General features: G+C 69.2%; 55 protein-coding genes. 9 read left to right on the forward strand and 46 right to left on the reverse strand.

Annotation, left to right across the window (positions count from 1 at the left end; translation table 11 throughout):
* The 4 genes from ABZ070_RS09245 to ABZ070_RS09260 form a co-directional block, all read right to left on the reverse strand.
* A partial coding sequence (locus ABZ070_RS09245; protein ID WP_356631624.1) for an NAD(P)H-hydrate dehydratase occupies nt 1-1,519 on the reverse strand: 1,519 nt, incomplete at its 3' end.
* Between the two features lie 789 nt (nt 1,520-2,308).
* Complete coding sequence (locus ABZ070_RS09250) at nt 2,309-2,677, reverse strand: holo-ACP synthase (protein WP_356631626.1); 369 nt, start codon at nt 2,675-2,677, stop codon at nt 2,309-2,311.
* 4 nt (nt 2,678-2,681) lie between these two features.
* The gene (glmS, locus tag ABZ070_RS09255) at nt 2,682-4,529 is read right to left on the reverse strand and encodes a glutamine--fructose-6-phosphate transaminase (isomerizing) (protein ID WP_356631628.1); all 1,848 of its coding nucleotides are present in this window, start codon (nt 4,527-4,529) and stop codon (nt 2,682-2,684) included.
* Nucleotides 4,530-4,565: 36 nt separating this feature from the next.
* Nucleotides 4,566-5,357, reverse strand: a complete 792-nt coding sequence (locus ABZ070_RS09260) for a hypothetical protein (protein ID WP_356631630.1) — start codon at nt 5,355-5,357, stop codon at nt 4,566-4,568.
* Between the two features lie 189 nt (nt 5,358-5,546).
* Here ABZ070_RS09260 and coaA point away from each other — a divergent pair, with 189 nt between their 5' ends.
* On the forward strand, nt 5,547-6,542 hold the full coding sequence (gene coaA, locus ABZ070_RS09265; protein ID WP_356631632.1) for a type I pantothenate kinase: 996 nt from the start codon (nt 5,547-5,549) through the stop codon (nt 6,540-6,542).
* Between the two features lie 10 nt (nt 6,543-6,552).
* Nucleotides 6,553-7,488 (forward strand): DUF389 domain-containing protein, encoded by a 936-nt coding sequence (locus tag ABZ070_RS09270; RefSeq protein ID WP_356631634.1) that lies wholly within the window; start codon nt 6,553-6,555, stop codon nt 7,486-7,488.
* An 89-nt stretch (nt 7,489-7,577) separates the two neighbouring features.
* Here ABZ070_RS09270 and glmM read toward each other — a convergent pair whose 3' ends face one another.
* The 4 genes from glmM to ABZ070_RS09290 all read right to left on the reverse strand — a co-directional run bounded on the left by glmM (nt 7,578) and on the right by ABZ070_RS09290 (nt 11,945).
* Complete coding sequence (glmM, locus tag ABZ070_RS09275; protein WP_356631636.1) at nt 7,578-8,936, reverse strand: phosphoglucosamine mutase; 1,359 nt, start codon at nt 8,934-8,936, stop codon at nt 7,578-7,580.
* 131 nt (nt 8,937-9,067) lie between these two features.
* A complete protein-coding gene (gene rpsI / locus ABZ070_RS09280) occupies nt 9,068-9,586 on the reverse strand; it encodes a 30S ribosomal protein S9 (protein WP_356631638.1) in 519 nt (172 codons plus the stop codon).
* Between the two features lie 41 nt (nt 9,587-9,627).
* Nucleotides 9,628-10,071, reverse strand: a complete 444-nt coding sequence (gene rplM, locus ABZ070_RS09285) for a 50S ribosomal protein L13 (RefSeq protein ID WP_356631640.1) — start codon at nt 10,069-10,071, stop codon at nt 9,628-9,630.
* Nucleotides 10,072-10,325: 254 nt separating this feature from the next.
* Nucleotides 10,326-11,945 (reverse strand): ATP-binding cassette domain-containing protein, encoded by a 1,620-nt coding sequence (locus ABZ070_RS09290; RefSeq protein WP_356631642.1) that lies wholly within the window; start codon nt 11,943-11,945, stop codon nt 10,326-10,328.
* A gap of 55 nt (nt 11,946-12,000) precedes the next feature.
* Here ABZ070_RS09290 and ABZ070_RS09295 point away from each other — a divergent pair, with 55 nt between their 5' ends.
* Complete coding sequence (locus ABZ070_RS09295; RefSeq protein WP_356631644.1) at nt 12,001-12,975, forward strand: hypothetical protein; 975 nt, start codon at nt 12,001-12,003, stop codon at nt 12,973-12,975.
* Here the strand turns inward: ABZ070_RS09295 and truA are convergent.
* The 32 genes from truA to ABZ070_RS09455 all read right to left on the reverse strand — a co-directional run bounded on the left by truA (nt 12,946) and on the right by ABZ070_RS09455 (nt 31,448).
* Entirely contained in the window at nt 12,946-13,830 is an 885-nt protein-coding gene (gene truA / locus ABZ070_RS09300) for a tRNA pseudouridine(38-40) synthase TruA (RefSeq protein WP_356631646.1), read from the reverse strand. The two genes, ABZ070_RS09295 and truA, sit on opposite strands and share 30 nt — an antisense overlap.
* Nucleotides 13,831-13,909: 79 nt before the next feature.
* Entirely contained in the window at nt 13,910-14,410 is a 501-nt protein-coding gene (rplQ, locus tag ABZ070_RS09305; RefSeq protein WP_356631648.1) for a 50S ribosomal protein L17, read from the reverse strand.
* 106 nt (nt 14,411-14,516) lie between these two features.
* Nucleotides 14,517-15,539, reverse strand: coding sequence for a DNA-directed RNA polymerase subunit alpha (locus ABZ070_RS09310; protein WP_003956430.1), 1,023 nt, complete (start codon nt 15,537-15,539; stop codon nt 14,517-14,519).
* A gap of 230 nt (nt 15,540-15,769) precedes the next feature.
* A complete protein-coding gene (gene rpsK / locus ABZ070_RS09315; RefSeq protein WP_003948617.1) occupies nt 15,770-16,174 on the reverse strand; it encodes a 30S ribosomal protein S11 in 405 nt (134 codons plus the stop codon).
* A 68-nt stretch (nt 16,175-16,242) separates the two neighbouring features.
* A complete protein-coding gene (gene rpsM, locus ABZ070_RS09320) occupies nt 16,243-16,623 on the reverse strand; it encodes a 30S ribosomal protein S13 (protein WP_159688557.1) in 381 nt (126 codons plus the stop codon).
* A gap of 196 nt (nt 16,624-16,819) precedes the next feature.
* Nucleotides 16,820-16,933, reverse strand: a complete 114-nt coding sequence (gene rpmJ / locus ABZ070_RS09325; RefSeq protein ID WP_003956441.1) for a 50S ribosomal protein L36 — start codon at nt 16,931-16,933, stop codon at nt 16,820-16,822.
* Between the two features lie 57 nt (nt 16,934-16,990).
* Entirely contained in the window at nt 16,991-17,212 is a 222-nt protein-coding gene (gene infA / locus ABZ070_RS09330; RefSeq protein WP_003956442.1) for a translation initiation factor IF-1, read from the reverse strand.
* A 154-nt stretch (nt 17,213-17,366) separates the two neighbouring features.
* Entirely contained in the window at nt 17,367-18,203 is an 837-nt protein-coding gene (map, locus tag ABZ070_RS09335; RefSeq protein WP_356631650.1) for a type I methionyl aminopeptidase, read from the reverse strand.
* A gap of 103 nt (nt 18,204-18,306) precedes the next feature.
* A complete protein-coding gene (locus tag ABZ070_RS09340; protein ID WP_356631652.1) occupies nt 18,307-18,972 on the reverse strand; it encodes an adenylate kinase in 666 nt (221 codons plus the stop codon).
* Nucleotides 18,972-20,291 (reverse strand): preprotein translocase subunit SecY, encoded by a 1,320-nt coding sequence (secY, locus tag ABZ070_RS09345; protein WP_356631654.1) that lies wholly within the window; start codon nt 20,289-20,291, stop codon nt 18,972-18,974. The genes ABZ070_RS09340 and secY overlap by 1 nt, the downstream gene beginning before the upstream one ends.
* A gap of 221 nt (nt 20,292-20,512) precedes the next feature.
* Nucleotides 20,513-20,968: a 50S ribosomal protein L15 gene (gene rplO, locus ABZ070_RS09350; protein ID WP_100108609.1), complete on the reverse strand. Its 456-nt coding sequence runs from the start codon at nt 20,966-20,968 to the stop codon at nt 20,513-20,515.
* Nucleotide 20,969: 1 nt separating this feature from the next.
* Nucleotides 20,970-21,152 (reverse strand): 50S ribosomal protein L30, encoded by a 183-nt coding sequence (rpmD, locus tag ABZ070_RS09355; protein ID WP_005313525.1) that lies wholly within the window; start codon nt 21,150-21,152, stop codon nt 20,970-20,972.
* On the reverse strand, nt 21,152-21,757 hold the full coding sequence (gene rpsE, locus ABZ070_RS09360; protein ID WP_030201551.1) for a 30S ribosomal protein S5: 606 nt from the start codon (nt 21,755-21,757) through the stop codon (nt 21,152-21,154). Before rpsE ends, rpmD begins: the two co-directional genes overlap by 1 nt.
* 46 nt (nt 21,758-21,803) lie before the next feature.
* Nucleotides 21,804-22,187 carry a 50S ribosomal protein L18 gene (rplR, locus tag ABZ070_RS09365; protein ID WP_100108608.1) on the reverse strand — a complete coding sequence of 128 codons (384 nt, stop codon included), beginning with the start codon at nt 22,185-22,187 and terminating at the stop codon, nt 21,804-21,806.
* 3 nt (nt 22,188-22,190) lie between these two features.
* Entirely contained in the window at nt 22,191-22,730 is a 540-nt protein-coding gene (gene rplF, locus ABZ070_RS09370) for a 50S ribosomal protein L6 (protein WP_100108607.1), read from the reverse strand.
* Between the two features lie 21 nt (nt 22,731-22,751).
* The gene (gene rpsH / locus ABZ070_RS09375; protein ID WP_005313538.1) at nt 22,752-23,150 is read right to left on the reverse strand and encodes a 30S ribosomal protein S8; all 399 of its coding nucleotides are present in this window, start codon (nt 23,148-23,150) and stop codon (nt 22,752-22,754) included.
* A gap of 209 nt (nt 23,151-23,359) precedes the next feature.
* Nucleotides 23,360-23,545 (reverse strand): type Z 30S ribosomal protein S14, encoded by a 186-nt coding sequence (locus tag ABZ070_RS09380; protein WP_003956452.1) that lies wholly within the window; start codon nt 23,543-23,545, stop codon nt 23,360-23,362.
* Between the two features lie 5 nt (nt 23,546-23,550).
* Nucleotides 23,551-24,108, reverse strand: a complete 558-nt coding sequence (rplE, locus tag ABZ070_RS09385) for a 50S ribosomal protein L5 (RefSeq protein ID WP_356631657.1) — start codon at nt 24,106-24,108, stop codon at nt 23,551-23,553.
* Nucleotides 24,108-24,431 (reverse strand): 50S ribosomal protein L24, encoded by a 324-nt coding sequence (gene rplX / locus ABZ070_RS09390; RefSeq protein ID WP_005313570.1) that lies wholly within the window; start codon nt 24,429-24,431, stop codon nt 24,108-24,110. The genes rplE and rplX overlap by 1 nt, the downstream gene beginning before the upstream one ends.
* 2 nt (nt 24,432-24,433) lie before the next feature.
* Complete coding sequence (gene rplN, locus ABZ070_RS09395) at nt 24,434-24,802, reverse strand: 50S ribosomal protein L14 (protein WP_003956455.1); 369 nt, start codon at nt 24,800-24,802, stop codon at nt 24,434-24,436.
* Nucleotides 24,803-24,910: 108 nt separating this feature from the next.
* Complete coding sequence (gene rpsQ / locus ABZ070_RS09400) at nt 24,911-25,195, reverse strand: 30S ribosomal protein S17 (protein ID WP_039656223.1); 285 nt, start codon at nt 25,193-25,195, stop codon at nt 24,911-24,913.
* Complete coding sequence (gene rpmC, locus ABZ070_RS09405; RefSeq protein ID WP_017949657.1) at nt 25,195-25,419, reverse strand: 50S ribosomal protein L29; 225 nt, start codon at nt 25,417-25,419, stop codon at nt 25,195-25,197. The genes rpsQ and rpmC overlap by 1 nt, the downstream gene beginning before the upstream one ends.
* Complete coding sequence (gene rplP, locus ABZ070_RS09410; RefSeq protein WP_005313579.1) at nt 25,419-25,838, reverse strand: 50S ribosomal protein L16; 420 nt, start codon at nt 25,836-25,838, stop codon at nt 25,419-25,421. The genes rpmC and rplP overlap by 1 nt, the downstream gene beginning before the upstream one ends.
* 5 nt (nt 25,839-25,843) lie before the next feature.
* Nucleotides 25,844-26,683, reverse strand: coding sequence for a 30S ribosomal protein S3 (gene rpsC, locus ABZ070_RS09415; RefSeq protein WP_356631660.1), 840 nt, complete (start codon nt 26,681-26,683; stop codon nt 25,844-25,846).
* The gene (gene rplV, locus ABZ070_RS09420) at nt 26,683-27,030 is read right to left on the reverse strand and encodes a 50S ribosomal protein L22 (RefSeq protein ID WP_058848120.1); all 348 of its coding nucleotides are present in this window, start codon (nt 27,028-27,030) and stop codon (nt 26,683-26,685) included. The genes rpsC and rplV overlap by 1 nt, the downstream gene beginning before the upstream one ends.
* A gap of 41 nt (nt 27,031-27,071) precedes the next feature.
* Nucleotides 27,072-27,353: a 30S ribosomal protein S19 gene (gene rpsS / locus ABZ070_RS09425; protein ID WP_166628878.1), complete on the reverse strand. Its 282-nt coding sequence runs from the start codon at nt 27,351-27,353 to the stop codon at nt 27,072-27,074.
* A 12-nt stretch (nt 27,354-27,365) separates the two neighbouring features.
* Complete coding sequence (rplB, locus tag ABZ070_RS09430; RefSeq protein WP_142214206.1) at nt 27,366-28,202, reverse strand: 50S ribosomal protein L2; 837 nt, start codon at nt 28,200-28,202, stop codon at nt 27,366-27,368.
* A 40-nt stretch (nt 28,203-28,242) separates the two neighbouring features.
* Nucleotides 28,243-28,566 carry a 50S ribosomal protein L23 gene (gene rplW, locus ABZ070_RS09435; protein WP_005313587.1) on the reverse strand — a complete coding sequence of 108 codons (324 nt, stop codon included), beginning with the start codon at nt 28,564-28,566 and terminating at the stop codon, nt 28,243-28,245.
* On the reverse strand, nt 28,566-29,216 hold the full coding sequence (gene rplD, locus ABZ070_RS09440) for a 50S ribosomal protein L4 (protein ID WP_356631663.1): 651 nt from the start codon (nt 29,214-29,216) through the stop codon (nt 28,566-28,568). The genes rplW and rplD overlap by 1 nt, the downstream gene beginning before the upstream one ends.
* 5 nt (nt 29,217-29,221) lie before the next feature.
* Nucleotides 29,222-29,866, reverse strand: a complete 645-nt coding sequence (rplC, locus tag ABZ070_RS09445; protein ID WP_005313592.1) for a 50S ribosomal protein L3 — start codon at nt 29,864-29,866, stop codon at nt 29,222-29,224.
* A gap of 14 nt (nt 29,867-29,880) precedes the next feature.
* Nucleotides 29,881-30,189, reverse strand: coding sequence for a 30S ribosomal protein S10 (gene rpsJ / locus ABZ070_RS09450; protein ID WP_003948644.1), 309 nt, complete (start codon nt 30,187-30,189; stop codon nt 29,881-29,883).
* A gap of 503 nt (nt 30,190-30,692) precedes the next feature.
* Nucleotides 30,693-31,448 (reverse strand): helix-turn-helix domain-containing protein, encoded by a 756-nt coding sequence (locus tag ABZ070_RS09455; RefSeq protein WP_356631686.1) that lies wholly within the window; start codon nt 31,446-31,448, stop codon nt 30,693-30,695.
* 242 nt (nt 31,449-31,690) lie between these two features.
* On the opposite strand from ABZ070_RS09455, the gene ABZ070_RS09460 reads away from it, so the two are divergent.
* Genes ABZ070_RS09460 through ABZ070_RS09470 form a run of 3 tightly spaced genes read left to right on the forward strand, consistent with a single transcriptional unit; the run spans nt 31,691 to nt 34,122 of the window.
* The gene (locus ABZ070_RS09460) at nt 31,691-32,362 is read left to right on the forward strand and encodes a DUF4097 family beta strand repeat-containing protein (protein WP_356631665.1); all 672 of its coding nucleotides are present in this window, start codon (nt 31,691-31,693) and stop codon (nt 32,360-32,362) included.
* 12 nt (nt 32,363-32,374) lie between these two features.
* A complete protein-coding gene (locus ABZ070_RS09465) occupies nt 32,375-33,337 on the forward strand; it encodes an ATP-binding cassette domain-containing protein (protein ID WP_356631667.1) in 963 nt (320 codons plus the stop codon).
* Nucleotides 33,334-34,122 (forward strand): ABC transporter permease, encoded by a 789-nt coding sequence (locus ABZ070_RS09470; protein ID WP_356631669.1) that lies wholly within the window; start codon nt 33,334-33,336, stop codon nt 34,120-34,122. Before ABZ070_RS09465 ends, ABZ070_RS09470 begins: the two co-directional genes overlap by 4 nt.
* Nucleotides 34,123-34,279: 157 nt before the next feature.
* On the opposite strand, the gene ABZ070_RS09475 is transcribed toward ABZ070_RS09470, so the two are convergent.
* Nucleotides 34,280-34,999 carry a YoaK family protein gene (locus ABZ070_RS09475; protein ID WP_356631671.1) on the reverse strand — a complete coding sequence of 240 codons (720 nt, stop codon included), beginning with the start codon at nt 34,997-34,999 and terminating at the stop codon, nt 34,280-34,282.
* Between the two features lie 208 nt (nt 35,000-35,207).
* Here ABZ070_RS09475 and ABZ070_RS09480 point away from each other — a divergent pair, with 208 nt between their 5' ends.
* Nucleotides 35,208-36,866 (forward strand): RNA ligase family protein, encoded by a 1,659-nt coding sequence (locus ABZ070_RS09480; protein ID WP_356631673.1) that lies wholly within the window; start codon nt 35,208-35,210, stop codon nt 36,864-36,866.
* 3 nt (nt 36,867-36,869) lie between these two features.
* Entirely contained in the window at nt 36,870-39,620 is a 2,751-nt protein-coding gene (locus ABZ070_RS09485) for a poly(A) polymerase (RefSeq protein WP_356631675.1), read from the forward strand.
* A 57-nt stretch (nt 39,621-39,677) separates the two neighbouring features.
* Here the strand turns inward: ABZ070_RS09485 and ABZ070_RS09490 are convergent, their stop codons facing one another.
* Nucleotides 39,678-40,277, reverse strand: coding sequence for a hypothetical protein (locus ABZ070_RS09490; RefSeq protein ID WP_356631677.1), 600 nt, complete (start codon nt 40,275-40,277; stop codon nt 39,678-39,680).
* 326 nt (nt 40,278-40,603) lie between these two features.
* Here ABZ070_RS09490 and ABZ070_RS09495 point away from each other — a divergent pair, with 326 nt between their 5' ends.
* Nucleotides 40,604-42,712, forward strand: coding sequence for a PIG-L family deacetylase (locus ABZ070_RS09495; RefSeq protein ID WP_356631679.1), 2,109 nt, complete (start codon nt 40,604-40,606; stop codon nt 42,710-42,712).
* Nucleotides 42,713-42,861: 149 nt separating this feature from the next.
* Here ABZ070_RS09495 and tuf read toward each other — a convergent pair whose 3' ends face one another.
* From tuf to rpsL, 4 genes are all read right to left on the reverse strand, one after another.
* Nucleotides 42,862-44,055 carry an elongation factor Tu gene (tuf, locus tag ABZ070_RS09500; protein WP_356631681.1) on the reverse strand — a complete coding sequence of 398 codons (1,194 nt, stop codon included), beginning with the start codon at nt 44,053-44,055 and terminating at the stop codon, nt 42,862-42,864.
* A 147-nt stretch (nt 44,056-44,202) separates the two neighbouring features.
* Entirely contained in the window at nt 44,203-46,329 is a 2,127-nt protein-coding gene (gene fusA, locus ABZ070_RS09505; protein ID WP_356631683.1) for an elongation factor G, read from the reverse strand.
* A gap of 38 nt (nt 46,330-46,367) precedes the next feature.
* Complete coding sequence (rpsG, locus tag ABZ070_RS09510) at nt 46,368-46,838, reverse strand: 30S ribosomal protein S7 (protein WP_147987673.1); 471 nt, start codon at nt 46,836-46,838, stop codon at nt 46,368-46,370.
* A 2-nt stretch (nt 46,839-46,840) separates the two neighbouring features.
* Nucleotides 46,841-47,212: a 30S ribosomal protein S12 gene (gene rpsL / locus ABZ070_RS09515; protein WP_003948652.1), complete on the reverse strand. Its 372-nt coding sequence runs from the start codon at nt 47,210-47,212 to the stop codon at nt 46,841-46,843.
* Between the last annotated feature and the right edge of the window lie 379 nt (nt 47,213-47,591).

The following is a 47,591-nucleotide window of genomic DNA, read 5'->3' on the forward strand; positions in this document are numbered from 1 at the left end:
GGGCGAAGTTCAGGCGCTCCCCCGCGGTATCGGTGAACACCGTGTCCCCGCCCTCGGTCGTCCGCTGCCACCGGGCGTCGTGTGCCCGGACGTCGCGCCACGCGGCCGGGAGCGCCTCTGCCACCTCGAGCGCCGTGGTCGGCGCGCCCTGCGCGGACGCGTGACGGGCCGCCAGACCGTGCAGGTACGCGGCCGCCGAGCCGGCGTCACGTGCGCCGAGGCCGGCGGCCAGCAGCGAACCGGCAAGGCCGGACAGCACGTCCCCGCTGCCGGCCGTCGCCAGCCACGAGCTGCCCATCGGATTGACCCGGACCGGTGACCGCTCACGGTCGGGCGCGGCAACCAGGGTCGTCGACCCCTTGAGCAGGACCGTGGCGCCGAACCGCGCCGCCAGCTCCCGCACCGAGTCGAGCCGCGCGGCCTCCACCTCCTCGCGCGGAACGCCCAGCAGCGCCGCCGCCTCCCCCGCGTGCGGCGTCAGGAGCGTCGGCGCGGCCCGGCCCCGTACCGCCGCGGCGTCCAGCAGGCGCAGCCCGTCGGCGTCGACGAGTACGGGCACGTCGGAGGCGAGGACCTCCCGTACCGCGTCCGCGTTCTCGCCCAGTCCCGGGCCGACGACCCAGGACTGGACCCGGCCGGCTTTCCTCGGCGGGCCCGCGTGCACAAGGCACTCCGGGAAGCGGGCGATCACCGCGTCGGCCGCCGGGCCCACGTACCGCACCGCCCCCGACCCGCCGCGCAGCGCGCCCGCGACCGAGAGGACGGCCGCGCCGGGGTAGCGGGCGGAGCCGGCGACGACGCCGACGACACCCCGCCGGTACTTGTCGCTCTCCGCGGCGGGCACCGGCAACAGCCGGGCGAGGTCCGCGTGTTGGAGGGCCTCCAACTCGGGCACGGAAGGAAGGTGGTCCTCCAGACCGATGGCGACCATCCGCACCGTGCCCGCGTACTCCTTGGCCGGGTCGACGAGCAGCCCCGGCTTGTACGCCCCGAACGTGACGGTGGCGTCGGCGCGGAGGGCCTCGCCCCGCAGCTCGCCCGTGTCCGCCTCGACGCCGCTGGGCAGGTCGACGGCGACGATCACGGCATCGGATCCGCGGGCCGCCCGCGCGACGGGAACGGCCTCCGGCCGCAGGCCGCCGTGGCCGCCGATGCCGGTGATCCCGTCCAGCACCAGGTCGGCGGAGGCGAGCACCTCGAACGGGTCGTCGGCCACATGCCCGCCCGCGCGGAGCAGCGCCGCCAGACCGCCGCGGTGGACGCGATCGGGCGCCAGCAGCACGGCGACGACCCCGGACCCGCAGCGCGCCAGCCGGGCGCCGGCGTACAGGGCGTCGCCGCCGTTGTCGCCGCTGCCGACGAGCAGCACGACCCGCGCGCCGTACACCCTCCCCAACAGTCCGGCGCAGGCTGCCGCCAGCCCTGCGGCGGCGCGCTGCATCAGCGCGCCCTCCGGCAGTCCGGCCATGAGCTGTGCTTCGGCGTGCTTCACCGTCTCCACGCTGTACGCAGTACGCATGCCCCCGAGTCTGCCGCACCCTCGCCCGCGGGGGTGGGTGGCGCCTGCGGCGGGCTTGCCCCCTCCCCGCCCCCTCCCGAATGGGGCGCCCGCGGGGGTGGGTGGCGCTTGCGGCGGGCTTGCCCCCTCTCCCCGCCCCTTCCCGAACCGGGCTTCGCCCGGACCCGATACCGCGCTCCGCGCGGTGTCCTCAAACTCCCCCTACGGCCTGGGGGCCGTGGGCCGCCTCCCACGCCGACAGGCGTAGGGGGAGCGCCCCCGGACGGGCTGACGAAGCCAGCCCCGCTGGGAGTACCCCCCACGGCCCCCATGCCGTAGGAGGAGCCACAGGCGCGACAGTCCGATGGGTCCCCACGCCGCCAGCCGCAGGCACAGCGCCCCCAAACGGGCTGACAAACCCAGCCCCCTGGGGGTACCCCCCCCCCGGCCGCCAGGCCGTAGGAGGAGTCAGAGGCGCGACAGTCCGATGGGTCCCCACGCCGCCAGCCGCAGGCACAGCGCCCCCAAACGGGCTGACAAACCCAGCCCCCTGGGGGCACCTCCCACCGCCGCCAGGCCGTAGGAAGAGTCAGGGCGCGGCAGTCCGATGGGTCCCCACGCCGCCAGGCGCAGGGAGAGCGCCCCCTGCCGGGCTGACAAAGCCAACCCCGCTGGGGGCATCTCCCACGGCCGCCAGGCCGTAGGAGGAGCGCCTCCGAAACACCGCGCGGAGCGCAGTACGGGGCCCGGGCGAAGCCCGGTTCGGGAAGGGGCGGGGTGGGGAAGGGCTCCGCGCAGCGGGCCACCGCGTCAGCCCTCCGCGATGACCACCGCCGATGCCACGCCCGCGTCATGACTGAGCGACACATGCCAGGAACGCACGCCCAGTTCGGCCGCGCGGGCCGCGACCGTGCCGTGGACGCGCAGCGCAGGGCGGCCGGAATCCTCCACGCACACCTCCGCGTCCGTCCACAGCAGCCCGGCCGGTGCGCCGAGCGCCTTCGCGAGCGCCTCCTTCGCGGCGAACCGCGCGGCGAGGGAGGCGTACCCCCGCTGCTCACCGCTCGGGAGCAGCAACTCCCCTTCCAGGAAGAGCCGCTCGGCCATCCCCGGTGTCCGCTTCATCGACGCGGCGAACCGGTCGATCTCGGCCACATCGATCCCCACCCCGATGATCACGCGTTCACTCCACCGTCACGGACTTCGCCAGGTTGCGCGGCTGGTCGACCTCGTTGCCGCGGGCCGTCGCCAGCTCGCACGCGAACACCTGCAGCGGGACGGTGGCGACCATCGGCTGGAGCAGCGTCGGTGTCGCCGGAATCCATACGAGATGGTCCGCGTACGGCACGACCGCCTCGTCCCCCTCCTCCGCGATCACGATCGTCCGAGCGCCACGCGCGCGGATCTCCTGGATGTTGGAGACGATCTTGTCGTGGAGCACCGAACGCCCCCGAGGGGACGGCACGACGACCACCACCGGCAGGTCCTCCTCGATCAGCGCGATGGGGCCGTGCTTGAGCTCGCCCGCGGCGAATCCCTCCGCGTGCATGTACGCCAGTTCCTTGAGCTTCAGCGCACCCTCCAGGGCGACCGGATAGCCAACATGGCGGCCCAGGAAGAGCACCGTGTTCTTGCCGGCCAGCGAGCGGGCCAGCTCCCGCACCGGCTCCATCGTCTCCAGGACCCGGTCGACCTCGCCGGAGATGTGCGCCAGGTCGCGGACCACGGCCCGGATCTCGTCGGCCCACTTCGTGCCGCGGACCTGCGCCAGATACAGCGCGACCAGATAGCAGGCGACGAGCTGGGTCAGGAACGCCTTTGTCGAGGCGACCGCGACCTCCGGACCCGCGTGCGTGTAGAGCACGGCGTCCGACTCGCGCGGGATCGTCGACCCGTTCGTGTTGCAGATGGCCAGCACCTTGGCCCCCTGTTCGCGCGCGTGCCTCAGCGCCATCAGGGTGTCCATGGTCTCCCCGGACTGCGAGATCGCGATCACCAGCGTTCGCTGGTCGAGGATCGGGTCCCGGTAGCGGAATTCGCTCGCCAGCTCCACCTCGCACGGGATACGGGTCCAGTGCTCGATGGCGTACTTGGCGATCATGCCCGAGTGGAAAGCCGTGCCGCAGGCGACGATGACGACCTTGTCCGCCTCGCGCAGCACGGACTGCGGGATGCGCACCTCGTCGAGGCTCAGTGCCCCCGACGCGTCGATGCGGCCGAGGAGGGTATCGGCGACGGCCTTGGGCTGTTCGGCGATCTCCTTGAGCATGAAGTAGTCGTAGCCCCCCTTTTCCGCCGCGGAGGCGTCCCAGTCCACGTGATACGACCGCACCTCTGCCGGCTCCCCGTCGAAACCGGTGATCGTCACTCCGTCCCGGCGGAGCTCCACCACCTGATCCTGTCCGAGCTCGATGGCGGACCGCGTGTGGGCGATGAAGGCGGCCACGTCCGAAGCCAGGAAGGACTCACCCGCTCCGACGCCCACCACCAGCGGCGAGTTCCGCCGCGCGCCGACCACCACGTCCGGCTCGTCCGCGTGCACGGCGACCAGCGTGAACGCGCCGTCCAGCTGCCGGCACACCATCCGCATCGACTCCGCGAGGTCGCCGCACGAGGAGAACGACTCCGCGAGCAGATGGGCGACGACCTCGGTGTCGGTCTCCGACTGCAGATCGTGGCCCCGCTCGGCCAGCTCGGCGCGCAGGACGGCGAAGTTCTCGATGATGCCGTTGTGCACGACCGCGACGCGGCCCGCGTTGTCCAGGTGAGGGTGCGCGTTGGCGTCGGTGGGCCCGCCGTGGGTGGCCCAGCGCGTATGCCCGATGCCGGTGGACCCGCTCGGCAGCGGCCGTTCCACCAGCTCCTTCTCCAGATTGACGAGCTTGCCCGCCTTCTTCGCCGCGGCGAGTCCCCCGTCGGCGAGTACCGCGACTCCGGCCGAGTCGTAGCCGCGGTACTCGAGCCGCTTCAGCCCGGCGATGACCACATCGAGCGCCGACTGTCCGCCGACGTAACCCACGATTCCGCACATGGCGGAAGCCTACGTTTTTGAGCGCGAGCGGGCAGGTCAGCCGAGCTTGGCCGCCTGTGCGTCGATGACGGCGGTGGGCAGCGGGAGATCGCCCTTCTCGGTGGGCGCGGTGAGGTTGAACGAAGAGAACGTCACGAGCGAGCCGCCCTTGCGGACCACGGCCAGGTTGAACGGCAGGCTCTCGCCGCCCTGGTCGGCCGTCATGGCCCAGGCCACGGCCTCGTCGCCGCCGGAGACCTTGGCCTCGGCGAACTTCTGGACCTTCTGCTCCGTGCCCGCCACGGTCATGGTGAAGCCGCCGGAACAGGCGGTCCCCGCGGTCTTCAGGGCCGCGAAGCCGTCGGCCGCGCCCTTGCCCTCGTACGAGGAGAGGGCGAGCAGCGTCGTCGTGATGTCGAAGGCATCGGTGAACGCGTCGCCGAGCTCCTCCTCCGTCATGTCACCGGCGTCCTTCCCGGCGTCCTTGGGCTCGGCGGTGGCCCTGCGCTTCACCGTCGCCCCAGGCTCGCCCACCGGCACACCCGCCAGCGCTCGGGCGAGCGGCAGGCATTCGGCCTGGTCGGTGGTGACGTCCTTGGCGGCGATGTCGTCCTGCGGCCCGGCCTTCGCGACCTTGTGACCCTTCACGTCCCCCTGGGCGATCGCGAGCTTCTCCAGCTCGGCGACGGTCAGCGCCTTGGCCGCCGGCTCGGCTGCGCCGGTCTCGCCGCCCTTGTCCTTCGTGTCCCCGTCCCCGCCCGAACCGTCGCCACCGCAGGCGGTGACCAGGAGAACCAGGGATGCCGCGGCGGCGGCCAGGGCGGTACGGCGTACAGCAGTGCTTCGCATCTCGCACGACTTTCTTGTGATCGCAGCGACCCCTCCCGGGAGGCCGGCTCACGCCTGTCCGCCCCGTATCGCTGCTGCTGAGCCGAACGATAACGCCCACCGGTGTCCCACCTTCGCCCGGTACGGCGCTCGATCCCGCGTGACCGAGCACACCACCCATAACCGAGCGGTACGCACGACAATGGCCCTGTGATCACTTCGCCGCCACGAAGCGCCCACCGCCGGGCCGAGCACGCGTCGACGCCGTACGTCGACCTCACCCGCGCGGAGTGGAGCGCCCTGCGCGAGAAAACGCCGCTGCCCCTCACCGCCGAGGAGGTCGAGCGGCTCCGCGGGCTCGGCGACGTCATCGACCTCGACGAGGTGCGGGACGTCTACCTCCCGCTGTCACGGCTCCTCAATCTCTACGTCCAGGCCAGCGCCGGGCTGCGCGGCGCGCTCAACACGTTCCTCGGTGACGCCGGCAACGGGCACGGCGAGCAGCGCGGCACGCCCTTCGTCATAGGGGTCGCCGGGTCCGTCGCCGTCGGCAAGTCGACCGTGGCCCGGCTTCTCCAGGCCCTGCTGGCACGCTGGCCCGAGCATCCGCGGGTCGAGCTCGTCACCACCGACGGGTTCCTGCTGCCGATGAAGGAGCTTCAGGCCCGCGGCCTGATGTCCCGCAAGGGTTTCCCCGAGTCGTACGACCGCCGGGCGCTGACCCGGTTCGTCGCCGACATCAAGGCCGGCAAGGACGAGGTCACCGCCCCCGTCTACTCGCACCTGATCTACGACATCGTTCCGGACGAGCGCCTGACCGTGCGCCGCCCCGACATACTGATCGTCGAGGGGCTCAACGTCCTCCAACCCGCGCTGCCGGGCAAGGACGGCCGCACCCGGGTCGGTCTCGCCGACTACTTCGACTTCAGCGTGTACGTGGACGCGCGGGCGGAGGACATCGAGACCTGGTATCTCAACCGCTTCCGCAAGCTGCGGGAGACGGCGTTCCAGAACCCGTTCTCGTACTTCAGGAAGTACACCCAGGTCTCCGAGGAGGAGGCACTCGACTACGCCCGCACCATGTGGCGCACCATCAACAAGCCCAACCTGCTGGAGAATGTGGCGCCCACGCGCGGCCGCGCCACACTGGTGCTGCGCAAGGGCCCTGACCACAAGGTGCAGCGGCTGTCACTGCGCAAACTCTAGGAGTTCCTGCGTGCTGCATCTACGGCTGATCACCCCGGCCGACCGCACCACGGAAGTGGTCGATCTGCTCGAGAAGACCGTCGGCACGGCGCATCTCGCGGTGGTCCCGGGTGCCGCCCGTGATCCCAAGGGCGACCTGGTGCTGTGCGACGTGGCGCGCGAGGCGGGCGACGAACTGCTCACGGGGCTGCGGGCGCTGGGCATCGACGAGTGCGGTTCGATCGCCGTCGAGAACATCGACCTCTCGCTGTCGGAGCGCGCGGACAAGGCCGAGGAGGACGCCCCGGGCGAGGGCGCGGACGCGGTGCTGTGGGAGCACCTGTCGGACGCGACGCACGAGGAGTCGACGCTCACCGTCACGTACATCGCGTTCCTGTCGCTGGCGACGATGATCGCCGCCTGCGGTGTGGTGCTGGACAACGCGATCCTGATCGTGGGCGCCATGGCGGTCGGACCCGAGTTCGGGCCGTTGGCCGGCTTCTGCACGGCCGTCGTCCAGCGCGCCCCGCGCCTCGCGCTGCGGTCGTTCATCGCGCTGATCGCCGGGTTCGCCGTGGCGATACTGGTGACGGTGGGCTTCAGCTACTTCATGGACTCGGTGCACCTCTTCGCGCAGTCGATGCTGCAGGCCGAGCGCCCCAACACGAACTTCATCTACCGGCCGGACTGGTTCTCGTTCGTGGTCGCGCTCCTGGCCGGCTCGGCCGGAATGCTGTCGCTGACCTCCGCGAAGTCCGGCGCCCTGGTCGGCGTCGCGATCTCCGTCACCACGGTCCCGGCGGCAGCCAACGCGGCCGTCGCCTTCAGCTACGGCTCGTACCAGCAGGCGTGGGGCTCTGCCGAGCAGCTGCTGCTGAACATGCTGGGCATCGTCCTCGCCGGGACGCTGACGCTGCTCGCGCAGAAGCACTCCTGGCACCTGAGCCGGAAGAGGGCCCGTACGTGACCGTACGAGCCCTCCACCCTGTGGTCCGCATGGCCCAGGGCCTCTCGTTTGGATCATGCCGGGCTCCGGCCTGATCCAAACGAAGGACGCTAGCCGAGCGCGGACTTCACCACGTCGGCCAGTCGGCCCGCCACGCTTCGCGCCTGCTCGATGTCCGCGGCCTCGACCATGACCCGCACCAGCGGCTCGGTGCCCGAGGGGCGCAGCAGCACGCGGCCCGTCGAGCCGAGCTCGCGCTCCGCCTCCGTGACGGCCTGCGTCAGTTCGGCGGAGGTCTGCACCCGAGACTTGTCCACGTCGGGAACATTGATGAGGACCTGCGGCAGGCGCTCCATCACGCCCGCCAGCTCGGCCAGCGAACGGCCCGTCGCGGTGACACGGGCCGCGAGCATCAGACCGGTCAGCGTGCCGTCGCCGGTCGTCGCGTGGTCGAGCACGATGACGTGGCCGGACTGTTCGCCGCCGAGGCCGAAGCCGCGGGCCTTCATGGCCTCCAGGACGTACCGGTCGCCGACCGCGGTCTGCACCAGCTCGACGCCCTCGCGCTCCATCGCCAGCTTGAAGCCGAGGTTGGACATGACCGTGGCGACGACCGTGTTGCCGCGCAGCGTCCCGGCCTCGCGCATGGCGAGCGCCAGGACGGCGAGGATCTGGTCGCCGTCGATCTCGTTGCCCTGCGCGTCGACCGCGAGGCAGCGGTCCGCGTCGCCGTCGTGCGCGATGCCGAGGTCGGCGCCGTGGTCGACGACGGCGGCCTTCAGCAGGTCCAGGTGTGTCGACCCGCAGCCGTCGTTGATGTTGAGGCCGTCGGGCTCGGCGCCGATCGTGACGACCTGCGCCCCGGCCCGCGCGAACGCCTCCGGCGACACGCGGGAGGCGGCGCCGTGCGCCTCGTCGAGGACGACCTTCAGGCCGTCGAGCCGGTTCGGGAGTACGGCGATGAGATGCGCGACGTACTTGTCGAAGCCCTCGTCGTAGTCCGTCACACGGCCGACGCCGGCACCCGTCGGCCGCTCCCACGGCTCGCCGGTCCGGTGCTGGTCGTAGACCTGCTCGATGCGGTCCTCGAGCTCGTCGGCCAGCTTGTGGCCGCCGCGGGCGAAGAACTTGATGCCGTTGTCCGGCATGGCGTTGTGGCTGGCGGAGAGCATCACGCCGAGGTCTGCGCCGAGCGCGCCGGTCAGGTACGCGACGGCCGGGGTCGGCAGCACGCCGACGCGCAGCACGTCGACGCCCGCGCTCGCCAGGCCCGCCACGACGGCGGCCTCCAGGAACTCTCCGGAAGCGCGGGGGTCGCGGCCGACGACCGCGGTCGGGCGGTGGCCCGCGAACGTACCCGCTTCGGCGAGCACATGCGCCGCCGCGACCGACAGACCGAGCGCGAGCTCCGCCGTCAGGTCGGCGTTGGCGACACCACGTACACCGTCCGTACCGAAGAGTCGTCCCACAGTTGTCCTCCGAGAATGCTGAATGCTCGGACCGTTCTCGTCCGAGGCAGTCGATAAACGAACGCCCCGGCAGCACGAGTGCCGCCGGGGCGAACGAAAAGCCGTACAGGGATCTGCAGGCAGCCTGCGATTTAGCGCTTGCTGTACTGCGGGGCCTTACGGGCCTTCTTGAGACCGGCCTTCTTGCGCTCGACCGCACGGTCGTCGCGGGAGAGGAAGCCGGCCTTCTTGAGCGCGCCGCGGTTGTTGTCCACGTCCGCCTCGTTCAGCGCACGGGCCACACCGAGGCGCAGGGCGCCGGCCTGGCCGGAGACGCCGCCACCCGAGATGCGGGCGATGACGTCGTAGCGGTTGTCGAGCTCGAGCACCTTGAAGGGCTCGTTGACTTCCTGCTGGTGCACCTTGTTCGGGAAGTAGTCCTCGAGGGTGCGACCGTTGATCTTCCACTTGCCGGTGCCCGGAACGATCCGGACGCGGGCAATGGCGTTCTTGCGGCGGCCCAGGCCGGCAGCCGGCTGGGGCTCGCCGAAGCGGGAAGCCATGGACTCGGAGGTGTACTCACCCTCGACCGGGGCGTCCGACTCGAAGGTGGTGACCTCCGCGTAGGTCTCTTCGCCCTCGACGGGGGTCTCAACAGTGGTCTCGGCCACGATTCTCCTCAGATTCTTTTCGTCTTAGGGGGTGGCCGGACTTACTGCGCGACCTGGGTGATCTCGAACGGGACCGGCTGCTGAGCAGCGTGCGGGTGGTTCTCGCCCGCGTAGACCTTCAGCTTCGAGAGCATCTGACGGCCCAGGGTGTTCTTGGGGAGCATGCCCTTGACGGCCTTCTCGATGGCCTTCTCGGGGCTCTTCTCGAGCAGCTCGTCGTAACGGATGGAACGCAGACCACCCGGGTAGCCGGAGTGGCGGTACGCCATCTTCTGGGTCCGCTTGTTGCCGGAGAGGTGCACCTTCTCCGCGTTGATGATGATGACGAAGTCACCAGCGTCAACGTGCGGCGCGTAGATCGGCTTGTGCTTGCCCCGGAGAAGGGTAGCGGCGGTGGTCGCCAGACGGCCCAGGACGATGTCCTGCGCGTCGATGATGTGCCACTGGCGCGTCACATCGCCGGGCTTGGGGCTGTACGTACGCACGGTCGTAGCCTTCGCTTCTTCAGTGAGTGTGGTCCTGACAAGGCCACCCGGACGATCACGACAGCCCTGGCGGCACGCGGGGACGCAACCCGAATGCCTGCCGCTGGTCATCGGCCCGGTGGACCGGCGTAAGGGCCCCTCACGTGAGATAGAGCAAGCCAATACGCATAACGAACCAGCAGAATACCCGCGCAGCACCCGGCGGGTCAAAACCGGGTCCGGCTCGCCCTCCGCAGGCCGCTCCCGCGGCGGAGCTACCGCGCCCGCTCGACCCTCCGCTCGTCCCACACAGGCTGCGGCGTCTCCCGGACCACACCGTCCGAGCCGAACACCAGATACCGGTCGAAGGAGCGCGCGAACCAGCGGTCGTGCGTCACCGCCAGGACGGTGCCCTCGTACGACTCCAGACCCTCCTGGAGCGCCTCCGCGGACTCCAGGTCCAGGTTGTCCGTCGGCTCGTCGAGGAGCAGTGCCGTGGTGCCTTCCAGCTCCAGCAGCAGGATCTGGAAACGCGCCTGCTGGCCGCCCGACAGCTTCTCGAAGGGCTGGTCGCCCTGGCGTTCCAGTTCGTACCGGCGCAGGACCGACATCGCCCCGCCCCGGTCCTTGGCGTGTTCCGTCCACAGGATGTCCACCAGGGTGCGGCCCAGCAGCTCCGGGTGGGCGTGGGTCTGGGCGAAATGGCCGGGCACCACGCGCGCGCCGAGCTTCCACTGCCCCGTGTGCGCGACCGTGTCCCCCGCGAGCAGCCGCAGGAAGTGCGACTTCCCGGAACCGTTCGAGCCGAGGACCGCGACCCGCTCGCCGTAGAAGATCTCCAGGGAGAACGGCTTCATCAGACCGGTGAGCTCGAGATCGGTGCAGGTCAGCGCCCGCACGCCGGTCCGTCCGCCCTTGAGCCGCATCGTGATGTCCTGCTCGCGCGGCGGCTCCGGCGGCGGGCCCGCCTCCTCGAACTTCTTGAAGCGCGTCTGCATGGCCCGGTACCGCGAGGCCATGTCGGGGCTGTTCGCCGCCTGCTGCCGCAGCCGCAGCACCAGGGCCTTCAGCCGGGCGTGCTCCTCGTCCCAGCGCCGCTTCAGCTCCTCGAAGCGGGCGAAACGCTCCCTCCGCGCCTCGTGGAACGTGGCGAAGCCGGCTCCGTGCACCCACACGTCCGCCCCGGCAGGGCCGGGCTCCACGGCCACGATCCGCTCGGCCGCCCGCGCCAGCAGCTCCCGGTCGTGGGAGACGAAGAGGACCGTCTTGCGGGTCTCCTTCAGCCGGTCCTCGAGCCACCGCTTTCCCGGCACGTCCAAGTAGTTGTCGGGCTCGTCGAGCAGCAGCACCTCGTCGGGCCCGCGCAGCAGCGCCTCCAGCACGAGCCGCTTCTGCTCGCCCCCGGACAGCGTCCGCACCTGGCGCCACTGCGCCTTCTCGTACGGCACACCGAGCGCCGCCATGGTGCACATGTCCCAGACGGTCTCCGCCTCGTACCCGCGCGCCTCCGCCCAGTCGCTCAGCGCCTGCGCGTACCGCATCTGCGCGGCCTCGTCGTCGACGGTCATGATCGCGTGCTCGGCGGCGTCGACCGCGGCCGCCGCCTCCCTGATCCGCGGCTGGGCCACCGACACGAGCAGGTCCCGGACCGTGCGCTCGTCGCGGACGGAGCCGACGAACTGGCGCATCACCCCGAGCCCACCGCTCACGGTGACGGAGCCGCCGTGCGGCTGGATCTCCCCCGCGATGAGCCGCAGCAGCGTCGTCTTGCCGGCGCCGTTGGCGCCCACCAGGGCCGCGACCGCGCCGTCACCGACCCGGAACGACGCATCCGAGAGGAGCACCCGCCCATCCGGTAGGTAGTACTCGAGATGCGCCGCTTCCACATGTCCCATGGCCCGATTCTGACCGCCGACCCCGGTTTCGCCCAACAGGTTTAGGATGCGCGGCATGAGCTTTGGGCACGGGGGACCTCAGTGGGGTTCCGGCGGACAGAACCAGGACCCGTACGGCCAGGGCCCGAACAGCCAGGGCCAATTCGGGCAGAACCAGTACGGCCAGGGGCAGTACGGTCAGCAGTCCTTCGACGCGTTCGGCAGCCGCTCCGACAGTGACGCGGGCACACCGGACTGGGCCGCGCTCGCCGACGCCTCCGCCGCCCGTGCCCGCCGTCGGCGTTGGCTCATGATCGGTGGCGGCGCGCTCGCGACCGCGCTCGTCGCCGGCGCCGTCGCGACCGCCATCGTCTCGTCCAACAAGGACAGCGACAACAGCGCCTCCGACAAGAGCTCCAGTCTTCCCGCGCCGCCCGAACTGCCCACGGACACCAGCCAGCCGGAGCCGTCCTTCTCGTCCGTGGCCCCGCTGCCCCCGCCGAATCCCAAGGACTTCATCTCCGAGCGGAAGAAGGACACGCTGCCGCTGAGCGCCGAATCCCTCTTCCCCGGCAAGAAATTGACGATGGGCGACCGTGTCTACGACAAGGGCGCCACGTCACGCACCGGCAACTGCGGCTCCGTCACCAAGGGCGCCCTCGGCTCCGTTCTCGAGAAGAACGGCTGCGACCAGGTCTTCCGCGCCACCTACAGCAAGGACGGCATCGCGGTCACCATCGGCGTGGCGACCTTCGAGAACGAGGCGAAGGCAAAGAAGGCCGTGGAGCAGGCGTCGGGCAGCGTGGTGCCTCTGACGGGCTCCGGCGTTCCCTCGTTCTGCAAGGGCGGCCCGGTCTGCCGGTCCACCTTCAATTCGTACGGGCGGTACTTCTACGCCACCGTCACCGGCTACACCAAGGCCAAGTCAGTCACCAAGGGCGACACCGCGGCGTACCAGACGGGCGACGACCTCGGCGAGTTCACGTTCCGCCAGATCAGGCGCCGCGGCGAGGCGCAGGCCTCAGCCGCAGCCGGCGCACCCGCCCAGTAGCGGGACGGCACGAGCGGCCGGCAGCGAACGACGGTTGCGGGCCTCAAGGTTGCGGGCGGCCAGCAACTCGTCCGCCGGGTAGCCCACCTCCTCGAGCGTGAGCCCGTGCGGTCGCACGACATGGACGGCCGAGTCCCGCACCCCCGCGGCCAAAACCTTCGCGGGCCACTCCACGGGCCGGTGCCCGTCGCCGACGAACAGCAGCGCGCCGACCAGCGAGCGCACCATGTTGTGGCAGAAGGCGTCGGCCTTCACGGTGGCGGTGACGACCCCGGAGGCGTCCCTCTCCCAGGACAGTTGCTGCAGGGTACGGATGGTCGTGGCGCCGTCACGCTTCTTGCAGTAGGCCGCGAAGTCGTGCTCGCCGACCAGCCCTTGCGCGGCAGCGTTCATCGCCGCCACGTCCAACGGCCAGTCGTGCCACAGGACATGGCCGCGCAGCAGCGGGTCGACGCCACCGGGGTTGTCCGTCACACGGTACGCGTACCGCCGCCAGATCGCCGAGAACCGCGCGTTGAAGCCCTCCGGCGCCTCGGCCACGGTCCAGATGCGCACATCGCGTGAGAGCCGCCCTGCGAGCCGCTTGAGCAGCTTGTCGCGGTGCTCGGCCCAGACGTCCTCCGGCAGGTCCACGTGCGCCACCTGCCCGCGCGCATGCACGCCGGCGTCCGTACGCCCGGCGACCGTCAGCTCGTACGTACGGGACGAGCGCGTCACCGTGCGCAGCGCGTCCTCGATCTCGCCCTGCACGGTACGCCGCCCGCCGGCCTGCTTCGCCCAGCCGGAGAAGTCCTTGCCGTCGTACGAAAGATCCAGCCGCACCCGGACGTGACCGGGCTCCACCTCGTCGCTCACGCGATCCATCCTCTCAAGCAGAACGGGCCCGTACCCCCGAGGGGAATACGGGCCCGTCCGTCAGCCTTCAGAACGCGGCTCAGGCGTCCTTCGCGCTTTCACCGGCCGCGTCGGCGGCGGGCTCGGCCTCGTCGGCCTTGGTGTCCTCGGCCTTGGCCTCGGACTCCTTGACCGCACGCTTGGTCGCGGCCTCGGCCTCGGCGACGGTCGCCTTCTTCGCGATCTCACCCTCGACCAGCTCGATCACAGCCATCGGGGCGTTGTCGCCACGACGGTTGCCGATCTTGGTGATGCGGGTGTAGCCGCCGGGACGCTCCGCGTAACGCGGTGCGATCTCGGTGAAGAGCGTGTGCACGATGCCCTTGTCCGTGATCGTCTGCAGCACCAGGCGACGGTTGTGGATGTCGCCCTTCTTCGCCTTGGTGATCAGGCGCTCGGCGACCGGACGCAGGCGGCGGGCCTTGGCCTCGGTCGTGGTGATGCGGCCGTGCTCGAACAGCGACTTCGCCAGGTTCGCGAGAAGCAGCTTCTCGTGAGCGGCGCTGCCACCGAAACGGGCTCCCTTGGTGGGACGCGGCATGGGTTTCTCCTTGTGATCTGCACCGGCCGTATCAGGTACCGGTGTCAGTTACCGGCGGACGGACGTCCGCCGGAAGTGGGGCCGGGACCGAAGGCCCGGATGGGGCTCAGTACTGCTCGGTCTCGACGAACCCGGCGTCCGCGTCGTCGTCGGCGCCGAAGGCGTCGGCGGCGGCGGTCGGGTCGAATCCGGGCGGGCTGTCCTTGAGGGCCAGGCCCATGCCGGCGAGCTTCGCCTTGACCTCGTCGATCGACTTCGCACCGAAGTTGCGGATGTCGAGCAGGTCGGCCTCGGAGCGCGCCACGAGCTCACCCACGGAGTGGATGCCCTCACGCTTGAGGCAGTTGTACGAACGAACGGTGAGCTCGAGCTCCTCGATCGGCAGCGCCAGGTCGGCGGCAAGGGCGGCGTCCGTCGGGGACGGGCCCATGTCGATGCCCTCGGCGTCGATGTTGAGCTCACGGGCCAGACCGAACAGCTCGACCAGGGTCTTGCCGGCGGACGCCATGGCGTCACGCGGGCGCATGGCCTGCTTGGTCTCGACGTCGACGATCAGCTTGTCGAAGTCGGTGCGCTGCTCGACTCGGGTCGCCTCGACCTTGTAGGTGACCTTGAGGACCGGCGAGTAGATGGAGTCGACCGGAATACGGCCGATCTCCTGGCCCACCTGCTTGTTCTGCACGGCGGAGACGTAACCGCGGCCGCGCTCGACGGTCAGCTCCATCTCCAGCTTGCCCTTGCCGTTGAGCGTGGCGAGCACCAGGTCGGGGTTGTGCACCTCGACACCGGCCGGCGGGGCGATGTCAGCAGCGGTGACCAGGCCGGGACCCTGCTTGCGCAGGTACATCACGACCGGCTCGTCGTGCTCCGAGGAGACGACCAGCTGCTTGATGTTCAGGATGAGGTCGGTGACGTCCTCCTTGACGCCCGGCACGGTGGTGAACTCGTGCAGGACCCCGTCGATACGGATGGACGTGACCGCCGCACCCGGGATCGAGGAGAGAAGCGTACGGCGGAGGGAGTTGCCGAGCGTGTAGCCGAAACCCGGCTCCAGGGGCTCGATGACGAACCGCGAGCGGTACTCGTCGACGACCTCTTCGGTCAGCGAGGGGCGCTGAGCGATCAGCATGGTGTGTTTCCTTCAGTCGTGGACGCCCGCTATTTGACGTCCTCTGATACAGGGTACGGGCGGTACGCCCCTTACGGGTCGTACCGCCCGAATCCCTACGTCGACCTCGAATGCGTCACGCATCTGAGGTCGAACGCGGCGGCGCTTCGGCGGACGGCAGCCGTACTGCGATACCCCGGGGGACGACCCCCGGACCCCCAGCCGACACACCGTCCGCAGGCAGCCGTGCCTCAGACGCGGCGGCGCTTCGGCGGACGGCAGCCGTTGTGCGGCGTGGGGGTGACGTCCTGGATCGAGCCGACCTCGAGGCCGGTGGCCTGGAGGGAGCGGATCGCGGTCTCACGGCCGGAGCCGGGACCCTTGACGAAGACGTCGACCTTGCGCATGCCGTGCTCCTGCGCGCGGCGGGCGGCCGACTCGGCGGCCATCTGCGCGGCGAAGGGGGTGGACTTGCGCGAGCCCTTGAAGCCGACGTGGCCGGCGGAGGCCCAGGAGATCACGTTGCCGGTCGGGTCCGTGATGGACACGATCGTGTTGTTGAACGTGCTCTTGATGTGCGCGTGGCCGTGAGCGACGTTCTTCTTTTCCTTGCGGCGCACCTTCTTGGCAGCGCCCTGACGACCCTTGGGGGGCATCTATAACTCCTACGGGGAGGTGGTCGGTCCTACAGCGAAGACCGCTGGTAAAGCGTGTCCGCTGAGGACTACTTCTTGCCCGGCTTCTTCTTACCGGCGATGGCGCGACGCGGGCCCTTGCGGGTGCGGGCGTTCGTGCTGGTGCGCTGACCGTGGACCGGCAGGCCGCGGCGGTGACGCAGACCCTGGTAGCAGCCGATCTCGACCTTGCGGCGGATGTTGGCCTGGATGTCGCGGCGGAGGTCACCTTCCGTCTGGAAGTTGACATCCACGTACTCGCGGATCTTGACCAGGTCCTCTTCGGCCAGGTCACGAACGCGGACGTTCGGGTCGACACCGGTGGCGGCGAGGGTCTCCTGGGACCGGGTGCGGCCGATGCCGAAAACGTACGTGAGGGCGACCTCGATGCGCTTGTCGCGCGGGAGGTCAACGCCTTCAAGGCGTGCCATTCATGGCTCCTGATGTATGCGGAGGTCTTCCGCAGAGTCGTTCCGTGGCCGCCGACCCTTGATTGAAGAGAGGGTGGTACGGACCAGGTCCCCGGCCTCCACCGGGGGTGTCGCCGGCCGAAGCCAGGCGGACCCTGCGTATGTACATGTTTTTACGTGCGTCGCGCGAAGAACTGCGAGTGCAGGTGGTCGTGCGTCAGCCCTGGCGCTGCTTGTGGCGCAGGTTGTCGCAGATGACCATGACCCGGCCGTGACGGCGGATCACCTTGCACTTGTCGCAGATCTTCTTGACGCTCGGCTTGACCTTCATGGGATGTGAGGTTCTCCGGGTCAGTGCCGACACCCCGCGAGGGGGGTGCGACAAGATCTACTTGTACCGGTAGACGATCCGGCCACGCGTCAGGTCGTACGGAGAGAGCTCCACCACGACCCGGTCGTCCGGGAGGATACGGATGTAGTGCATCCGCATCTTGCCGGAGATGTGCGCGAGGACCTTGTGACCGTTCTGGAGCTCCACCTTGAACATGGCGTTCGGGAGGGACTCGATCACGGTGCCCTCGATTTCGATGGCACCTTGCTTCTTGGCCACGCTTCGCCTTTCGAATCGGCTACCTTGATCGACTCCCGTCGCCGCGTGCGGACACACGGGTACACGAGAGCCGACGCATCAGTCTACGTCAGGGGCATCCAAAAGACGAATCCGCCAAGTCTGCCCAGGCGTGAAGATCGTTAAGCCCCGCGGTTCAGGCCAGCGGATCCGGGGCGGCAGTGACACCCAGCTCCGCCAGCTTCGCCTTGCCGCCGTCGGGGGCGGTGAGCACCAGCGGCCCCTGCTCGGTGAGCGCCACCGAGTGCTCCCAGTGGGAGGACCAGGTGCCGTCCGTCGTGATGACCGTCCAGTCGTCGGAGAGCACCTCGGTCTGCGGCGTGCCGAGGGAGACCATCGGCTCGATCGCCAGGCAGAAACCGGGCACCAGCTTCGGTCCCTTGCCGCGCTTGCGCGAGACGTAGTTCAGCAGGTGCGGGTCCATGTGCATCTCGGTGCCGATGCCGTGGCCGCCGTAGTCCTCGATGATCCCGTACTTGCCCGTTGCCGGCCGGGGCTGCCGGCGGATGTACGTCTCGATGGCACGGGAGACGTCGACGAGCCGGTTGCCGTTCTTCATCGCGGCGATGCCGGCCCACATCGATTCCTCGGTCACCCGGGAGAGCTCCAGGAGCTCCGGGGCGTGACCGCTGCCCACGAAGGCCGTGTACGCGGCGTCTCCGTGCCAGCCGTCGATGATCGCGCCGCAGTCGATGGAGATGATGTCGCCGTCCTTCAGGACGGTCTTCTCGTCGGGGATGCCGTGGACGACGACCTCGTTCACCGAGGTGCAGATCGTCGCGGGGAAGCCGCCGTACCCGAGGAAGTTCGACTTGGCGCCGTGGTCGGCGATCACCTTGCGCGCCACCTCGTCGAGGTCCTTGGTCGTGGCGCCGGGCACCGCGGCCTCGCGGGTCGCCGCGTGGATGGCGGCGACGACCAGTCCCGCCTCGCGCATCTTCGCGATCTGCTCGGGGGTCTTGATCTGCACCATTACGGCTCGCGCCTTTCTCGACAAGGGGTTCGGGGCTTATCAACGATACGGCCGCGGCGTCCGAAGGACACCGCGGCCGTAACTCTCAGACTCTGCGAACAGGTCAGGCCTGTGCGGCCTTGTCGACCTTGAGCGCTTCCATCGCCCGGGCGGTCACGTCGTTGACCTTGCCGAGCGCGGAGATGGTGACCACCAGGCCCTGGGCCCTGTAGTAGTCGATGATCGGCTCGGTCTGCGTGTGGTAGACCTCGAGCCGCTTGCGGACGGTCTCCTCGGAGTCGTCGTCGCGCTGGTACAGCTCGCCGCCGCACTCGTCGCAGACGCCCTCCGCCTTCGCCGGGGAGTACGTCACGTGGAAGACGTGCGCGCTGTTGTTGCGGCAGACGCGACGGCCGGCGATCCGCTTGACCACCTCGTCCTCGGGAACCTCCAGGTCGAGGACGGCGTCCAGGTGGACGCCCTCGCCCTTGAGCATCTCGTCGAGCGCCACTGCCTGGCCCACGTTGCGCGGGAAGCCGTCCAGCAGGAAGCCGTTCACCGCGTCCGCCTGGGACATACGGTCCTTGGCCATTCCGATGGTCACCTCGTCCGGGACCAGGGTGCCGGCGTCCATGAACGCCTTCGCCTGCTTCCCGAGCTCGGTGCCCTGGGAGATGTTGGCGCGGAAGAGGTCGCCCGTGGAGATGTGCGGGATCGACAGGTTCTTGGCAAGGAACGCGGCCTGCGTTCCCTTCCCGGCACCGGGCGGCCCGACGAGGACGATTCGCATCAGCGGAGGAACCCTTCGTAATTGCGCTGCTGGAGCTGGCTCTCGATCTGCTTCACGGTCTCCAGACCCACACCCACGATGATGAGGATGCTCGTCCCGCCGAACGGGAAGTTCTGGTTCGCGCCTCCGAAGCCTGCCAACGCCATCGTCGGAACAAGAGCAATCAGACCCAGGTACAGCGAGCCCGGCCAAGTGATCCTGTTGAGCACGTAGCTCAGGTACTCGGCAGTAGGTCGACCTGCCCGGATACCCGGGATGAAGCCACCATACTTCTTCATGTTGTCCGCGACTTCCTCGGGGTTGAACGAGATCGCCACATAGAAGAAGGCGAAGAACACGATCAGAAGGAAGTACGTGACGATGTAATAGGGGTGGTCACCCTTGACGAAGTGGGCTTCGATCCAGGTTTTCCAGGCCGACTGCGAGTTCGAGAACTGCGCGACGAGCGCCGGGATGTAGAGCAGCGACGAGGCGAAGATGACGGGAATCACACCCGCCTGGTTCACCTTGAGCGGGATGTAAGTGGACGTACCGCCGTACGACCTCCGCCCGATCATGCGCTTCGCGTACTGCACGGGGATGCGCCGCTGGGCCTGCTCGACGAAGACGACGAGCGCCACCATCACGAAGCCGATCAGGATCACCGTGCCGAACTCGATCCAGCCCTGGGCGAGCTTGCCGCTCTCCTTGATGGCCCACAGGGCACCCGGGAAGCCGGCGGCGATCGAGATGAACATGAGGATCGACATACCGTTGCCGATGCCGCGGTCGGTGATGAGCTCACCGAGCCACATGACGGCGGCGGTACCGGCCGTCATGGTGATGACCATCACGGCGGTGGTGAAGATCGACTGGTCCGGCACGATCTCGTTGCCCACCGGGCAGCTGGCGAACAGCGCGCCGCTCCGGGCGGTGGCGACAAGGCCGGTTCCCTGCAGCACGGCCAGCGCCACCGTCAGGTAGCGCGTGTACTGCGTGATCTTCGCCGTGCCGGACTGGCCCTCCTTCTTGAGGGCCTCCAGCCGCGGAATGACCACGGTCAGCAGCTGCAGGATGATGCTCGCCGTGATGTACGGCATGATGCCGAGCGCGAAGATGGTGATCTGCAGCAGCGCTCCGCCGCTGAACATGTTCACCAGCCCGAACAGGCTGTTATTGCCCTTCGTGGCCGCATCCACACAGATCTGGACGTTCTGGTAGTTGACTCCGGGAACCGGGATATGCGATCCGAGTCGGTACAGAACGATGATGGCAAGTGTGAAGAGCAGCTTCTTGCGCAGGTCGGGCGTCTTGAACGCCCGGGCGAACGCGGTGAGCACGGTGCCTCCTGCGACCCCCGCGCTACTGCGTCAGAGGTGACGGTATTGAGGATCGACGAATACGTAACAGGCAAATCCGCTCGGCCTGCCAGTAGGCACACCGGGCTGAAGTTAACAACGCACGACACCTTACCGGCGACGGTGCCCGCCTAGGAACGACCAACCGGGGATGCCCCGTTTAGGAGGCATCCCCGGTCGGATGTTCAGGCCATCGAGACGTCTCAGACGAGCTCGGTGACGGTGCCGCCGGCAGCGGCAATCTTCTCCTTGGCGGAGCCGGAGACGGCGTCGACCGTCACCTGCAGCGCCACGGAGATCTCGCCCTGGCCCAGGACCTTGACGAGGCTGTTCTTGCGCACGGCACCCTTGTCGACCAGGTCGGCAACGGTGACCTCGCCACCCTGCGGGTACAGGGCCGCGAGCTTGTCCAGGTTCACGACCTGGTACTCGGTGCGGAACGGGTTCTTGAAGCCCTTGAGCTTCGGAAGGCGCATGTGGAGGGGCATCTGCCCACCCTCGAAGCGCTCCGGAACCTGGTAACGGGCCTTGGTGCCCTTGGTACCACGACCGGCCGTCTTACCCTTCGACGCCTCACCACGACCGACACGGGTCTTCGCGGTCTTGGCGCCAGGGGCGGGACGGAGGTTGTGGACCTTCAGCGGGTTCTGCTCCGCCATGTCAGTCGACCTCCTCGACCGTCACGAGGTGGCGGACGGTGTGCACCATGCCGCGGAACTCGGGGCGGTCCTCCTTGACAACCACGTCGTTCAGGCGCTTGAGCCCGAGCGAACGCAGCGTGTCGCGGTGGTTCTGCTTGCTGCCGATGTACGACTTCGTCTGCGTGATCTTGAGGCGGGCCATTACGCACCCGCTCCCGCACGCGCACGGAGCAGAGCCGCGGGGGCGACGTCCTCGAGCGGCAGACCACGGCGAGCCGCGATCTCCTCGGGACGCTGCAGGCCCTTCAGGGCCTCCACGGTCGCGTGCACGATGTTGATCGCGTTGTCCGAGCCGAGCGACTTCGACAGGATGTCGTGCACGCCCGCGCACTCGAGCACGGCACGCACCGGGCCACCGGCGATAACGCCGGTACCGGGGGAAGCCGGCTTGAGCAGAACGACGCCGGCAGCCTTCTCACCCTGGATCGGGTGGGGGATGGTGCCCTGGATACGGGGGACCTTGAAGAAGTGCTTCTTGGCCTCCTCAACACCCTTGGCGATGGCGGCCGGCACCTCCTTGGCCTTGCCGTAACCGACGCCTACGGTGCCGTCACCGTCACCCACCACGACGAGCGCGGTGAAGCTGAAGCGACGACCACCCTTGACAACCTTGGCGACGCGGTTGATCGCGACAACGCGCTCAACGTACGCGGTCTTCTCGGCGGCAGCAGCGCCACCGTCGCGACCCTTCCGGTCCCGCCGCTCGCCGCCACCGGCACCGCTTCCGCGGCGCTGGGGTCCAGCCATTGGATTTACCTCTCTCTGTTACGTCCGTTAGTCCCGGAACCGGGGCTCAGAACTTCAGCCCGGCTTCGCGGGCGGCGTCAGCCAGAGCGGCAATGCGCCCGGCGTACCTGTTGCCACCACGGTCGAACACGACGGCCTCGACGCCGGCGGCCTTGGCGCGCTCGGCGACCAGGGAACCGACCTGCTTGGCCTGGGCGCTCTTGTCGCCCTCGCCACCACGGATCGAGGTGTCCAGGGTCGACGCCGACGCGAGCGTGTGGCCCGCGATGTCGTCGATGACCTGAGCCACGATGTGGCGGTTGGAACGCGTCACGACCAGGCGCGGACGCTCCGGCGTACCGGAGACGTGCTTGCGGACGCGGATGTGGCGGCGCTTGATGGCGGCGCGCTTGTACGCGTCGCCCTTGGCAATCTTCACACCGTATGCCATGGCTTACTTACCCGCCTTTCCGACCTTGCGGCGGATGACCTCGCCCGCGTACTTCACGCCCTTGGCCTTGTACGGGTCGGGCTTGCGCAGCTTACGGATGTTCGCGGCGACCTCGCCGACCTTCTGCTTGTCGATGCCCTCGACCGAGAACTTGGTCGGCGACTCGACCTTGAAGGAGATGCCCTCGGGCGCCTCCACCAGGATCGGGTGGCTGTAACCGAGCTGGAACTCCAGGTTGGAGCCCTTCGCGGCGACGCGGTAACCGACACCGCTGATCTCGAGCGCCTTCGTGTATCCCTGGGTCACACCGGTGATCATGTTCGCCACCAGCGTGCGGGACAGGCCGTGCAGGGCCTTGTTCTGACGCTCGTCGTTGGGACGGGTGACGTTGAGCACGCCCTCCTCGCCCTTAACAATCTCGATCGGCGCGGCGACGGTGTGCGTGAGGGTGCCCTTGGAACCCTTCACGGTGACCGTGCGGCCATCGATGGTGACGTCCACACCGGCGGGAACCTGGATGGGGAGCTTGCCGATTCGCGACATTAGCTTTTCCTCCGTTCCCGACTACCAGACGTAGGCGAGGACTTCCCCACCCACGCCCTTCTTCTGCGCCTGCTGGCCGGTCAGGAGACCGTGGGACGTGGAGATGATCGCCACGCCCAGGCCGCCGAGAACCTTCGGCAGGTTGGTGGACTTCGCGTAAACGCGCAGACCCGGCTTGGAGATGCGCTTGATGCCGGCGATCGAACGCTCACGGTTCGGGCCGAACTTCAGCTCCAGGACGAGGTTCTTGCCGACCTCGGCGTCCTCGACCTTCCAGCCGGTGATGAAACCCTCCTGCTGGAGGATCTCGGCGATGTGCGACTTGATCTTGCTGTGCGGCATCACCACGGAGTCGTGGTACGCCGAGTTCGCGTTACGCAGACGCGTCAGCATGTCTGCGATCGGATCAGTCATGGTCATGAATTGGCCTTCGGCCTCTCTCGCCGGGGTTTCCTGTATGCGCCATCCCTCTCCCCACACAGGGGCGGGACGGGTGCGGCGCGGGGACCTACGGCGTAGTAAGTCGTACGGGCGGCAGACGCCCAACCCTCCTAGCCTAAGCCATGGAGGGAAGGGCCCCTGCCAACCCTCTGCTTACCGAGAGACTCCGGTTGTCCCGATTAAGGGGACTACCAGGAGCTCTTGGTCACGCCCGGCAGCTCGCCACGGTGAGCCATCTCACGAAGGCACACGCGGCACAGGCCGAACTTGCGGTACACGGAGTGCGGACGGCCGCAGCGCTGGCAGCGGGTGTACGCACGCACACCGAACTTGGGCTTACGAGCAGCCTTGGCAATAAGAGCCTTCTTCGCCATCTCGCTTACGCCTCCTTGAACGGGAAGCCGAGGTGACGCAGAAGGGCACGGCCCTCGTCGTCGTTGGTCGCCGTGGTGACCACGGTGATGTCCATACCCCGGACGCGGTCGATCTTGTCCTGGTCGATCTCGTGGAACATGACCTGCTCCGTGAGACCGAAGGTGTAGTTGCCACGGCCGTCGAACTGCTTGGGGGACAGACCACGGAAGTCGCGGATACGCGGAAGCGCGAGCGACAGGGTGCGGTCCAGGAACTCCCACATGCGGTCGCCACGAAGCGTGACGTGGGCACCGATCGGCTGGCCCTCACGCAGCTTGAACTGCGCGATGGACTTACGGGCCTTGGTGACGGCCGGCTTCTGGCCGGTGATCGTGGTGAGGTCCTTGATGGCACCATCGATCAGCTTGGAGTCGCGGGCGGCGTCGCCCACACCCATGTTGACCACGATCTTGACGAGGCCCGGGACCTGCATGACGTTCTCGTAGGAGAACTCCTCACGCAGCTTGCCCGCGATCTCCTCGCGGTACTTCGTCTTCAGACGCGGAGTGGTGGTGGTAGCCATCAGATGTCCTCACCCGTCCGCTTGGCAACGCGGATCTTGTTGCCCTCGTCGTCGAAGCGGAAACCGACGCGGGTCACGACCTTCTTGCCGTCCTTCTCCACGACGAGCTGAACATTGCTCACGTGAATGGGGGCCTCGGTCGTGACGATGCCACCGGTCTGCGAACCACGAGCGGTCTGGCCGGCCTTGGTGTGCTTCTTGACCCGGTTGACACCCTCGACCAGGACGCGGTCCTCGCGGGGGAAGGCCGCGATGACCTTGCCCTGCTTGCCCTTGTCCTTGCCGGTGATGACCTGAACCAGGTCGCCCTTCTTGATCTTCATGCTTACAGCACCTCCGGCGCGAGCGAGATGATCTTCATGAACTTCTTCTCGCGCAGCTCACGGCCCACCGGGCCGAAGATACGGGTGCCGCGAGGGTCGCCGTCGTTCTTGAGAATGACAGCGGCGTTCTCGTCGAAGCGGATGTACGAGCCGTCCTGGCGGCGGCGCTCCTTGACGGTGCGAACGATGACCGCCTTGACGACGTCACCCTTCTTCACGTTGCCACCGGGGATCGCGTCCTTGACGGTGGCGACGATGACGTCACCGATGCCCGCGTAGCGGCGACCGGAGCCACCGAGAACACGGATGCAAAGGATCTCCTTGGCACCAGTGTTGTCGGCGACGCGCAGTCGCGACTCCTGCTGGATCACGTCTATCTCCTGATTGTCTGCCGGTTCCCGGCGGGGGCTCTCCTCTTACGAGGTGAAGCCCCCACCGAGCCTGGCGGAACGAACTCGAAGGGTTACCCCTTCAAGCAATTACTTGGCCTTCTCGAGGATCTCGACGACGCGCCAGCGCTTCGTCGCGGACAGCGGCCGGGTCTCCATGAGGAGGACACGGTCGCCGACGCCCGCGGCGTTCTGCTCGTCGTGTGCCTTGAGCTTGTTCGTACGGCGGATGACCTTGCCGTACAGCGCGTGCTTCACACGGTCCTCGACGGCGACGACGACGGTCTTGTCCATCTTGTCGCTGACGACGAGACCCTCACGGGTCTTGCGGAATCCGCGCGCTTCCTTGTTCTCAGTCACGTTGCTCTCGCTCATCAGGCGCTCTCCACCGTCTCGATGCCCAGCTCGCGCTCACGCATCAGGGTGTAGATCCGGGCGATGTCCTTGCGGACGGCCTTCAGCCGGCCGTGGTTCTCGAGCTGGCCCGTCGCCGCCTGGAAGCGGAGGTTGAACAGCTCTTCCTTGGCCTCGCGGAGCTTGGCAACAAGCTCCTCGTTGCCCAGTTCGCGCAGCTCGGACGCCTTGGTACCGGCCGACATCACGCTTCACCTGCCTCGCGCTTGACGATCCGGCACTTCATCGGCAGCTTGTGAGCCGCGCGAGTCAGAGCCTCACGTGCAATCTTCTCGTTCGGGTAGGACAGCTCGAACATGACCCGGCCCGGGTGCACGTTCGCGACCCACCACTCGGGGGAGCCCTTACCGGAACCCATGCGGGTCTCGGCGGGCTTCTTCGTCAGCGGGCGGTCCGGGTAGATGTTGATCCAGACCTTGCCGCCACGCTTGATGTGGCGGGTCATCGCGATACGAGCCGCCTCGATCTGGCGGTTGGTCACGTACGCCGGCGTCATGGCCTGGATGCCGTACTCGCCGAACGCAACCGTCGTACCACCCTTGGCCATACCGCGGCGCTTGGGGTGGTGCTGCTTGCGGTGCTTGACCCTACGGGGGATCAGCATTTCGGTCAGGCCTCCGTTCCGGTGCTCTCAGCAGCCGGAGCGGCAGCGGCGGGAGCGTCGGCCTTGGGGGCCTCGGCTGCCGGCGCGGACTGCTGCGGCTTGCGACCGCGACCGCCACGCTCGCCACCGCGGCCACCGCGACCGGCCGGGCGGTCAGCGCCACCACGGGCCGGGCGGTTGCCCGCACGGGCAGCAGCGTTCTCGGCGCGGACCTCGGCGATGTTCTTGACGTCGCCCTTGTAGATCCAGACCTTCACGCCGATGCGGCCGAAGGTCGTCTTGGCCTCGAAGAAGCCGTACTCGACGTTCGCGCGCAGCGTGTGCAGCGGCACACGACCCTCGCGGTAGAACTCCGAGCGCGACATCTCCGCACCGCCGAGGCGGCCGCCACACTGGATCTTGATGCCCTTGGCGCCGGCCTTCATCGCCGACTGCATGCTCTTACGCATGGCGCGGCGGAAGGAGACGCGGGAGGACAGCTGCTCGGCAACGGCCTGCGCGACCAGCTGAGCGTCGACCTCGGGGTTCTTGACCTCGAGGATGTTCAGCTGGACCTGCTTGCCCGTGAGCTTCTCGAGGTCGCCGCGGATGCGGTCGGCCTCGGCGCCACGGCGGCCGATGACGATGCCGGGACGCGCGGTGTGGATGTCCACCCGCACGCGGTCACGGGTGCGCTCGATCTCAACCTTCGAGATGCCGGCGCGCTCCATGCCGGACGTCATCATCCGACGGATGGCGACGTCTTCCTTGACGTAGTCCTTGTACAGCTTGTCGGCGTACCAACGGGACTTGAAGTCCGTGGTGATACCGAGCCGGAACCCGTGCGGGTTTACCTTCTGGCCCATTACCGGGTTCCTTCCTTGCTGCTGACGACCACGGTGATGTGGCTGGTCCGCTTACGGATCCGGTAGGCACGGCCCTGAGCACGCGGACGGAACCGCTTCAGGGTCGGGCCCTCGTCCACGTACGCCTCGCTGATGAACAGCGAAGAGGCGTCACTGTGGTCGTAGTTGTGCGCGGCGTTGGCAATGGCGCTGTCCAGCACCTTGCCGACCGGCACGCTCGCGGCCTGCGGGGCGAAACGCAGGACCGCCTGAGCCTCCGTGGCATCCATGCCACGGATGAGGTCCACCACGCGGCGGGCCTTCATGGGCGTGACGCGGATGTACCGCGCCTGGGCCCTGGCTTCCATGGTTGTCCCTTCGGTGTAAGTCATAGTCGTTCCACCCCGCGTTAGCGGCGCTTCGACTTCCGGTCGTCCTTGACGTGGCCGCGGAAGGTGCGAGTCGGCGAGAACTCGCCGAGCTTGTGGCCGACCATGGACTCGGTGACGAACACCGGGACATGGGTCTTGCCGTTGTGCACCGCGATCGTGTGGCCGAGCATGGCCGGGATGATCATCGAGCGACGGGACCAGGTCTTGATGACGTTCTTGGTGCCGGCTTCGTTCTGGGCGTCCACCTTCTTGATCAGGTGGTCGTCGACGAAGGGCCCCTTCTTGAGACTGCGCGGCATCTAAACCCGCTCCTAGCGCTTCTTGTTCGTCTTGCGGCGGCGGACGATGTACTTGTTCGAAGCCTTCTTCGGCGAACGAGTACGACCCTCCTTCTGACCCCACGGGGAGACCGGGTGGCGACCACCGGAGGTCTTGCCCTCACCACCACCGTGCGGGTGGTCAACCGGGTTCATCGCGACACCGCGGACGGTCGGGCGGACGCCCTTCCAGCGCAGACGGCCGGCCTTGCCCCAGTTGATGTTCGACTGCTCGGCGTTGCCGACCTCGCCGATGGTGGCGCGGCAGCGGACGTCGACCAGGCGGATCTCGCCGGACGGCATACGCAGGTGGGCCATCTGGCCCTCCTTCGCCAGCAGCTGCACGGAGGCACCCGCGGAACGGGCGAACTTCGCACCGCCGCCGGGCCGCAGCTCAATGGCGTGGATGGTCGTACCGACCGGGATGTTGCGCAGCGCCAGGTTGTTACCGGGCTTGATGTCGGCGGCCGGGCCGTTCTCGACACGGTCGCCCTGGCTCAGGCCACGCGGCGCGATGATGTAGCGCTTCTCGCCGTCTGCGTAGTGCAGGAGCGCGATGCGCGCGGTGCGGTTCGGGTCGTACTCGATGTGAGCGACCTTGGCCGGCACGCCATCCTTGTCGTGACGACGGAAGTCGATCACGCGGTAGGCGCGCTTGTGGCCACCGCCCTGGTGACGGACGGTCACACGACCGGTGTTGTTACGGCCGCCCTTGCTGTGCAGGGGGCGGACCAGCGACTTCTCCGGCGTGGACCGCGTGATCTCGACAAAGTCGGCGACGCTGGAGCCACGACGGCCCGGGGTCGTCGGCTTGTACTTGCGGATACCCATTTCTCAGTCCTCGTCCGATTCCGGACGATCCAGACCGCCGTTAGGCGGTCGGACCGCCGAAGATGTCGATACGGTCGCCCTCGGCAAGGGTCACGATGGCGCGCTTGGTGTTGGCGCGCTTGCCGAAACCGGTGCGGGTGCGCTTGCGCTTGCCCTGACGGTTGATCGTGTTGACCCCGGTGACCTTGACCGAGAAGACCGCCTCGACGGCCTGCTTGATCTGGGTCTTGTTGGAGCCGGGCGCGACGATGAACGTGTACTTGTTCTCGTCGAGCAGGGCGTAGCTCTTCTCGGAGACAACCGGCTTGACGAGAACGTCGCGCGGGTCCGTGAAGGTCTTGCTGGTTACGGTCGCCTCGGACATCAGGCGTCGCTCCCTTCGGTCTCAGCGGCCTTGGGGCCAGACACGAAGGACTCGAAGGCGGCCTTGGTGAAGACCACGTCGTCGGAGACGAGCACGTCGTACGTGTTCAGCTGGCCCGGCTCCAGGATGTGCACCTGGGGCAGGTTGCGGGCGGACAGCCACGCGGCCTCGTCGGCGCGGTCGACGACCAGGAGCAGGTTCTTGCGCTCACTGATCTTGCCGAACAGCGTCTTCGCGGCCTTGGTGGAGACCTCGCCCTCGACCACGCCGGAGACGACGTGGATGCGGGAGTGACGGGCCCGGTCGGTGAGGGCACCGCGCAGGGCGGCGGCCTTCATCTTCTTCGGGGTCCGCTGCGAGTAGTCACGCGGCACGGGGCCGTGGACGACGCCACCGCCGGCGAACTGAGGCGCACGGGTCGAACCCTGACGGGCGCGGCCGGTGCCCTTCTGGCGGTAAGGCTTCTTGCCACCACCGCGGACCTCGCCACGCGTCTTGACCTTGTGCGTGCCCTGACGGGCGGCGGCCAGCTGCGCGACGACGACCTGGTGGATCAGCGGGATGCTGACCTTGGCGTCGAAGATCTCGGCCGGGAGCTCAACGGTCCCGGACTTGTCGCCTGCGGGCGACAGAATGTCAATGGTGCTCATAGTCCTCAGGCCCCCTTGGCCGCAGTGCGGACCAGGACCAGGCCGCCGTTCGGACCAGGAACCGCGCCCTTGATCAGGAGCAGGCCCTTCTCCGCGTCAACGGCGTGAACGGTCAGGTTCTGGGTGGTGACCCGCTCGTTGCCCATGCGGCCCGCCATGCGGAGGCCCTTGAACACACGGCCCGGGGTGGCGCAGCCACCGATGGAGCCGGGAGAGCGGTGCTTGCGCTGGGTGCCGTGACCGGCGCCGAGGCCCTTGAAGTTGTGACGCTTCATGACACCGGCGAAGCCCTTGCCCTTGCTCTTGCCCGTGACGTCGACCTTGACGCCGGACTCGAACACCTCGGCAGTGATCTCCTGGCCCAGCGTGTACTCGCTGGCGTCAGGGGTGCGGAGCTCCACCAAGTGGCGGCGGGGGGTCACGTCGGCCTTGGCGAAGTGGCCCTTGAGGGGCTTGTTCACCTTGCGAGGGTCGATCTCGCCGAAGGCGATCTGGACCGACTCGTAGCCGTCGATGTCGTTCGTACGGACCTGGGTAACGACGCAGGGCCCGGCCTTGACGACGGTCACCGGGACGACACGGTTGTTCTCGTCCCAGACCTGGGTCATGCCGAGCTTCTCGCCCAGGACGCCCTTGATCTGCTTTGCCATCTCTTCCGCGCCTCTCAGAGCTTGATCTCGATGTCAACGCCGGCCGGAAGGTCCAGGCGCATCAGCGAGTCAACGGTCTTGGGCGTCGGGTCGAGGATGTCGATCAGGCGCTTGTGCGTGCGCATCTCGAAGTGCTCGCGCGAGTCCTTGTACTTGTGCGGCGACTTGATGACGCAGTACACGTTCTTCTCAGTGGGCAGCGGCACCGGGCCTGCGACCGACGCACCAGTGCGGGTCACCGTCTCGACGATCTTCTTCGCCGAGGAGTCGATGACCTCGTGGTCGTAGGCCTTGAGCCGGATGCGGATCTTCTGTCCCGCCATGGCTACTCAGTAGTCCTTTGTCTAGTGAAACGCTCTGGTACTCGGTGGGTCTTGCTCTCTTCTCCGACCCACGCGGTCGGGCGTGTCGCAGTCCCTCTACGAAGATCTCCCGAAGGATTTCCCAACCAAGGGGTGCGGGCCTGATGACCGCGGATCGGGGGAAGAGCTCCCGCCGAGCGCCTGGCCGGTACCCCGCTGACACTTCCCGGAAGATTCCCGTACGTCCGACCCGCGTGGGGTCGACGAGTACTGTGGGACTCGCTTCCGGTCCTCCCGGCGGGAGGCGCGCAGCATCGGCACTCAACCGAGCAACCCGGACAGTCTGCCATACGCTTCCGCGCCCTGGCCAATCGAGCCGAAGACATTACCCCGAGGGTGTCGCGTGTCAAACACGGGACGCGGGAGCCTGCGCCCGCCGCGCAGCCCGGCGCGTTCGAGGCCCACCCGGACCGCACCGCGCGGGAGTTGGCCAAGGTGTTCACCGCGTCGGCCGGCGAGGCCGCCTATGCGCGATCCGACCCCGGCTCGGCAGGGCCGCCCGGGGTGGCTCCGGCTTTCGTGTGGAGGACCTCGCGGGCCTGCTCCGCGGCGCGGGTCATGCTCTCGGAGACGAAGTCGAGGAAACGCGCGATGTTCTCGAGGCGGGCGGCGGCCGGGGTGTCGGGGCCGAGGATGCCCACACCATGCCGTGCGGTCTCGATGATCCGGGCGTTGGCCTGGGCGCTGGCGATCATCGCCTGGTACCAGACGTCGTCGTCGACGACGTAGCGCTCGCGGCGGCGTTCGTCGCGCTCCCGGCGGACGAGGCCCTGGCTCTCGAGGAACGCGATCGCCTTGGAGATGGACGCCGGACTGACCTGGAGGCGCTGAACGAGTTCGGACGCGGTGAGGCTGCCCGCGTCGGTGAGGTAGAGGCAGGTCATTACGCGGGACATCATCTTGGGCGTACCCGCCTGCATGAGAACCGTGCAGAACATCTCCTCGTACTCGCGCACGGCCTCGGCATCGCGCCCGTAGGCCTGCGGGGGCGCCTGCGCCCCTGGGGGCGCGGTCTGCCGGCGCCGGTGGGCGCGCTGTTCGGTGGCGCGGTGGGCGAGGTCGGCCCGGTAGGCGGTGGGGCCGCCGTTGCGCATCACCTCGCGCGTGATCGTCGAGGTGGGGCGGTCGAGGCCTCTGGCGATCTCCGCGTAGGCGAGGCCGTCGGCCAGTCCCAGCGCGATCTGCTGACGTTCCTGCTGAGTGAGCCTGCCTCCCGGCATCACGGTCTCCTTCGTGGTCGGCGCTGCCGCCACCATAGCGTTCAGTTCCATTCATTGCAACGAACAAGCAGGCCCCTGTTGCATTAGCTTCAGATTCATTGCAATAAATTCCCCGCCTCGACCTGCGATTACTGCGTTTCGACGCAACGATTATGTTGCCAGATCCATGAACGCAACGTAGCGTTTCCATCATCAGAAACGGCGAGCCGACGGAGCGCACGCCGCTGAAGAAGGAGAACGCAATGCAGAAGTTCGACACCCCGGCCCCGGTCTCCGCCGTCCTCGACATCCCCGCGGGACGCATCCGGTTCATCGCCGCCGACCGGGCCGACACCACGGTCGAGATCCTTCCCGCGGACGCCTCGAAGGGCCGCGACGTGAAGGCGGCGGAGCAGATCGCGGTCGCGTACGACGACGGCGTCCTGCGGATCGAGGCGCCACCGGCGAAGAACCGGATCCTCGGCAGCTCCGGATCCATCGAGGTGACCGTCCAGCTGCCCGCCGGCTCCCGCATCGAGGCGAAGGCGGCCGCCGGCGAGTTCCGCGGCGTCGGACGGCTCGGCGACGTCGCCCTCGAGGCGGCGCAGGGCTCGGTCAAGCTCGACGAGGCCGCAAGCGCCCGCCTCACCCTCCTCGCCGGCGACGTCTCGGTCGGCCGCCTGGGCGGACCCGCCGAGATCAGCACCCAGAAGGGCGACATCCGCATCGCCGAGGCCAAGCGCGGCACGGTCGTGCTGCACACCGAGGCCGGCGAGCTGTCGGTCGGCGCCGCCCGCGGCGTCTCCGCCTCCCTGGACGCCGGCACCGCCTACGGCCGGATCCACAACACGCTCAAGAACAGCGACGGCGCCGCCGCCGGCCTGAACATCCACGCGACCACCGCCTACGGCGACATCGTCGCCCGCAGCCTCTGAGGAGCACCGACCATGACCAACTTGGCCATCGCGGCGAACGGGCTGCGCAAGTCCTACGGCGACAAGGTCGTGCTCGACGGCATCGACCTGGCGGTGCCGGCCGGCACCATCTTCTCCCTGCTCGGCCCGAACGGCGCCGGCAAGACCACCGCCGTCAAGATCCTCTCCACCTTCATCACCGCCGACGCCGGCGAGCTGCACGTCGGCGGCCACGATCTGGCCGCGGACCCGCAGGCCGTGCGGGCCGCGATCGGCGTCACCGGGCAGTTCTCCGCCGTCGACGGGTTGATCACCGGCGAGGAGAACATGCTCCTCATGGCGGACCTGCACCACCTGTCCAAGCGCGAGGGACGGCGGGTCGCCACCGAGTTGCTGGAGCGCTTCGACCTGGTCGAGGCCGCGAAGAAGCCCGCCGCCAGCTACTCCGGCGGCATGAAACGCCGCCTCGACATCGCCATGACGCTGGTCGGCAACCCGCGGATCATCTTCCTCGACGAGCCCACCACCGGTCTCGACCCGCGCAGCCGCCACAACATGTGGGGGATCATCCGCGAGCTGGTCTCCGGCGGCGTCACCGTCTTCCTCACCACCCAGTACCTGGAGGAGGCCGACGAACTCGCCGACCGCATCGCGGTACTGAGCAACGGCAAGATCGCCGCCGAGGGGAGCGCCGACGAGCTGAAGCGGCTCATCCCGGGCGGGCACGTCCGGCTGCGGTTCTCCGACCCGTCCGCCTACCAGACCGCCGCCGCCGCGCTGCGTGAGGCCGCCCGGGACGACCAGGCGCTGTCGCTGCAGCTCCCCAGCGACGGCAGCCAGCGCGAGCTGCGCTCCATCCTCGACTGGCTGGACTCGGCCGGCATCGAGGCGGACGAGCTGACCGTGCACACCCCCGACCTCGACGACGTGTTCTTCGCCCTGACCGGCAGCAAGGTGCCCGCCCAGGCCGACCAGCCCAAGGAGACAGTCCGATGAGCACCCTCTCCCTCGCCGTGCGCGACTCCGCCAAGATGCTCCGCCGCAACCTCCTGCACGCGCGGCGCTACCCGTCCCTCACGCTGAACCTGCTGCTCACCCCGGTGATGCTGCTGCTGCTCTTCGTCTACATCTTCGGCGAGGTCATGAGCGCCGGCATGGGCGGCGGCGCCGACCGCGCCGAGTACATCGCCTATGTCGTCCCGGGCATCCTGCTCATGACCATCGGCAGCACCGTCGTCGGGGCCGCGGTGTCGGTCGCCACCGACATGTCCGAGGGCATCATCGCCCGCTTCCGCACGATGGCCATCCACCGCGGCTCCGTGCTCATCGGGCACGTCGTCGGCAGCGTCCTGCAGTCGATCGCCAGCGTGGTCCTCGTCGGCGCCGTCGCCGTGGCCATCGGCTTCCGGTCCACCGACGCCACGACCCTGGAGTGGCTGGCGGCGTTCGGTCTGCTCGCGCTCTTCGCCCTGGCGCTCACCTGGATCGCGGTCGGGATGGGCATGGCCAGCCCGAACGCCGAGGCGGCCAGCAACAGCGCGCTGCCGCTGATCCTCCTGCCGCTCATCTCCAGTGCGTTCACCCCGATCAACGCGATGCCGGGCTGGTTCCAGCCGATCGCCGAGTACCAACCGTTCACGCCGGCCATCGAGACCCTGCGCGGCCTGCTGCTCGGCACCGAGATCGGCCACAACGGATGGCTCGCGGTTGTCTGGTGCATCGCCCTGGCCGCGCTCGGCTACCGCTGGTCGACGGCATCGTTCCGGCGCGACCCGAAGTAGCCGGCCTGAGCACGCGGGCCACCGCCCACAGCTCGTCCCGCCCGAGGGCGGCGCACTCCGACACCGCGTCGGCGTACGCCGCCCCTTCGGCGTTCTCGGCCATCGGTGCGAGTTCCGCGAATGCCCCCGGCTGGCCGAGGGCGCCGCCCGGCCGCCCTCACCCCGGCACCGACGTCCGCTCCCGGGGCAGCGCCGACAGGCCCAGGCCCAGTGCGAGGACGAGCCCCGCCGGGACGGCCAGCACCACGGCCGGATGGACCGACCGGTCCAGCAGCCACGCGCCGAACAGGGCGCCGAAGAACATGGCGAGGATCGACGAAAGCCGCCGCAACTCCACCCCGGTGCCCGAGCCGACCCGGTTGTCGGCCGCCAGCGGGTGGAGCACGACGAGCAGTCCGGTCAGGGCCGTGGTCACCACCGTCGTGGAGGCGCCCGGCACGTTCACCCGCAGCGCCGTCACGTTACGCACACCCATGGCACAGGCCACCATGCCGATCGCCGCGAGGTGGCGCGCGTCCACCGGGCCGCCGGGGCGCTCGATGCCGATGCGCCAGACCACGAATGCGGACGCGCTCAGCAAGAGGCCCTCCCCCACCAGGGCGGCGATGAACCAGCGCCGGCCCAGGGCGTCGATCGCCGACTCGGCCCGCGAGCCACCGACCGCCCCGATCGCGAAGCCCGCCAGGGAAGCCGCCGTCGCGGCGATCGAGATGCCGGCGGTCCCGGCGACAGCGAACCCGAGCAGCAGCAGACTGCCGGTCTGAACGGCCGCGAAGACCGGACCGAGCACGAGGAACGAGACCGCCTCGATCATCCCTGTCGTCACCGTGAGCAGAACCATGATGAACGTCAGCGCCCGCCCGGCCTTGGGTTTCATACGGGGACGGTACGGTCGCCGGACCGTTCCGGCGTCACAGCACAGGGCCCGCCTCACCCCCGCGGGTGAACGCCGTCGCGGGACGGGAGCGGTCCGGGCAACGTACGCGTCCCACGGCCGCCGCCACCGGGCGATATTCGGTCGAAGGCCGTGACTCGCCGCTCCTACAGTGGCAGGACAGCCATTCGACACGGGGGCCCGATTCGTCATGCGTACGCACTATCCACGGACCCGGCATCTGCCGTGGTCGCCCGGTGCGACCGTCGACGATGTCCGGGTCACCGACCTGGCAGGGCTGCGGGGCCGCGAAGTCGTCGTCACCGAGAAGCTCGACGGCGAGAACACCACCCTCTACCGCGACGGGCTGCATGCCCGTTCGCTCGACTCGGCGCATCATCCCTCGCGGACATGGGTGAAGGCCCTCCAGGGGCGGATCGGGCATCACATTCCAGAGGGCTGGCGGGTGTGCGGGGAGAACATGTTCGCCCGGCATTCGATTGCGTACGACGATCTGGACAGCTACTTCTACGGGTTCTCCGTGTGGGACGAGCTCGGCTGGTGCCTCGACTGGGACCGGACCGTGCGGCTTCTGCGCGACCTCGGGATTCCTGTGCCGCGCGTGCTGTGGCGCGGCGAGTTCGACGAGCGGGCGCTGCGGCGACTGCAGCTGGACCTCGGCCGGCAGGAGGGGTTCGTCGTCCGGAGCGTCGACGGCTTCATGGCGGAGGAGTTTGGGCAGCGGGCCGCCAAGTGGGTGCGGGCCGGGCATGTGCAGACCGATACCCACTGGATGCACGCGGCCGTCGTCGAGAACGGGCTCGGGCCGGGGGCCGCCCTGTGGGACGTACGGTCCGGTGCCGCGCCCGACGTGAAGGCGCTCGGCCGTGCCGTCGGCATCGCCGACGGGGACGCCGAGGCCGTCGCCGGGCTGGACCTGGGCGGGCGGACCGGCGACGACCGGCTCGCGGGCGTCCTGGCCGCGATGCTGCACCGCCATCGCCGGGCCGCGCTGGCAGCAAGGCTCGCCTCCCCGCTCGGGATGCCGCTCGCGCGGCGCGTCGCGGACCTCGTCGGGCTGCATCCGGCGCTGCACCGGCCGTACCCGGACGAGAGCAGGCGGGCCGGTCTGGTGCGGCTGTCCCACGCCGCCGACCTCGGCGTGCTGCACGCCGTCGCCCGTGCGACGGCGTCCACGGAAGAGGCACGCGAGCAGGTGGCGTGGTCGTCGCTGCACGCCGAGGACATCGGCGGGCTGGACGACGCCGGGCTGCGGGACGCGTTCGCCGGTCTGACACCGGATGCCGCCGACCGCTGCCGCGCCGAAGCACGCGAGGCATATGCCCAGGGGCGGATCGGCACCGTCGAGGAGGCCGTCGCCGCGACCTGGCGCTGGCGGTCCGGCGACTTTCCGCGGCTGATCCTGATGGTCGGCCCGTCGGGCAGCGGGAAGAGCACCTTCGCCCGCGGGCTGGCCGGGGTGGATGCGTACATCTGCCTCGACGACCTGCGCGAGGCCCGCGGCTCCCGGGCCGACCAGAAGGCCAACGGCGACATCCTGCGCGCGGGCCTGGACCGGCTCGACGCGGCGCTCGCCGCGGGCGGCACCGTGGTATGGGACGCCACGTCCCTCAACCGGCAGCAGCGCTCGCTGGTGCACACGGTCGCCCGGCGCCGCGACGCCCTGGTCACCCATGCCGTCGTCCTCGTCGACGAGGACGAGCTGACCGGGCGCAACGAGCGTCGCGAGCACCCCGTTCCGCCACAGGTGCTCACCACCCAGCTGCACCGCTTCGGCCCGCCGTACCCGGGCGAGGCCCACCGCACCTGGTACATCGGGACGAGCGGAACCGTCGAGGAAGAGGTCTGACCGGTGCGTACGAGCGACGAGATCTACCACCGGGTGCGCTGGGACGCACGGTTCGACCCGGCCCGCTTCGTGATCGGCGTCCTGCAGCGCGGTGCCGCGCCCAAGCGGGTACCGCTGTCCGCGTTCGTGCCCGGCGGCGAGATTCCGTGGCACCGGGTCCTGTTCTTCGAGGCGGACGGCGAGGTCGTCTGGGACCGGTCCACCGGCGTGGACCGCATCGACGACACCGACGCCGGGCGGGTACGGGAGGCACGGCGGCTGCGTGCCCCGTTCTTCACCGCACGGACGCCGCACATCTGGGAGAAGGACGGCTGGGTGCCCGCGCGGACACCCAAGGGTGCGCCGGGACGTCTGCGCGTACTGACCTGGAACACGCTCTGGGACCGCTACGACAGCGACCGCATCGACACCGCGCTGCGCAGACCGCTGCTCGTCGACGCCCTCCGCGACGCGGACGCGGACATCATCGCCCTCCAGGAGGTGGAGCCCTCGCTCCTCACCCTGCTGCTGCGGGCGCCCTGGGTGCGACGCGGCTACACGCTGGGCACGGACCCCGCGGGGCGGGACGTCGACGAGTGCGGGCTGCTGCTGCTCAGCCGACTGCCCGTTCGGGAGGTCGGCCATCATGTCCTCGGCCCGCACAAGGCGGTGACCGCTCTTGTCGTCGAAACCGACGGCGGGCCGGTCACGGTCGCCGCGACGCACCTCAGCAGCGACCACTCCGAGGACGGCGCGGCCCGGCGGGACGCCGAACTGGCGCGCATCGCGGAGGGTTTGGCGACCCTGGACGGGGACGTCGTCCTGGTGGGCGACTTCAACGACGGCGGCGACGGACCGACGACGGCCCTCGGTATGCGGGACGCCTGGAGCGATGTGCACGGAGCCGGCGACCGTACGCCGACGTTCGACCCGGTCACCAATCCGCTGGCCGCCGTCTCGTCGCTGACGGGGCGGGTGTCGCGGCTGGACCGGGTGCTGCTGCGGGCCGACGGGCTGCGGGCGGAATCCGGCGTCCTGCGCGGACGGACTCCCACACCGGAAGGGCTGTTCATCTCCGACCACTACGGAGTGGAGGTCGAGCTCGTCCCCGTCGGCGAAGGGCCGGCTCCCGGCGTTCTCGACATACGGCCCACGGCGCGGACAGCCGTGGCATGGATCCCGCCCGCGGAGCTGTGGCCGCCGCTGCAGAACATCCGCCGCGACCACGACCCGCAGATCCACCGCTGGCCGCCGCACGTCAACGTGCTCTTCGGCTTCGTTCCCGAGTCCGACTTCGAGGCGGCCGCCCCGCTGCTCGCCGAGGCCGTGACGGCGGTCGCACCGTTCGAGGCCCGGCTCGAGGGCGTGCACAGCTTCGGGCACCGGGAGGACGCGACCGTCTGGCTGGACCCGGCGGCGGCCGGGGAGGAGCCGTGGCAGGAGCTGCGCCGGGCCCTGGAGCAGCGGTTCCCGCGCTGCCACGGCCGCCGGGAGGGCTTCACTCCCCATCTGAGCCTGGGCCGGACGAAGAACCCGCAGCCGTTGACCGCCGAGTGCGCGGGCCGGCTGGCGTCACTGTCCGTCCGCGTGGGCGAGCTGGTCCTCCTGTCCCGGCGCGGCGACGAGCCGATGCGGGTACGGGCGGCGGTGGCACTGGGCACGGGCGAGGTGCGGTGGATGCCGGACGAGGCTCCTCCCGTGCGCCAGGCCGGGGACGCGACCCGTACGGCGCGGCGCGTCGCGGAGGCGCTGCCCGAGGGGGCCGTCCATGTCGTCGGCTCACGGCGCATGGGCTGCGCTCTGCCGGGCGCCGACCTGGACCTGGTCTCGGCGCTGCCCGGCACACCGGAACTAGCGGATGTACGCGCCCGGTTGAGGGACGCCCTGCCCGAGGCCACGGACGTACGGGAGGTGGTCGGCGCACGCGTCCCCGGGCTGCGGCTGAACGCCGGCGGCCTGGACGTGGACCTGGCCGTCGTCGCCACCGGCCCTGTCGCCCCGGCCGAAGCGGTCGCCTGCCGGGTCGAGTTGGGTGAGGACGCGGCCGTCGCGCTGAGCGCGGTGAGCGACGCCGACGCGCTGCTCACCACGGTCGGCGACCGCCGCGAGGCGTTCACTCACCTGGCGCGGGAGGTCAAGGCATGGGCCGGCGCCCGCGGCCTGGACTCCGCCCCGTGCGGCGGGCTCCCCGGCCTCGCCTGGTCCCTCCTCGCCGCCCACACGGTCCGGGAGGCCGGTGAAGCGCCGCCCGACGAACTGCTGCGCCACTTCTTCGCGACCTGGGCGGCCTGGGACTGGCACGAGCCGGTCGGCGGGCCCGCCCGACCGGACCTCCCGGTCACGGTCTGGACCCCGACAGAGCCGGTGCGTCCCTGCTCGGAGCAGGTCACGGCAGGCATGCGGGACCTGTTCTCGCAGGAACTGTTCCGCGCCTGGGAGCTCTTGGAGTCCCGCTCCCCCGCCGAACCACTGCTCGCCCCTCCCCCGCTGCACCGCCGCCACGCGGCCTGGGCGGTCGTGACCGCGCGCGCCGAGGACGAGGGCCGGGTCCGCGGCCGGATGCGGGCCCTGCTGACCGACCTGGCCGTGCTCGCCCCCGAGTCCCACGCCTGGCCACGCCCCTTCGGCGCGGACCCGGTCCGCTACGCGATCGGTCTCGGCCCGACCCCGCCGGACGGGGCCGCGATCGACGCGATTGCGCAGCAGCGGCTGCGGGGACTGCCCGCGGTGACGCTCAGGCGGGCGCAGAACGGTGAGGTGCCGACGCTGCGCTGACGCGGGCGCCGGAGACGCCGGCCGTGCCCGTTGCCGTGCCCGCGGTCCGGGCCGCCCTCACTCCCACTCCACCAGGTGTCCCCGGTGCCGTACGCATCCCCCGTCGGCGACGAGTTCCGGCTCGTCGGAGTACCAGCCAGGGCGCAGCGACAGTGCGACGCCGTGGTCGTCCGTGGCCCGGACGCCCGGCAGGCCGGCTCCCGGCTCGTCCGCGGCGCGGGCGGGGATGTCCTCCACCGTCAGGCCCTGCGCCGACCATTCGCGGCGGAGGGTGTCGACCGCTGCCGTGTACGCCGCGCGGCTCTCGAAGTCGGGCTTCCAGGTGACGGTCGGCTGGTCGCGGACGACGCCCTCCGGGTCGACCCCGAGGTCGTCCTTGCAGGACACGCCGGCCGTCTCCCTCCCGTCGACCACGGATGACGGGTCGAGGCCCAGCCGCCGCACCGCGTCCTCACCGGCTTCCTCGGTGTGCCGCAGATGCTCGCGGAACTCCGTCTCCGACAGCACCGGGCCGTCCGCCATCCCCAGGCCCCACAGAGCAATGACCGGGAGGAGGAGCACCGTCAGCGCCCCACCCACGATGAGTGCCAGGATGCGGCGCCGGCGCTTCGTGACGCGGTCCGAGGCCTGCGTGGCGGGAGAGGGGGTCGTCGTCATGGCCTCATCCCAGCAGGCGGCTCGGCCGGGCAGCAGCGCTCCCGTACTCAGAAGCCGGTGAGTACTCACCCGTCACCCGGCCCGTCCGGCACGGCAGGCCGGACCTCGCTGTGTGACCGGACAGGTGCGTCACATCCCCCGCCCCGCGAGCAACCCCGGCCCTTGTGGCGCCGTCTAGTTGATCGCGGAGGGGACTGCTGACCAGCCTGTCCGCGCCTGGGGAGATCACAGTACGCAGACGGGGGCACGGGCCCGGCCGCTGCGGGGGGGAAGCGGACGGAGCACAAGTGGACGAGAGAGCTGTGTCAGGGCTGCGTAGCCTTGCCGTGAGCCGGCCCCGGCGGCGCAGTGTCGTCGCCGCGCTGACCGCCCTGACGGCGTCCGCCTGTGCCGCCGCGCTCACGTCGTGCTCGGTGCCCGCACCCCGCCGCACCGGTCCCACCGCCGATCCCGCCCCCGGTATGCCCATCGCCACCTCGCGGCGTGCGCAGCTGATGCAGATACTGGCGCACCCCGACGACGACCTGTACTTCATGAACCCGGACGCCCAGCAGATGCTGGACTCGGGCGTCCCCCTGGTGTGCGTCTACGTCACCGCCGGCGAGCACAACGGCGTCAACCACATACCCGGCCGGCCGGACGGTCCCGCTGACAAGGGGGCGTACTCCTCCGCCCGCCATCAGGGGCTGCGCCAGGCGTACGCGTCCCTGCTCGGGCTCGACAAGTTCACCGAGTGGCAGAAGGGCGTCGCCACACTCCGCGGCGACCGGCGGGCCGAGATCAACACGCTGGCCGACGGCAACCGCCGCGTCGAGCTGATCTTCCTCAACCTCTCTATGCACGCTCCTCGCCGTTGGACGGCCGTGCCCAGCCTCTGGCACGACCGTGCGCTGAGCGTGCCGACCGCGATCACCGACGGCTCCCCCGTCCGCCGGGCCGACAGCTACGGCTACGACGACCTGACGGACGTCCTCGTCGGCCTGATGGAGCGGTACCGGCCCACCGTGATCCACACCCTCGATCCGGACCCGGACATCCAGCACAGCGACGAGGCCACCCGCAAGCGGGACAGCGAACAGCCCGGCTACTCGGACCACGCCGACCACACCGCCGTCGCCTCGTTCAGCTGGGCGGCGATGGTGCGCTGGGTGGCCGCCGCCACCAGGGACGGCGGCGGCATACCGGCGTTCGTCGCCACCTCGTTCCGCGGCTACTACAACCGCCACTGGCCCAAGAACCTGCCGCCGCGGCTGATCGAGGAGAAGGCCGCCCACCTGGTCCCGTACGGCGGTGACCCCGGCTGGGAGTGCGGCAACAGCGGCGGCTGCGGCGACTACAACGTCGGGGGCAGGCGCCCGTTGACCAACAAGAAGGGCTGGGTGCGTTCGACCCACTACCGCTACCCGGGCGCCCGCCCCGCCGTGGCCATGGAGCCCGACGGCCGGCTCTCCGCGTACGGGGTCCTGGGCCTTAGGGCGGTCCGCTGGCGGGAGACCCTGCCGGGCAGCGGCCGGTGGAGCGAACCGGACGACCTCGGCGGCGGCCCGCTGGCGCCCTCGCTGGGGGCGACCGCCCTCAAGGACGGCCGCCAGCTCCTCTTCGCCCTGCGCTTCTCCGCGATCAGCGGTCACGGCGGGAGCAACACCCGGGAGATCGTGCTGTTGGAGCAGCGCTCCGCGGGCGGCGCGTTCCTCGCCTGGCGAGGCCTCGGCAATCCGGAGCACACCGACGACCGGGGGCGGCGCATCGGCGTGCCGGTGGCCGTCACCGCACCCGACGGCCGCGTCCATCTGTTCGTGCGCAACGCGGACAAGGGCGTGAGCACCAGGGTCCGTGGCGCGGACGGCCGCTGGGCCGGCTGGCAGACGCTCGACGGTGCCGCAGAGATACAGGACGGCCTGTCCACCGTGGTGGACGGCACCGGCCGGGTTCATGTCTTCGGCGCGGGCCACGACTGCGTTCACCACTGGACCCAGGAGGCCCCCGGCCGTCCGCTGCGCCACCGGCCCGCCGGACGGCTGCCGGCCGCGGTCGGCACCCCGGCGGCACTGGCCGGCGCGGACGGCTCCGTACAGCTGCTGTACCGAACGGAGCGGCCGTGGAAGCGGGTCTCGAGCCGGGACTCGCGCGGCAGCGCGTCCCCGGAGCTGACCCGGCTGAGCGCGGGCGGCGAACGGCTGCCCCCGGTCTCCTTCGAGGGGTACGGCCCGGTCGGCGCGGCAGGCGGCCCCGACGGGCTCGCCCTGCTGGGCAGGGACCTGCGCGGACGGATCCAGCTGCGCTTCGAGGACCGGTTGCTGACGCGCGGCGCGGGGCCGGTGGCGCTCGACACCCCCACGCTGGACGTCACTGCCGCGGGGGCCACGGTCGTCGGCCTGGGCCCGGACGCGCACCCCTGGATCTGGTCACCGCCGGCGGGCAGCGCCGCGGGCTAGGGCGCTGGATCCTGCCCGGCTCGCGGGCCTTCGACCGCCGCACCAATCCGCGCCCCGGCCGCCGGACGCCGCGCATGACGAAGGGCCCCGCACCTGACGGTGCGGGGCCCTTCTTGCAGCTCAGCGAGCTACCAGGTCAAACCACCGAATTACTTGGTGATCTTGGTGACCTGGCCGGCGCCCACGGTCCGGCCACCCTCACGGATGGCGAACTTCAGGCCCTCTTCCATGGCGACCGGCTGGATCAGCTGGACGGACATCTGGGTGTTGTCGCCCGGCATGACCATCTCGGTGCCCTCGGGGAGGGTCACAACACCGGTCACGTCAGTCGTACGGAAGTAGAACTGCGGACGGTAGTTGTTGAAGAACGGCGTGTGGCGGCCACCCTCGTCCTTGGACAGGATGTAGGCCTGGGCCTCGAACTCGGTGTGCGGCGTGACCGAACCGGGCTTGATGATGACCTGGCCGCGCTCGACGTCCTCGCGCTTGATGCCACGGAGGAGCAGACCGACGTTCTCACCGGCCTGGCCCTCGTCGAGCAGCTTGCGGAACATCTCGATGCCGGTGACCGTGGTGGTGGTCTTCTCCTGCTTGATACCGACGATGTCGACGGTCTCGTTGACCTTGAGGACACCACGCTCGATACGGCCGGTGACGACGGTGCCACGACCGGTGATCGTGAAGACGTCCTCGATCGGCATCAGGAACGGCTTGTCGACGTCACGCTCGGGCTGCGGGATCGCCTCGTCGACGGCGGCCATCAGGTTCAGGACCGACTGGCCCCACTCCTTGTCGCCCTCGAGCGCCTTGAGCGCCGAGACCTTGACGACCGGCAGGTCGTCGCCCGGGAACTCGTACTCGGAGAGGAGCTCACGCACCTCGAGCTCGACGAGCTCCAGGATCTCCTCGTCGTCCACCATGTCGGCCTTGTTCAGGGCGACGACGATGTACGGAACGCCGACCTGGCGGGCCAGGAGCACGTGCTCCTTGGTCTGCGGCATCGGGCCGTCGGTGGCCGCGACCACGAGGATGGCGCCGTCCATCTGCGCCGCACCCGTGATCATGTTCTTGATGTAGTCCGCGTGACCGGGGCAGTCGACGTGGGCGTAGTGACGCGACTCGGTCTGGTACTCGACGTGCGCGATGGAGATGGTGATACCGCGCTGGCGCTCCTCAGGAGCCTTGTCGATCTGGTCGAAGGCCGAGGCCTCGTTCAGGTCCGGGTACGCGTCGTGCAGCACCTTGGTAATGGCGGCCGTGAGGGTCGTCTTACCGTGGTCGATGTGACCGATGGTGCCGATGTTGACGTGCGGCTTAGTCCGCTCGAACTTCGCCTTCGCCACTGGGGTCCTCCTGGAGTGGTTCTGAACGCCTTGCTTCATCGGCGCCAGGTGATCTTTGCTGGGATGCCCTCCGCCGGGATCCGGTCCTCGGTGTCGGGGGCGAACCCCGGCGGATGGTGTCAAGCCTAAAGCGTGGACTCGGAAGAGTTACTCGCCCTTGGCCTTCGCGATGATCTCCTCGGCGACGTTCCGCGGAACCTCGGCGTAGGAGTCGAACTGCATCGAGTAGCTTGCGCGACCCGAGGTCTTGCTGCGGAGGTCTCCGACGTAGCCGAACATCTCCGAGAGGGGCACGAGGCCCTTCACGACGCGAGCGCCGCTGCGCTCCTCCATGGCCTGAATCTGACCACGGCGGGAGTTGATGTCGCCGATGACCTCACCCATGTAGTCCTCGGGCGTGGTGACCTCGACGGACATCATCGGCTCGAGCAGTACGGGCGAAGCCTTGCGCGCGGCCTCCTTGAAGGCCTGCGAACCGGCGATCTTGAAGGCGAGCTCGGAGGAGTCGACCTCGTGGTAGCCACCGTCGAGAAGAATGACGCGAACGCCGGTCATCTCGTAGCCGGCCAGGATGCCGAACTGCATGGCCTCCTGCGCACCCGCGTCCACCGAAGGGATGTACTCCTTGGGGATGCGGCCACCGGTGACCTTGTTCACGAACTCGTACGAGGCGTCGCCGCCCTCGATCGGCTCGATCGCGATCTGCACCTTGGCGAACTGACCGGTACCACCGGTCTGCTTCTTGTGGGTGTAGTCGTGACGCTCGACGGTCTTGCGGATCGTCTCGCGGTAGGCGACCTGCGGCTTGCCGACGTTGGCCTCGACCTTGAACTCGCGGCGCATACGGTCGACGAGGACGTCGAGGTGAAGCTCGCCCATACCACCGATGATGGTCTGGCCGGTCTCCTCGTCCGAGTGAACCTGGAAGGAGGGGTCCTCCTCCGCGAGACGCTGGATGGCAACACCCAGCTTCTCCTGGTCACCCTTGGACTTGGGCTCGATGGCGACCTGAATGACCGGCGCCGGGAAGTCCATGGACTCCAGGATCACCGGGTTCTTCTCGTCGCACAGCGTCTCACCGGTGGTGGTCTGCTTCAGGCCCATGACGGCGACGATGTCGCCGGCGCCCACCGCGTCGATCTCCTCACGCTTGTTCGCGTGCATGCGGTAGATCTTGCCGATGCGCTCCTTCTTGCCCTTGACGGAGTTCAGCACCGAGGTGCCGGCCTCCAGGCGACCCGAGTAGACCCGGATGAAGGTGAGCTTGCCGAGGTGCGGGTCGCTCGCGATCTTGAACGCGAGGGCCGACAGCGGCTCGGACTCGGACGGCTTGCGCGAGACGACCTGCTCCGCGTCCTTGACGTCGTGGCCCTCGATGGCCTCGACGTCCAGGGGGGAGGGGAGGTAGCGCACGACCGCGTCGAGCAGGGGCTGGACGCCCTTGTTCTTGAACGCGGTGCCACAGAACACCGGGGTGACCGTGGTGTCGCCACCCTTGCCGGAGGCAATGGTGATGCGACGGATCGCGGCGTAGAGCTGCTCCTCGGTGGGCTCCTGGCCCTCGAGGAAGAGCTCCATGATCTCTTCGTCGTTCTCGGCGACGGTCTCGACCAGCTTGCCGCGCCACTCCTCGGCGGCCTCGGCGTGCGTGGCCGGGATGTCGACGACGTCGTACATCTCGCCCTTGGTGGCCTCGGCGGACCAGACAAGAGCCTTCATACGAACGAGGTCGACGACGCCCTTGAAGTCGGCCTCGGCACCGATCGGGAGCTGCATGACGATCGGGGTCGCACCGAGGCGGCTCACGATCATGTCGACACAGCGGTGGAACTCGGCACCGGTGCGGTCGAGCTTGTTGACGAAGCAGATGCGCGGCACGCCGTAACGGTCGGCCTGGCGCCACACCGTCTCGGACTGCGGCTCCACACCGGCGACACCGTCGAACACGGTCACGGCGCCGTCGAGGACGCGGAGCGAACGCTCCACCTCGACGGTGAAGTCGACGTGACCCGGGGTGTCGATGATGTTGATGGTGTGGTCGACGTCCTCGAGCGGCCAGTGACAGGTCGTCGCGGCGGACGTGATGGTGATGCCGCGCTCCTGCTCCTGCTCCATCCAGTCCATCGTGGCAGCGCCGTCGTGGACCTCACCGATCTTGTAGCTCACACCGGTGTAGAACAGGATGCGCTCGGTGGTCGTCGTCTTGCCCGCGTCGATGTGGGCCATGATCCCGATGTTGCGGACCTTGGCCAGGTCAAGCGAAGTGGTGGCCATAAGGCTCAATCTTCTCTCGGTCTCGATGTGGGTAGCGACTACCAGCGGTAGTGCGCGAAGGCCTTGTTGGACTCGGCCATCTTGTGCGTGTCCTCACGCTTCTTGACCGAAGCGCCGAGGCCGTTGGAGGCGTCGAGCAGTTCGTTCATGAGGCGCTCGGTCATGGTCTTCTCGCGGCGGGCGCGGGAGTAACCCACGACCCAGCGGAGCGCGAGGGTGGCGGCACGACCGGGCTTGACCTCGATCGGCACCTGGTAGGTGGCGCCACCGACACGGCGGGACTTGACCTCGAGAGACGGCTTGACGTTCTCGAGGGCGCGCTTCAGCGTGATGACCGGGTCTGCGCCGGTCTTCTCGCGGAGGCCTTCCATGGCGCCGTAGACGATGCGCTCAGCGGTGGAACGCTTGCCGTTGAGCAGGATCTTGTTGATGAGCGAGGTCACCAGAGGAGAACCGTAAACCGGGTCGATGATGACCGGGCGCTTCGGGGCGGGGCCCTTACGAGGCATTCTTACTTCTCCTTCTTGGCGCCGTAGCGGCTGCGGGCCTGCTTGCGGTTCTTGACACCCTGGGTGTCAAGGGAACCGCGGATGATCTTGTAACGAACACCCGGCAGGTCCTTCACACGGCCACCACGCACGAGCACGATGGAGTGCTCCTGCAGGTTGTGTCCCTCACCCGGGATGTAGGCCGTGACCTCGATGCCGGAGGTCAGACGCACACGCGCGACCTTACGGAGGGCCGAGTTCGGCTTCTTCGGGGTGGTCGTGAACACACGCGTGCAGACGCCGCGGCGCTGAGGAGAACCCTCAAGTGCGGGCGTCTTGTTCTTCTCGACCTTGTCCTGCCGGCCCTTGCGGACCAGCTGCTGGATCGTAGGCACTACTTCTCCGGTTTCTGTGTGCCGTCAGTGAAGCTAACCTGGAACGTCGCCGACCCACGCGGTCGGGTGTGTCGAATACTGCGGACCCCCGCCGCCAGGGCGGAAAGGGCGCAGATTGCGGTGGCCGGTCCAGGACTCGCCGTGCGGCAGAGGACACGCACACGAGCCCAGGCACACCCCAGGCACAAGGTCTGAGCGTACCTACCGCATGGACTCCGGTCAAAACAAATGCCCGCGCGGGGCGGCCGTCTGCCCAGCGGGGACGTCCCCGGAGCCCTTTCGGCCCCCGCCGGGAGAAGGCGAGCAGCCACACTTCCCCGAGCACGGCCCGCCGACCTCCACATCGAGGCCGGGTGGCGCGTTGGCGCCGGCGATCTTG

The organism is Streptomyces sp. NPDC006283 (genome assembly GCF_040613325.1).
GTDB lineage: Bacteria > Actinomycetota > Actinomycetes > Streptomycetales > Streptomycetaceae > Streptomyces.

Bases quoted from the DNA above. Each gene is read 5' to 3' on its own strand.
- ABZ070_RS09295 (WP_356631644.1), top strand. From the start codon at position 12,001: ATGAGCTTTGGGCACGGGGGACCTCAGTGGGGTTCCGGCGGACAGAAC.
- rpsC (WP_356631660.1), bottom strand. From the start codon at position 26,683: ATGGGCCAGAAGGTAAACCCGCACGGGTTCCGGCTCGGTATCACCACG.
- rplV (WP_058848120.1), bottom strand. From the start codon at position 27,030: ATGGAAGCCAGGGCCCAGGCGCGGTACATCCGCGTCACGCCCATGAAG.
- glmS (WP_356631628.1), bottom strand. From the start codon at position 4,529: ATGTGCGGAATCGTGGGTTACGTCGGCGGACAGTCGGCGCTCGATGTG.
- rplE (WP_356631657.1), bottom strand. From the start codon at position 24,108: ATGGCTACCACCACCACTCCGCGTCTGAAGACGAAGTACCGCGAGGAG.
- ABZ070_RS09260 (WP_356631630.1), bottom strand. From the start codon at position 5,357: ATGCGAAGCACTGCTGTACGCCGTACCGCCCTGGCCGCCGCCGCGGCA.
- ABZ070_RS09460 (WP_356631665.1), top strand. From the start codon at position 31,691: ATGCAGAAGTTCGACACCCCGGCCCCGGTCTCCGCCGTCCTCGACATC.
- rpsG (WP_147987673.1), bottom strand. From the start codon at position 46,838: ATGCCTCGTAAGGGCCCCGCCCCGAAGCGCCCGGTCATCATCGACCCG.
- ABZ070_RS09455 (WP_356631686.1), bottom strand. From the start codon at position 31,448: ATGCCGGGAGGCAGGCTCACTCAGCAGGAACGTCAGCAGATCGCGCTG.
- ABZ070_RS09480 (WP_356631673.1), top strand. From the start codon at position 35,208: ATGCGTACGCACTATCCACGGACCCGGCATCTGCCGTGGTCGCCCGGT.
- rpsM (WP_159688557.1), bottom strand. From the start codon at position 16,623: ATGGCACGCCTTGAAGGCGTTGACCTCCCGCGCGACAAGCGCATCGAG.
- ABZ070_RS09475 (WP_356631671.1), bottom strand. From the start codon at position 34,999: ATGAAACCCAAGGCCGGGCGGGCGCTGACGTTCATCATGGTTCTGCTC.
- ABZ070_RS09290 (WP_356631642.1), bottom strand. From the start codon at position 11,945: ATGGGACATGTGGAAGCGGCGCATCTCGAGTACTACCTACCGGATGGG.
- rpsH (WP_005313538.1), bottom strand. From the start codon at position 23,150: ATGACCATGACTGATCCGATCGCAGACATGCTGACGCGTCTGCGTAAC.
- rplR (WP_100108608.1), bottom strand. From the start codon at position 22,187: ATGGCATACGGTGTGAAGATTGCCAAGGGCGACGCGTACAAGCGCGCC.
- rpmC (WP_017949657.1), bottom strand. From the start codon at position 25,419: ATGTCGGCCGGTACCAAGGCGTCCGAGCTGCGCGAACTGGGCAACGAG.
- rplC (WP_005313592.1), bottom strand. From the start codon at position 29,866: ATGGCAAAGCAGATCAAGGGCGTCCTGGGCGAGAAGCTCGGCATGACC.
- rplB (WP_142214206.1), bottom strand. From the start codon at position 28,202: ATGGGTATCCGCAAGTACAAGCCGACGACCCCGGGCCGTCGTGGCTCC.
- ABZ070_RS09380 (WP_003956452.1), bottom strand. From the start codon at position 23,545: ATGGCGAAGAAGGCTCTTATTGCCAAGGCTGCTCGTAAGCCCAAGTTC.
- rplX (WP_005313570.1), bottom strand. From the start codon at position 24,431: ATGAAGATCAAGAAGGGCGACCTGGTTCAGGTCATCACCGGCAAGGAC.
- map (WP_356631650.1), bottom strand. From the start codon at position 18,203: ATGGTGCAGATCAAGACCCCCGAGCAGATCGCGAAGATGCGCGAGGCG.
- rpsS (WP_166628878.1), bottom strand. From the start codon at position 27,353: ATGCCGCGCAGTCTCAAGAAGGGGCCCTTCGTCGACGACCACCTGATC.
- ABZ070_RS09465 (WP_356631667.1), top strand. From the start codon at position 32,375: ATGACCAACTTGGCCATCGCGGCGAACGGGCTGCGCAAGTCCTACGGC.
- fusA (WP_356631683.1), bottom strand. From the start codon at position 46,329: ATGGCCACCACTTCGCTTGACCTGGCCAAGGTCCGCAACATCGGGATC.
- rplW (WP_005313587.1), bottom strand. From the start codon at position 28,566: ATGTCCGAGGCGACCGTAACCAGCAAGACCTTCACGGACCCGCGCGAC.
- rpmD (WP_005313525.1), bottom strand. From the start codon at position 21,152: ATGGCCCGCCTCAAGATCACGCAGACGAAGTCGTACATCGGCAGCAAG.
- rplD (WP_356631663.1), bottom strand. From the start codon at position 29,216: ATGAGCACCATTGACATTCTGTCGCCCGCAGGCGACAAGTCCGGGACC.
- rpsE (WP_030201551.1), bottom strand. From the start codon at position 21,757: ATGGCTGGACCCCAGCGCCGCGGAAGCGGTGCCGGTGGCGGCGAGCGG.
- ABZ070_RS09310 (WP_003956430.1), bottom strand. From the start codon at position 15,539: ATGCTGATCGCTCAGCGCCCCTCGCTGACCGAAGAGGTCGTCGACGAG.
- rplQ (WP_356631648.1), bottom strand. From the start codon at position 14,410: ATGCCGCGTCCCACCAAGGGAGCCCGTTTCGGTGGCAGCGCCGCTCAC.
- rpmJ (WP_003956441.1), bottom strand. From the start codon at position 16,933: ATGAAGGTCAAGCCGAGCGTCAAGAAGATCTGCGACAAGTGCAAGGTG.
- ABZ070_RS09490 (WP_356631677.1), bottom strand. From the start codon at position 40,277: ATGACGACGACCCCCTCTCCCGCCACGCAGGCCTCGGACCGCGTCACG.
- rpsK (WP_003948617.1), bottom strand. From the start codon at position 16,174: ATGCCCCCCAAGGGTCGTCAGGGCGCTGCCAAGAAGGTGCGCCGCAAG.
- ABZ070_RS09340 (WP_356631652.1), bottom strand. From the start codon at position 18,972: ATGCGAATCGTCCTCGTCGGGCCGCCCGGTGCCGGGAAGGGAACGCAG.
- rplF (WP_100108607.1), bottom strand. From the start codon at position 22,730: ATGTCGCGAATCGGCAAGCTCCCCATCCAGGTTCCCGCCGGTGTGGAC.
- rpsJ (WP_003948644.1), bottom strand. From the start codon at position 30,189: ATGGCGGGACAGAAGATCCGCATCCGGCTCAAGGCCTACGACCACGAG.
- rpsQ (WP_039656223.1), bottom strand. From the start codon at position 25,195: ATGAGCGAGAGCAACGTGACTGAGAACAAGGAAGCGCGCGGATTCCGC.
- ABZ070_RS09470 (WP_356631669.1), top strand. From the start codon at position 33,334: ATGAGCACCCTCTCCCTCGCCGTGCGCGACTCCGCCAAGATGCTCCGC.
- rplP (WP_005313579.1), bottom strand. From the start codon at position 25,838: ATGCTGATCCCCCGTAGGGTCAAGCACCGCAAGCAGCACCACCCCAAG.
- rplO (WP_100108609.1), bottom strand. From the start codon at position 20,968: ATGGCGGAGCAGAACCCGCTGAAGGTCCACAACCTCCGTCCCGCCCCT.